This window comes from Curtobacterium sp. VKM Ac-1395 (assembly GCF_015350975.1).
Taxonomy (GTDB): domain Bacteria; phylum Actinomycetota; class Actinomycetes; order Actinomycetales; family Microbacteriaceae; genus Curtobacterium.
On the sequence record NZ_JADKRX010000006.1, the window covers coordinates 57,672 to 112,354 of the forward strand.

Annotated in this window: 54 protein-coding genes, 1 pseudogene and 1 riboswitch (2 of these 56 cut by a window edge); of the genes and pseudogenes, 29 read left to right on the plus strand and 26 right to left on the minus strand. The window is 73.0% G+C overall.

The window, feature by feature from the left end; genetic code table 11:
- The 3 genes from ITJ68_RS15730 to ITJ68_RS15740 form a co-directional block, all read right to left on the minus strand.
- Nucleotides 1–188, minus strand: partial view of an FHA domain-containing protein gene (locus tag ITJ68_RS15730; RefSeq protein ID WP_071276147.1) — the 5' portion only. It extends 292 nt beyond the left edge of the window; the window shows 188 of its 480 coding nt (coding positions 1–188); the start codon lies at nucleotides 186–188; its stop codon lies beyond the left edge, outside the window.
- A gap of 112 nt (nucleotides 189–300) precedes the next feature.
- On the minus strand, nucleotides 301–1,314 hold the full coding sequence (locus tag ITJ68_RS15735; protein WP_323743346.1) for a FecCD family ABC transporter permease: 1,014 nt from the start codon (nucleotides 1,312–1,314) through the stop codon (nucleotides 301–303).
- Nucleotides 1,311–2,345, minus strand: coding sequence for a FecCD family ABC transporter permease (locus tag ITJ68_RS15740; protein ID WP_194662578.1), 1,035 nt, complete (start codon nucleotides 2,343–2,345; stop codon nucleotides 1,311–1,313). Before ITJ68_RS15740 ends, ITJ68_RS15735 begins: the two co-directional genes overlap by 4 nt.
- Before the next feature lie 158 nt (nucleotides 2,346–2,503).
- Between ITJ68_RS15740 and ITJ68_RS15745 the strand changes: the two genes are divergently transcribed.
- On the plus strand, nucleotides 2,504–4,048 hold the full coding sequence (locus ITJ68_RS15745; protein ID WP_194662579.1) for a S1C family serine protease: 1,545 nt from the start codon (nucleotides 2,504–2,506) through the stop codon (nucleotides 4,046–4,048).
- Here the strand turns inward: ITJ68_RS15745 and ITJ68_RS15750 are convergent.
- Complete coding sequence (locus tag ITJ68_RS15750; protein WP_194662580.1) at nucleotides 4,045–5,241, minus strand: hypothetical protein; 1,197 nt, start codon at nucleotides 5,239–5,241, stop codon at nucleotides 4,045–4,047. The two genes, ITJ68_RS15745 and ITJ68_RS15750, sit on opposite strands and share 4 nt — an antisense overlap.
- A 56-nt stretch (nucleotides 5,242–5,297) precedes the next feature.
- Nucleotides 5,298–5,555, minus strand: a complete 258-nt coding sequence (locus ITJ68_RS15755) for a hypothetical protein (protein WP_268096981.1) — start codon at nucleotides 5,553–5,555, stop codon at nucleotides 5,298–5,300.
- A gap of 78 nt (nucleotides 5,556–5,633) precedes the next feature.
- On the opposite strand from ITJ68_RS15755, the gene ITJ68_RS15760 reads away from it, so the two are divergent.
- The gene (locus ITJ68_RS15760; protein ID WP_194662581.1) at nucleotides 5,634–5,996 is read left to right on the plus strand and encodes an RNA-binding S4 domain-containing protein; all 363 of its coding nucleotides are present in this window, start codon (nucleotides 5,634–5,636) and stop codon (nucleotides 5,994–5,996) included.
- Nucleotides 5,997–6,062: 66 nt separating this feature from the next.
- Here the strand turns inward: ITJ68_RS15760 and ITJ68_RS15765 are convergent, their stop codons facing one another.
- The 3 genes from ITJ68_RS15765 to ITJ68_RS15775 form a co-directional block, all read right to left on the minus strand.
- Nucleotides 6,063–7,013, minus strand: coding sequence for a DnaJ domain-containing protein (locus ITJ68_RS15765; protein ID WP_194662583.1), 951 nt, complete (start codon nucleotides 7,011–7,013; stop codon nucleotides 6,063–6,065).
- 136 nt (nucleotides 7,014–7,149) lie between these two features.
- Entirely contained in the window at nucleotides 7,150–7,896 is a 747-nt protein-coding gene (locus ITJ68_RS15770; RefSeq protein ID WP_194662585.1) for an aminoglycoside phosphotransferase family protein, read from the minus strand.
- Nucleotides 7,897–8,136: 240 nt separating this feature from the next.
- The gene (locus ITJ68_RS15775; RefSeq protein ID WP_194662587.1) at nucleotides 8,137–9,060 is read right to left on the minus strand and encodes an NUDIX domain-containing protein; all 924 of its coding nucleotides are present in this window, start codon (nucleotides 9,058–9,060) and stop codon (nucleotides 8,137–8,139) included.
- Between the two features lie 46 nt (nucleotides 9,061–9,106).
- A riboswitch (TPP riboswitch) is annotated at nucleotides 9,107–9,202 on the plus strand.
- Here ITJ68_RS15775 and thiM point away from each other — a divergent pair.
- The 3 genes and pseudogenes from thiM to thiD form a co-directional block, all read left to right on the plus strand.
- Complete coding sequence (thiM, locus tag ITJ68_RS15780; RefSeq protein ID WP_194662590.1) at nucleotides 9,191–10,036, plus strand: hydroxyethylthiazole kinase; 846 nt, start codon at nucleotides 9,191–9,193, stop codon at nucleotides 10,034–10,036. (Overlaps the previous riboswitch by 12 nt.)
- Entirely contained in the window at nucleotides 10,033–10,752 is a 720-nt protein-coding gene (gene thiE, locus ITJ68_RS15785) for a thiamine phosphate synthase (RefSeq protein ID WP_323743347.1), read from the plus strand. The genes thiM and thiE overlap by 4 nt, the downstream gene beginning before the upstream one ends.
- Before the next feature lie 14 nt (nucleotides 10,753–10,766).
- Nucleotides 10,767–12,155, plus strand: a pseudogene (gene thiD / locus ITJ68_RS15790) (bifunctional hydroxymethylpyrimidine kinase/phosphomethylpyrimidine kinase); the annotation flags it as partial.
- A 104-nt stretch (nucleotides 12,156–12,259) separates the two neighbouring features.
- Here thiD and ITJ68_RS19170 read toward each other — a convergent pair.
- The 4 genes from ITJ68_RS19170 to ITJ68_RS15805 form a co-directional block, all read right to left on the minus strand.
- Entirely contained in the window at nucleotides 12,260–12,853 is a 594-nt protein-coding gene (locus ITJ68_RS19170; protein ID WP_323743348.1) for a metallophosphoesterase family protein, read from the minus strand.
- Entirely contained in the window at nucleotides 12,850–13,323 is a 474-nt protein-coding gene (locus tag ITJ68_RS15795; RefSeq protein WP_194662603.1) for a MarR family winged helix-turn-helix transcriptional regulator, read from the minus strand. Before ITJ68_RS15795 ends, ITJ68_RS19170 begins: the two co-directional genes overlap by 4 nt.
- Nucleotides 13,324–13,411: 88 nt before the next feature.
- On the minus strand, nucleotides 13,412–13,870 hold the full coding sequence (locus ITJ68_RS15800; protein ID WP_194662605.1) for a VOC family protein: 459 nt from the start codon (nucleotides 13,868–13,870) through the stop codon (nucleotides 13,412–13,414).
- Nucleotides 13,871–13,892: 22 nt separating this feature from the next.
- Nucleotides 13,893–14,189 carry a GNAT family N-acetyltransferase gene (locus tag ITJ68_RS15805; protein WP_194662606.1) on the minus strand — a complete coding sequence of 99 codons (297 nt, stop codon included), beginning with the start codon at nucleotides 14,187–14,189 and terminating at the stop codon, nucleotides 13,893–13,895.
- Between the two features lie 51 nt (nucleotides 14,190–14,240).
- Between ITJ68_RS15805 and ITJ68_RS15810 the strand changes: the two genes are divergently transcribed.
- The gene (locus tag ITJ68_RS15810) at nucleotides 14,241–14,888 is read left to right on the plus strand and encodes an NADPH-dependent F420 reductase (protein ID WP_194662607.1); all 648 of its coding nucleotides are present in this window, start codon (nucleotides 14,241–14,243) and stop codon (nucleotides 14,886–14,888) included.
- 85 nt (nucleotides 14,889–14,973) lie between these two features.
- Here the strand turns inward: ITJ68_RS15810 and ITJ68_RS15815 are convergent, their stop codons facing one another.
- Nucleotides 14,974–15,942, minus strand: coding sequence for an aldo/keto reductase (locus ITJ68_RS15815; RefSeq protein ID WP_194662617.1), 969 nt, complete (start codon nucleotides 15,940–15,942; stop codon nucleotides 14,974–14,976).
- A 117-nt stretch (nucleotides 15,943–16,059) separates the two neighbouring features.
- On the opposite strand from ITJ68_RS15815, the gene ITJ68_RS15820 reads away from it, so the two are divergent.
- Complete coding sequence (locus ITJ68_RS15820; RefSeq protein ID WP_194662619.1) at nucleotides 16,060–17,148, plus strand: hypothetical protein; 1,089 nt, start codon at nucleotides 16,060–16,062, stop codon at nucleotides 17,146–17,148.
- 13 nt (nucleotides 17,149–17,161) lie between these two features.
- Here the strand turns inward: ITJ68_RS15820 and ITJ68_RS15825 are convergent, their stop codons facing one another.
- Nucleotides 17,162–18,019 (minus strand): LysR substrate-binding domain-containing protein, encoded by an 858-nt coding sequence (locus ITJ68_RS15825; protein WP_071276179.1) that lies wholly within the window; start codon nucleotides 18,017–18,019, stop codon nucleotides 17,162–17,164.
- 132 nt (nucleotides 18,020–18,151) lie between these two features.
- Here ITJ68_RS15825 and ITJ68_RS15830 point away from each other — a divergent pair, with 132 nt between their 5' ends.
- Nucleotides 18,152–19,477 carry an MFS transporter gene (locus ITJ68_RS15830; RefSeq protein ID WP_194662621.1) on the plus strand — a complete coding sequence of 442 codons (1,326 nt, stop codon included), beginning with the start codon at nucleotides 18,152–18,154 and terminating at the stop codon, nucleotides 19,475–19,477.
- Between the two features lie 190 nt (nucleotides 19,478–19,667).
- Here ITJ68_RS15830 and ITJ68_RS15835 read toward each other — a convergent pair whose 3' ends face one another.
- Nucleotides 19,668–20,315, minus strand: a complete 648-nt coding sequence (locus tag ITJ68_RS15835; protein ID WP_194662623.1) for an NAD(P)-dependent oxidoreductase — start codon at nucleotides 20,313–20,315, stop codon at nucleotides 19,668–19,670.
- Between the two features lie 101 nt (nucleotides 20,316–20,416).
- On the opposite strand from ITJ68_RS15835, the gene ITJ68_RS15840 reads away from it, so the two are divergent.
- Both ITJ68_RS15840 and ITJ68_RS15845 read left to right on the plus strand, forming a co-directional pair.
- Nucleotides 20,417–20,782, plus strand: a complete 366-nt coding sequence (locus tag ITJ68_RS15840) for a winged helix-turn-helix transcriptional regulator (protein ID WP_194662627.1) — start codon at nucleotides 20,417–20,419, stop codon at nucleotides 20,780–20,782.
- A 103-nt stretch (nucleotides 20,783–20,885) separates the two neighbouring features.
- A complete protein-coding gene (locus ITJ68_RS15845; RefSeq protein WP_194662633.1) occupies nucleotides 20,886–21,914 on the plus strand; it encodes an NADPH:quinone reductase in 1,029 nt (342 codons plus the stop codon).
- 239 nt (nucleotides 21,915–22,153) lie between these two features.
- On the opposite strand, the gene ITJ68_RS15850 is transcribed toward ITJ68_RS15845, so the two are convergent.
- Nucleotides 22,154–22,330, minus strand: a complete 177-nt coding sequence (locus tag ITJ68_RS15850; RefSeq protein ID WP_175481344.1) for a hypothetical protein — start codon at nucleotides 22,328–22,330, stop codon at nucleotides 22,154–22,156.
- 76 nt (nucleotides 22,331–22,406) lie between these two features.
- On the minus strand, nucleotides 22,407–23,210 hold the full coding sequence (locus ITJ68_RS15855) for a GAF domain-containing protein (protein WP_194662634.1): 804 nt from the start codon (nucleotides 23,208–23,210) through the stop codon (nucleotides 22,407–22,409).
- 107 nt (nucleotides 23,211–23,317) lie between these two features.
- On the opposite strand from ITJ68_RS15855, the gene ITJ68_RS15860 reads away from it, so the two are divergent.
- The gene (locus tag ITJ68_RS15860; protein ID WP_194662635.1) at nucleotides 23,318–24,190 is read left to right on the plus strand and encodes a patatin-like phospholipase family protein; all 873 of its coding nucleotides are present in this window, start codon (nucleotides 23,318–23,320) and stop codon (nucleotides 24,188–24,190) included.
- An 81-nt stretch (nucleotides 24,191–24,271) separates the two neighbouring features.
- Nucleotides 24,272–26,380, plus strand: coding sequence for a S9 family peptidase (locus tag ITJ68_RS15865; protein ID WP_194662636.1), 2,109 nt, complete (start codon nucleotides 24,272–24,274; stop codon nucleotides 26,378–26,380).
- A 101-nt stretch (nucleotides 26,381–26,481) separates the two neighbouring features.
- On the opposite strand, the gene ITJ68_RS15870 is transcribed toward ITJ68_RS15865, so the two are convergent.
- The gene (locus ITJ68_RS15870; RefSeq protein ID WP_228505836.1) at nucleotides 26,482–27,675 is read right to left on the minus strand and encodes an acyl-CoA dehydrogenase family protein; all 1,194 of its coding nucleotides are present in this window, start codon (nucleotides 27,673–27,675) and stop codon (nucleotides 26,482–26,484) included.
- A gap of 45 nt (nucleotides 27,676–27,720) precedes the next feature.
- Between ITJ68_RS15870 and ITJ68_RS15875 the strand changes: the two genes are divergently transcribed.
- Nucleotides 27,721–28,302: a QsdR family transcriptional regulator gene (locus ITJ68_RS15875; RefSeq protein ID WP_194662637.1), complete on the plus strand. Its 582-nt coding sequence runs from the start codon at nucleotides 27,721–27,723 to the stop codon at nucleotides 28,300–28,302.
- Nucleotides 28,299–28,766 carry an acyl-CoA thioesterase gene (locus ITJ68_RS15880; RefSeq protein ID WP_194662638.1) on the plus strand — a complete coding sequence of 156 codons (468 nt, stop codon included), beginning with the start codon at nucleotides 28,299–28,301 and terminating at the stop codon, nucleotides 28,764–28,766. Before ITJ68_RS15875 ends, ITJ68_RS15880 begins: the two co-directional genes overlap by 4 nt.
- A gap of 128 nt (nucleotides 28,767–28,894) precedes the next feature.
- Here the strand turns inward: ITJ68_RS15880 and ITJ68_RS15885 are convergent, their stop codons facing one another.
- Both ITJ68_RS15885 and ITJ68_RS15890 read right to left on the minus strand, forming a co-directional pair.
- Complete coding sequence (locus ITJ68_RS15885) at nucleotides 28,895–29,335, minus strand: VOC family protein (protein ID WP_194662639.1); 441 nt, start codon at nucleotides 29,333–29,335, stop codon at nucleotides 28,895–28,897.
- A 257-nt stretch (nucleotides 29,336–29,592) separates the two neighbouring features.
- Nucleotides 29,593–33,069 carry a proline dehydrogenase family protein gene (locus ITJ68_RS15890; RefSeq protein ID WP_194662641.1) on the minus strand — a complete coding sequence of 1,159 codons (3,477 nt, stop codon included), beginning with the start codon at nucleotides 33,067–33,069 and terminating at the stop codon, nucleotides 29,593–29,595.
- Nucleotides 33,070–33,151: 82 nt separating this feature from the next.
- On the opposite strand from ITJ68_RS15890, the gene ITJ68_RS15895 reads away from it, so the two are divergent.
- The 4 genes from ITJ68_RS15895 (at nucleotide 33,152) to ITJ68_RS15910 (ending at nucleotide 38,295) form a co-directional block, all read left to right on the plus strand.
- The gene (locus ITJ68_RS15895; RefSeq protein ID WP_194662643.1) at nucleotides 33,152–34,054 is read left to right on the plus strand and encodes a LysR substrate-binding domain-containing protein; all 903 of its coding nucleotides are present in this window, start codon (nucleotides 33,152–33,154) and stop codon (nucleotides 34,052–34,054) included.
- Between the two features lie 150 nt (nucleotides 34,055–34,204).
- Complete coding sequence (locus tag ITJ68_RS15900; RefSeq protein WP_194662645.1) at nucleotides 34,205–35,755, plus strand: putative Ig domain-containing protein; 1,551 nt, start codon at nucleotides 34,205–34,207, stop codon at nucleotides 35,753–35,755.
- A 132-nt stretch (nucleotides 35,756–35,887) separates the two neighbouring features.
- Entirely contained in the window at nucleotides 35,888–37,510 is a 1,623-nt protein-coding gene (locus ITJ68_RS15905) for an LPXTG cell wall anchor domain-containing protein (RefSeq protein WP_194662647.1), read from the plus strand.
- Nucleotides 37,511–37,650: 140 nt separating this feature from the next.
- A complete protein-coding gene (locus ITJ68_RS15910; RefSeq protein ID WP_194662649.1) occupies nucleotides 37,651–38,295 on the plus strand; it encodes an FMN-dependent NADH-azoreductase in 645 nt (214 codons plus the stop codon).
- Here ITJ68_RS15910 and ITJ68_RS15915 read toward each other — a convergent pair whose 3' ends face one another.
- The gene (locus ITJ68_RS15915; protein ID WP_194662651.1) at nucleotides 38,296–39,345 is read right to left on the minus strand and encodes an MBL fold metallo-hydrolase; all 1,050 of its coding nucleotides are present in this window, start codon (nucleotides 39,343–39,345) and stop codon (nucleotides 38,296–38,298) included.
- Between the two features lie 326 nt (nucleotides 39,346–39,671).
- Here ITJ68_RS15915 and ITJ68_RS15920 point away from each other — a divergent pair, with 326 nt between their 5' ends.
- From ITJ68_RS15920 to ITJ68_RS15930, 3 genes are all read left to right on the plus strand, one after another.
- On the plus strand, nucleotides 39,672–40,715 hold the full coding sequence (locus ITJ68_RS15920; RefSeq protein WP_194662653.1) for an ATP-dependent DNA ligase: 1,044 nt from the start codon (nucleotides 39,672–39,674) through the stop codon (nucleotides 40,713–40,715).
- A gap of 127 nt (nucleotides 40,716–40,842) precedes the next feature.
- Entirely contained in the window at nucleotides 40,843–41,004 is a 162-nt protein-coding gene (locus ITJ68_RS15925; protein ID WP_194662655.1) for a hypothetical protein, read from the plus strand.
- The gene (locus ITJ68_RS15930) at nucleotides 41,001–41,141 is read left to right on the plus strand and encodes a hypothetical protein (protein ID WP_194626094.1); all 141 of its coding nucleotides are present in this window, start codon (nucleotides 41,001–41,003) and stop codon (nucleotides 41,139–41,141) included. The genes ITJ68_RS15925 and ITJ68_RS15930 overlap by 4 nt, the downstream gene beginning before the upstream one ends.
- Nucleotides 41,142–41,198: 57 nt before the next feature.
- Here the strand turns inward: ITJ68_RS15930 and ligD are convergent, their stop codons facing one another.
- Nucleotides 41,199–42,218, minus strand: coding sequence for a non-homologous end-joining DNA ligase (gene ligD, locus ITJ68_RS15935; RefSeq protein ID WP_194662657.1), 1,020 nt, complete (start codon nucleotides 42,216–42,218; stop codon nucleotides 41,199–41,201).
- A 64-nt stretch (nucleotides 42,219–42,282) separates the two neighbouring features.
- Here ligD and ITJ68_RS15940 point away from each other — a divergent pair, with 64 nt between their 5' ends.
- From ITJ68_RS15940 to ITJ68_RS15950, 3 genes are read left to right on the plus strand one after another with little or no spacing between them, the layout of a single operon-like run.
- Nucleotides 42,283–43,119: a DUF429 domain-containing protein gene (locus ITJ68_RS15940; RefSeq protein WP_194662659.1), complete on the plus strand. Its 837-nt coding sequence runs from the start codon at nucleotides 42,283–42,285 to the stop codon at nucleotides 43,117–43,119.
- A gap of 9 nt (nucleotides 43,120–43,128) precedes the next feature.
- Complete coding sequence (locus tag ITJ68_RS15945) at nucleotides 43,129–44,334, plus strand: glycosyltransferase (RefSeq protein ID WP_194662660.1); 1,206 nt, start codon at nucleotides 43,129–43,131, stop codon at nucleotides 44,332–44,334.
- Nucleotides 44,331–44,924, plus strand: a complete 594-nt coding sequence (locus tag ITJ68_RS15950; protein ID WP_194662661.1) for a uracil-DNA glycosylase — start codon at nucleotides 44,331–44,333, stop codon at nucleotides 44,922–44,924. Before ITJ68_RS15945 ends, ITJ68_RS15950 begins: the two co-directional genes overlap by 4 nt.
- A 62-nt stretch (nucleotides 44,925–44,986) precedes the next feature.
- On the opposite strand, the gene ITJ68_RS15955 is transcribed toward ITJ68_RS15950, so the two are convergent.
- Nucleotides 44,987–45,415, minus strand: coding sequence for a DUF6892 domain-containing protein (locus ITJ68_RS15955; protein WP_194662662.1), 429 nt, complete (start codon nucleotides 45,413–45,415; stop codon nucleotides 44,987–44,989).
- Between the two features lie 124 nt (nucleotides 45,416–45,539).
- Between ITJ68_RS15955 and ITJ68_RS15960 the strand changes: the two genes are divergently transcribed.
- Nucleotides 45,540–46,988 carry an APC family permease gene (locus ITJ68_RS15960; RefSeq protein ID WP_194662663.1) on the plus strand — a complete coding sequence of 483 codons (1,449 nt, stop codon included), beginning with the start codon at nucleotides 45,540–45,542 and terminating at the stop codon, nucleotides 46,986–46,988.
- A gap of 110 nt (nucleotides 46,989–47,098) precedes the next feature.
- Nucleotides 47,099–47,719: a hypothetical protein gene (locus ITJ68_RS15965; protein WP_194662664.1), complete on the plus strand. Its 621-nt coding sequence runs from the start codon at nucleotides 47,099–47,101 to the stop codon at nucleotides 47,717–47,719.
- A 21-nt stretch (nucleotides 47,720–47,740) separates the two neighbouring features.
- Here ITJ68_RS15965 and ITJ68_RS15970 read toward each other — a convergent pair whose 3' ends face one another.
- Both ITJ68_RS15970 and ITJ68_RS15975 read right to left on the minus strand, forming a co-directional pair.
- Entirely contained in the window at nucleotides 47,741–48,178 is a 438-nt protein-coding gene (locus ITJ68_RS15970; RefSeq protein ID WP_194662665.1) for a hypothetical protein, read from the minus strand.
- 114 nt (nucleotides 48,179–48,292) lie between these two features.
- On the minus strand, nucleotides 48,293–48,706 hold the full coding sequence (locus ITJ68_RS15975; RefSeq protein ID WP_194662666.1) for a hypothetical protein: 414 nt from the start codon (nucleotides 48,704–48,706) through the stop codon (nucleotides 48,293–48,295).
- A gap of 183 nt (nucleotides 48,707–48,889) precedes the next feature.
- Between ITJ68_RS15975 and ITJ68_RS15980 the strand changes: the two genes are divergently transcribed.
- Together ITJ68_RS15980 and ITJ68_RS15985 are read left to right on the plus strand one after the other, a co-directional pair.
- On the plus strand, nucleotides 48,890–49,222 hold the full coding sequence (locus ITJ68_RS15980) for a hypothetical protein (RefSeq protein WP_194662668.1): 333 nt from the start codon (nucleotides 48,890–48,892) through the stop codon (nucleotides 49,220–49,222).
- An 86-nt stretch (nucleotides 49,223–49,308) separates the two neighbouring features.
- Nucleotides 49,309–50,718, plus strand: coding sequence for an amino acid permease (locus ITJ68_RS15985; protein WP_194662669.1), 1,410 nt, complete (start codon nucleotides 49,309–49,311; stop codon nucleotides 50,716–50,718).
- Between the two features lie 13 nt (nucleotides 50,719–50,731).
- Here ITJ68_RS15985 and ITJ68_RS15990 read toward each other — a convergent pair whose 3' ends face one another.
- Nucleotides 50,732–51,172 (minus strand): BLUF domain-containing protein, encoded by a 441-nt coding sequence (locus ITJ68_RS15990; protein WP_228505843.1) that lies wholly within the window; start codon nucleotides 51,170–51,172, stop codon nucleotides 50,732–50,734.
- 90 nt (nucleotides 51,173–51,262) lie between these two features.
- Between ITJ68_RS15990 and ITJ68_RS15995 the strand changes: the two genes are divergently transcribed.
- Nucleotides 51,263–54,683, plus strand: the 5' portion of a protein-coding gene (locus ITJ68_RS15995; protein ID WP_194662671.1) for an SNF2-related protein. Its footprint extends 8 nt past the window's final position; the window shows 3,421 of its 3,429 coding nt (coding positions 1–3,421); it begins with the start codon at nucleotides 51,263–51,265; its stop codon lies beyond the right edge, outside the window.

A 54,683-nucleotide genomic window follows, 5' to 3' on the forward strand; every position in this document is an offset into this window, starting at 1 on the left:
CCGCGACGGACGACGAGCAACGCCGAACCGGACGGCAACGCGGTGATCGCGTCACGTTCTTCGGGTGAGACACCGGACTCGGGCGTCAGGGACGCGCCGAACTCCATGCTGAAGGTCAGCGTCGTGTCGACCAGCCGCTGCTCCGGGGCTCGCTGTCCCTCTGGCTGCGGGACCACTGGATCTGGCATCGGTGGACCTCCTCCTCTTGGCGTTCAAGCGTATCGGAAACGAGCGGCCAGTCGAGAGCCCCGTGGACGAGTGACACGACCTGTCCGCGGCCAGCGGACACCGCCGGGCGGATCAGCGGGACCGGGCGAGCAGCCAGAGCAGGTACGGCGCACCGACGACACCCGTCACGACACCGACCGGCAGCGTGGTGCCGGGCAGGGCGAACTGCGCGACGAGGTCGCTCGCCAGGACGATCACCGCGCCGACCGCCGCGGCCGGTCCGAGCGCCACCCGACCACCGCCGACGAGCCGTCGGGCGATCGGTGCCGCCATCAGCGCCACGAACGAGACGGGCCCCGCGGTGGCCACGGCGGCGGCGGTCAGGCAGACGGCCGTCAGGAGCAGGAGCACCTTCGCGCGGTTCGGTCGCAGGCCGAGCGAGGACGCGACCTCGTCCCCGAGCGTCAGGACGGTCAGCCGCGGCGACTGCACGAGCGCGGCGACCACGAGCACCACGAACGCCACCGCCAGCACGCCGACGATGCCCGGGTCGACGGCGTTCAGGCTCCCGGAGAGCCAGAGCAACGCGGTGCCCGCCTGCTGCACGGTGCCGCTCGTGAGCATCCACCCGGAGACGCTGACCGACATCGCCGCGACGCCGATCCCGACGAGCACCACCCGGTTGCCGGTGATGCCCCGACGCCAGGCCAGCCCGGCGATGAGCACCGACACGACGAGCGCCCCGACGAGCACGGTCCAGAAGAGCCCGACACCGGAGACGCCGAACAGCACGATGGCGGTCAGGCCGGAGGCACTCGCGCCCGAGGTGATGCCGATGACGTCGGGACTGGCGATGGGGTTCCGGACGACGCTCTGGACGATGCCGCCCGCGACGCCGAGGCTGGCCCCCACGAGGAGCGCTGCCGACACCCGGGGGCCACGCAGCTGCCCGATGACGAAGTCGGACACGGTGTCGCCGTGCCCGACGAGCGCCGCCACGACCTGGCCGGGCGCGAGCGGGATGTCGCCGACACCGAGCCCCACGAGCACCAGCCCCACGAGCACGACGACGACGGCCCCGAGCACGAGCAGCTCACGTCGTGCCCCGGTCACCCGGCGCCGCGCGGCGCGCTCCGTGGTCGTCACAGTCCCCGCACCGCCTTCGAGCGGACGAGCGCGATGAAGACGGGCGCGCCGATGAGCGCGGTCACGATGCCGACCTGCAGCTCCCCCGGGTACGCGACGACCCGGCCGATGACGTCGGCGACCAGCAACAGGGCCGGTGCGACGATGGCGGACAGGAGGATCGTCCAGCGGTGGTCGGGTCCGCTCAGTCGGCGGACGGCGTGGGGCACGGCGAGCCCGATGAACGCGACCGGTCCGGCCGCGGCGACCGCGGACCCGGCGAGCAGCACGGTGACGAGTCCACCGACCGCGCGGACGAGCACGACGCGCTGCCCGAGCGAGGCGGCGAGTTCGTCGCCGAGCGCGAGGGTGTTGAGGGAGCGCCCGAGCGCGAACGCGATGCCGAGCCCGACGAGCACCGGGATGGTGATGACGCCGGCCGCCCCGAGGTCCTTGCCCGCGAGCGCGCCGACCTGCCAGAACCGGAGCTGGTCGAGGAGGCTCTGGCTCGTCACGAGCACCGCCGTGGTGACCGAGGCGAGGGCCGCCGCGACGACCGCACCGGAGAGCGCGAGGCCGACCGGGGTGAGGCCGCGCCGCGCGACCGAGGCGATGCCGTAGACGAGCAGCGCCGCCAGCCCCGCCCCGGCGAACGCGAAGGGCAGGTAGGCCGCGGTGCCGCTGATGCCGAAGAGCGCGATCCCGGCGACGACGGCCAACGCGGCTCCGGAGTTGATGCCGAGCACGCTCGGGTCGGCGAGCGGGTTGCGCGTGACGCCCTGCATCACGGCACCGGCGACGCCGAGGGCCGCCCCCGCGAGCAGGCCGACGACCGTGCGCGGGACGCGGTTGCCGAGGACGATCAACCCGATCTCGTCGTCGCGACCCGGGTGGGTGACGGCGTCGAACACCGCCGCGAGCGGGATCGGCCGTGACCCGAAGGCGATGCTCAGGGCGACCGCCACGACGAGCACGACGACGGCCAGCACGGTCGCGCCGACGAGTCGTGGCACGGAACTGGGCGCGGGCGGGGTGGAGGACGGAGAGCGCATGGGAGCTCCGGCAACCCTAACCCGGTGTGCCCGCTCGGTGATCGCCGAGCGAGTCGTGAGCGCACGCAGTGCCCGTTCATAGGTTCTCCATGGGAAGCGGGCCTGTACTCGATCCATCGACACCCGACCGGGGAGTCGAGAGCGACCGGAGAGCACCGATGAACGAGAACCAGAACCCCGACGCCGAACCGGGCACCACGCCGATCGACGCACAGGCCAGCGCACCCCGCGCCTCGTGGGACGCACCGCACGCCGACCGGTCGACGCTCCGACCCGCCTACGCCTTCGACGGCTCGGGCCCGTACCTCTACGCCCCGGACGGCTCCGGCCCGTACGCCTACACGCACGACGGCCACGGCCCGTACCTCATCGGCAGCCCCGCCCTCGCCGGCACGGCCTCGTGGTCGCACGCCGCGCAGCACGGCACGCCCTACGGCGCCGCACACCCCGCCGACGCGACCGGCTGGAGCGGTGCGTTCGGGCCCCGTCCCGGTACGTCGAAGCGTCGCCGCCTCGGGCTGGTGATCGGCTCCGGTGTCGCAGCGCTCGCCATCGTCGGCGCGGCCGGGGGCACCGCGCTCGGGCTCTCCTCGCACGGCACGCAGACCACGTCGAGCCAGTCGCAGGGCTCCACGACCCTGCCCCGCGGCGGGTCCGGCACCGGCACGGGTGGCAGCGGCACGAACGGCTTCACCGTCCCCGGTGACGGCACGGGCAGCGGCACGGAGGGCGGTACCGGAGGCACCGACGGCAGCGGCACCGGGTCGAGCACCGGCACGCAGTCCCCTGCCACGGCCGCCACCGCCGCCCAGAAGAAGGGCGTCGTCACCATCGACACGATCCTGAACTACGACGCGGCGTCGCAGGCCGCCGGCACCGGCATGGTGCTGACGTCCGACGGCACGATCCTGACGAACAACCACGTCATCCAGGGCGCGACGAGCATCAGCGTGACGGACGAGACCACCGGCAAGGAGTACGACGCCCAGGTCGTCGGCGCCGACGCCACGAACGACGTCGCGGTCCTCAAGCTCAAGGACGCCTCCGGGCTGTCGACGGTGTCGCTCGACGACGACGGAGGCGCGAAGACGGGCGACGCCGTGACGGACGTCGGCAACGCGGAGGGCACCGGCAACCTGGTCGCCGCCGCGGGCACCGTCACCGCGACGGACCAGGACATCCAGGTGCAGAGCGAGTCCGGCACCGGGACCGAGTCCCTCACCGGGCTCATCCAGGTCGCGGCCGACATCGTCTCCGGCGACTCGGGTGGTCCGGTCCTCGACAGCGAGGGCGAGGTCGTCGGCATGGCGACCGCGGCCTCCTCCGGCAGCTCGGACGTCACCGGGTTCGCGATCCCGATCGCCACCGCCAAGTCGATCGCGCAGAAGATCCTGTCGGGCGACGCGTCCGGCACGATCACGATCGGGCTGCCCGCGTTCCTCGGGGTGCAGGTGAGCGGGACGGCCACCACCGGCGGCGTCGCGGTCGCGGGCACCGTCGACGGTTCCGGTGCCGCCGCGGCCGGGCTCGCCGCCGGGGACACGATCACCTCGGTCGACGGCACCGCGGTCACGAGCGCCGACCAGCTGACGAAGGTCATCCAGTCGAAGTCGGTGGGCGACCGGGTGTCGGTGGCCTACACGGACACCACCGGCGCGGCGAGCACCGTCACCGTGACCCTGACCGCTGGTCCCGCCGCCTAGGACTCGATGGGAACGGGCGGCAGGAACGCCCGTACGACCGATCGGTACACGTTGGCCGGTGACTCCGCAGAGAACGCGGAGGCGCCGGCCTCCGTGCGTCCGACGCGCGCGAAGCCGATGCCCTCCGCGTGCACGAGGGTGACCGGGGTGGGCTTCCCCGGCCGGCGGACGTACGAGACCGTCCAGGGCGCAGCCCAGAACCGTGCCAGCCGCGGGTCCGCCTCGGCGACGGCAGCCGGCAGCTCGGGAGCGTCGTCCCCGCCGGCGAGCCGTCGGTCGAGCAGGTCCGCCCGGAGCGACCCCGTGCGGAACGGGAAGGTCCACGTCGGACGCACGCCGAGCCTCCCGGCCGCCAGCGCCACCACGCGCTGCGGAGCGAGCCGCGTGAGGACCGCACCCGTGTCGTCCGGTGCGTCGACGACGGTGCGGGACCAAGCCTGGAGGCGCGCCACCCGCCCGTCGGGTCGGTGCTGTTCCAACACGGTCGGCTGGGTCTCCGCTGTCCACGGCTCCAGGAGCGCCTGGGTGCCCGCGGGGAGCGTGCCGAAGCGTCCGACCAAGCCGGCGTCGACGAGTTCGCGGCCGCCGGGTGTGCGGAGGAGCGTCGGGTTCCACCGTTTCCCGGCGATGCCCTGCAGGGTGGCGAGGGCCTCGGGGGTGAGTCGGGGGCCATCGACCGTGGTCGGGGCGAGCGGCGCCGGCAGGGTCTCGAGGTCGCGGGTGGTGCCGGTGGTGACGGGGCCGACGGCGCGGACGGAGTCGAGGACGGCGAAGACGAGGTCGTCGGTGTCGGCGAGGCGGGCGAGGGGCCGTTCGATCGTCACGTCGACGCGGTGCCGGCCGGTGACGAAGAGCAGGTGGGCGCCGATGATGTCGCCGGGGCCGTCGTCCTCCTCCGCGCTGGCGTCCGGGCGGACGTACTCGACCAGCCGGGCGGGGGCGCCGACCGTGGTCCAGACGTCGCAGCCGACCAGGAGCAGGCCGTCGACGGAGCCGGGCAGGCGGTCGAGCAGGGAGGCGTTCTCGTCGCCGATGGAGCGGTCGCTCGGGCGGGAACGCACGGTGAGAACGACGTCGTCGCCCACCACGCGGAGGTCTGCCTGCGCCGTGTCCGCACGCTGCCAGGAGTCGGGGCGACGGAGGACGACGCGTGCGGTGCGGTCCTCGGTGCCGAGCGGGACGGGGACTGCCATGGGCGCAAGGCTACGACGGGGCGGGGGCGCTTCCACGGGCGGCTCGCCGTGCGGGTTCAGCGCAGGCGCGGGCGGCGCGGTGGTGGCGGGGGAACGCGCTTGGCGGCGACGACGTCCTGGAGGGCGACCTCGACGAGGCCCCGGCGGGTGTCCACCGTGACGGAGTCCGCCGTCCGTGCGACCAGGTCCCCGAGCGCGTCGCGTGCTCCCCCGGCGTCGTGTGCCCGGACGACGACCCGCTCCCCGAGCTCGGCGTCCCGCAGCAGCCCGAGTGCCAGTGCCCGCGCGATGCCCGCCTGCTCGTCCGTGCCCACCCGGGAAGCGTACGGGCTGCCCCACGCCCACCGGTCGGCATCGAGGGAGCTCGTGGCGGGCGCGCCTAGGCTGGGGGCATGGACAAGGCCCGGGTGGACAGCTGGATCTGGGCGGTCCGGATCACCAAGACCCGGTCCGCCGCGACGACCGCGTGCAAGGCCGGCCACGTGAAGGTGAACGGTGAGCGGGCGAAGCCCTCGCAGCCGGTGGGCCCGGGTGACGAGGTCCGCGTGCGACAGGCCGGCTTCGACCGGATCGTCGTCGTGAAGAGCCTGATCCTCAAGCGCGTCGGCGCGACCGAGGCGGCGAAGCACCTCGACGACCTGACCCCGGCCCGTCTGCCGAAGGAGGAAGCGGGCTTCGTCCCGATGCGCGACCGCGGTGCCGGACGCCCGAGCAAGCGGGAGCGCCGCGACCTCGAGAAGCTCCGCGGCCACTGAGCCGGCACGGGCCGACCAGCCTGGCGGCCCGACCGGCCCGACCGGCCCGATCAGCCCGACCGGACGTCAGACGAACCGGACGGTCTGCTGCAGTCGGTCGCGGACGTCGAACACGTCCACGGTGCCCTCGGGCGACCAGATGCCGTTGAGCACCTGTCCGAGCGCACTGCGACGCACGACGAACGCCGTGGGCTTCCGCTGCGGGCCGACGAGCTGCACGTCGGTGTCGACCGCGGAGTCCGGCACGACGAGGATCCGCCCGGTGAACCGCACCCGCGTCTGCTTCTGCACGGCACGCGCGGCGCGGACGAGCTCCTTGACCGGACGCTCCCCCGGTTCGAGCGTCTCGCCGACGATGTCCCCGTGCTCGACGCGGACGGGGCCGCCCCAGTCGATGGACTCGAGCGCCCAGAGCCCGCTCGGCATGAGCACGACGTGGTCGAGCTTGCCCTCGGCCCCGGCGTCGAGGTCGTGCCAGACGGTCACGCCGATGCCCATGTCGGCGACGATGGCGGCGGTCGACTCCTCGGCGAGGGCCTCCCCGAGCAGTCGACGGATGTACCGGGGAGCGCTGCGGATGAGGGACGGGTCGTACGGGTCCTCGATGGGGTCGCCGAGGCCGACCCACTCGCGCTCGGCGGCGAGGAAGACCTCACGCGACCGACCACCGGGGTGTCCGTGGGACCGGGCCCGGGGGCGGGAGTCGCGCCGCGCTGCGGGCGGTGCGTAGGCGTCGCGACCCGATCCGGGCCTCCCGGCGGACGCTGACCACGCGGACGAGCCGGACGGCGCGGACGAGGGCCGGGACCCACCGGCGTCGTAGGCGCGACGCGCTGCGGGTGTGCCGATGCGCTCCCACGCGACCTGGACCTGTCGGAACCGCACGGCGTCGCCGCCGAGGTCGGGGTGGGTCTCGCGGGCGGCGCGCCGGTAGGCACGGCGCAGGGCCTCGTCGTCGGCGGTCGCGGCGACGCCGAGGACTTCGTAGGGGGTGGCGTCGGCCGGGCTGTCCGTCATGGCCTGCGGTACGTTACCGGAGCGAGCGCGAGCACCAGCCGTGTGCGCGCTGAACGGCGGCCGGGAGGCTCGTGGGGCGTCGTCCCCGCCGGCCGCGGCCCGTCAGGCGGCGGAGTTCACGCCACGGCCGCGGAGATCACGCCACCGCGGCGGCGATCTCGTCGAGGTGGTCCTCGAGGTAGGCGACGTCGGCGCGGTACAGGTCGGCGTGGCCGTGCTGCAGGTCGCTGATGAACTTCGGGTTGCCGGCGGCCGCCTCGGTCTCCATGAGGGTCACCATGGCGACGAGCGAGGACACCATCGTCTCGGCGACCCGGCTCCTGGAGACGTCGTCGAGCCCGTACGCCCGGCAGAACTCGGCGGCGCGGGCCAGGCGGGCCTCGAGCGTCGGTGCCGCGCGGCCCTCGACCACGCCGGTGGTGAACGGGGCGAAGCGGTACACCGCGCTCGCGACGTCCCAGACGCGGGGGCCGGGGTGGGCGGTGTCGAAGTCGATCAGGCCGACCGCCGCGATGCCGTCGTACACGCAGTTGTACGGGGCGAAGTCGCCGTGCACGACGGTCTCGACGGGTGCCCGGTGTGCCTGGGACCACACGTCGACGGTGTCGTCGAGCGGGAAGGTCGCGGCGGCGTCGTGGTAGTGCCGGAGCATGCGGGCGCTCGTGACGAGGGCCGCTTCGCTCGCGACGTCCTCGGTCCACGGGTACTCGCCGGCGACCCCGGGCACGAACGACACGGTCTCGAGGGCGTCCCCGAGGGCGATGGGCTCCGGCGCTGCCACGAACCCCTGTTCGTGCAGGTGGGCGAGGAGCCGGTGGACGGTAGGCGTCCAGGGGCCTGCCGGCCGGTGGACCCGGTCGTCGGCCTTCGTGATGCGCTCCATGGGAGTCTCCTGTCGCGGTCGTCTCCGTTGACGTGCCTTCGTCGTCGCGGTCGTCTGGCTGACCGCACCGGCGTGCAGGTCAGCGTAGCGGTCACCGGCGGAGTTGGCGCGATCCAACTGCAGACGTGCGCTTGTCGGCCCGGCCGCGCAGAGAGCGCGGTCGTGGGACTGCGGCGGCGTCGCCGCGTGACCCGGCTGTGGGACCGCGGCGGCGTCGCGGGGTGGTCCGGTCGAGCGTGACTAGAGCCGTTCGCGGAGCCAGGACGGCCCCTGCACGCTGGCCCCGAGTGCGACCACGCGGTCCCGGAGCCCGCGGTCCGCCGTCACCACGACGACGGGTCCGTCACCGGCCGCCACGGCGTCGGCCGCCGCGGCCACGATGGCGTCGTCACCGGAGCCGGGCGCCCGCACGACGGCCACACCGGGCGTACCGCCGACACCGTCGCCGCCCCCGGGACCCGTGGCCACGTCGGCACCGCGTGCGTCGCCCTCGAGCACCACGGTCCACCGCGGCCACCACGTGGCGGAGTCGAGCCCGAGGGCCTCGGCGGGCAGCCCCACCGCGGCGAGCGCCGTGATCCCGTCGACGAGCCGGGTGGCGGCGCCGGAGCGGTCCTTCCACCAGCCGTCGGGCACGCTGCCGACGACGTTCGCGGCGTCGACGACGACGTGCGGGCTGGTGTCGAGCGTGGCGCGGAGTGCGGGCCAGGAGCGGCCGAAGCCCGGGTGCAGGGGCAGGTCGTCGACGGCCTCGACGGGGACCCAGTCGAGCGCCAGGCTCTCGCGGTCGGCGATGACGGGTTCGAACGGCCGTGCGGCGCGGCCGACAACGGTCGTGTAGGTCCAGAAGCCGAGGTCGAGCACGGCGGTGTGCCGGAGGTCGATGCCGTCGAGGGGCACGCCGGCTTCCTCGGCGGACTCGCGGAGTGCACCGGTGACGGCGTCCTCGTGCTGGTGCCGGGCGCCGCCGGGGATGCCCCAGGTGCCGCCGTGGTGGCTCCACTCGACGCGGTGCTGCAGGAGGACGCGGCCGTGGCCGTCGTCGACGAGGAGTCCGGAGGCACCGAAGAGCCCCCACGCCTTGGTGCCGTCGGGTCCGTACGCCCAGGCGTCGCCGGGGTCGCGGGGGCCGGGCGGCGGACCGGGGGGCAGGACGTCTGGCACCTGTCCACCCTGGCACACGCGCCTGACATGCGTCGTGTACCGTGCTGCTCGAGACACGGGGTGCCGCGACCAGCGGCTGAGATCACACCCGTCGAACCTGCTCGAGCTCGTACTCGCGAAGGGATCGTCCATGGAGAACGCTGCGCCCGTGTGGCCAGAACGCACCGCCGAACTGCTCGAGGCCGTCCGTGCCAGGAGTCCCCTGGTGCAGTGCATCACGAACACCGTGGTGCAGAACGTGACGGCGAACGTCCTGCTCGCGCTCGGCGCCTCGGCCGCGATGGTCGACGTGCCGACGGAGGCCGGTCCGTTCGCCCGGGTCGCCGACGCCCTGCTGGTGAACACCGGCACCCCGCACGCGGAGCCCCGGGTGGCGTCGGTCGAGGCGGCGACCGCTGCCGTCGAGCACGGCACACCGTGGGTGCTCGACCCGGTCGCCGTGGGGTCGCTCCCGGTCCGGACGGCCCTGGCGCGGGACCTGCTCGCGATCGGCCCGACGGTGCTGCGCGGCAACGCCTCCGAGGTGCTCGCGCTGCTCGGCGCCTCCGCCGGTGGACGCGGGGTCGACAGCACGGCCGGCACCGACGACGCGCGTGCGGCTTCGGTCGACGCGGCCGGGAGGCTCGTGGGCGCGGTCGCCGTGTCCGGTCCCGTCGACCTGGTGGCCGGGTCCGGCGCCCCGGACTGGTCGGGCACGGTCGTGCGGGTGGCGAACGGGTCGGAGCTGCTCACGCGGATCACGGGTGGCGGGTGCGCGCTCGGTGCCGTGATCGCGGCGTTCACGGCGGTGTCGCCGGAGGACCCGGGTGCTGCTGCCGTGGCCGGGACGCTCGTGCACACGGTCGCGGCGGAGCTCGCGGCGGCCGACGCCGGTGGCCCCGGCACGTTCCAGCCGCTGTTCCTCGACCGGTTGGCGTCGCTGACCCCCGAGGACGTGCTCCGCGTGGCCCGGGTCACCGAGGAGCGTGCCGCGTGAACGACGTCGGCGTGTACCTGGTGACCGACGGGATGCTGTGCGACCGGCACGGGATCGGGGTGCTCGGCGTCGTCCGGGCGGCCGTGCACGCGGGGGTCCGGATCGTGCAGGTGCGGGACAAGGACGCGAGCGCCAGGGACCTCCTCGCGCTGACGGTGGCCGTCGCCGACGCGGTGGGCGACCGGGCCGCGGTGGTCGTCGACGACCGGCTCGACGTCGCCCTGGCTGCCCGGCTCGCCGGACACCGGGTGGCGGGCGTGCACCTGGGGCAGTCCGACGTGCCGGTGTCCGCGGCGCGGGCGCTGCTCGGACCGGACGCGCACGTCGGACTGACTGCGAACACCCCGGCGCACCTCGACGCCCTGGTGCGGCTCCCCCGCGGGACCGTCGACCTGCTCGGGGTGGGGGTCGTGCACCCCACGACGACGAAGCCGGACCACCCGCCGGCGCTCGGGCACGACGGCTTCGCCAGGATCGCCGCGGCCACCGACCTGCCCTGCGTGGCGATCGGCGGGGTCGACCTCGACGACGTGGCGCCGCTGGCCGCTGCCGGGGCGGCGGGGGTCGCCGTCGTCTCGGGGATCTGCGCCGCGCCGGACCCCGGTGCGGCGGCCGCTGCGTACGTGGCGGCGTGGAGCGGTGGTGCCGGTCGCCCGCTCGGCGGACAGCCGAGTGGCGGACGGGTGTCGAGCCTCCCCGCCGGCGGTGTGCGGTGAGCGGGCCGGTGCGCGTGCTCAGCATCGCCGGGACCGACCCGACCGGTGGGGCCGGGCTGCAGGCGGACCTCAAGGCGATCGCGGCGCACGACGGCTACGGCATGGCCGTGGTGACCGCGGTGGTGGCGCAGAACACGCACGGGGTGCGGTCGGTGCACATGCCGGACGTGACGGTGCTGCGGGACCAACTCGACGCGGTGTCGGACGACGTGGTCGTGGACGCGGTCAAGATCGGGATGCTCGGCACGACGGCGGTCGTCCGCGAGGTCACCGACTGGCTGCAGGCGCACCGGCCGCCCGTCGTGGTCGTCGACCCGGTGATGGTGGCCACGAGCGGCGACCGGCTGCTCGACGCGGACGCCGAGGTCGCGATGACGGAGCTGTTCGCCCTCGCGGACCTGGTCACGCCGAACCGGAGCGAGCTGGCGGTGCTGGCTGGGCTCGCCGGAGTCGCCGGAGTCGCCGGTTCCGAGACCGTCGACGCGGACGCCGTCGTCGCGGCGCTGGCCGTCGCCCGACGGTGGGACGTGCTCGTGCTGGCGAAGGGCGGGCACGCGGGCGGCAGCACCTCGGACGACGTGCTCGTCGCGTCCGACGGCGCCGTCCGGGTCTTCCGGGGTCCCCGGGTGCCCACGAGGAACACGCACGGCACGGGGTGTTCGCTGTCGAGTGCGATCGCGACCCTCGCGGCACGGCACGGTGACTGGGAGCTCGCGGTCCGCGGGGCGAAGGACTGGCTGACGGCGGCGCTCGAGGGTGCCGACGCGCTCGAGGTCGGGAGCGGCAACGGGCCGGTGGACCACGGGGCGCTGGTGCGACGGGCGCTCCCCCCGGTCCGGTCGACCGACCTGTGGTGGACCGACGCCGAGGAGCTGCTCGCGGCGACGATCGACACCCCGTTCCTGCGCGGGATGGCGGACGGCACGCTCGACCCCGACGTCTTCGCCGGGTACCTGGCGCAGGACGTGCACTACCTGCGGGCGTACGAGCGGCACCTCGGGGCGGTCGGGGAGCGTTCAGCGGGACCGGCGGCGGCGTTCTGGGCGGCTGCGGCTGCCGGGTGCGCCGAGGAGGCCGCCTCGTTGCACCACCGACGGCTCGCCGGCACCCGCGCCGACGACGCGGTCGACCCGACGTGCGCCGGCTACCTGGCGCACCTGGCGGCCTGTGCGGAGGCGGACGACGTCGCCGTGCTCGCCGCCGCGGTGCTGCCGTGCTTCCGGGTCTACGCCTGGGTCGGAGCGCAGTTCGGCGCGGCCGCGGTCCTGCCGGGCGCAGGCGAGCTGCATCCGTACGCCGACTGGGTCACGGCGTACGGGGACCCCGGGTTCGCGGCGTCGAGCGCGGCGGCGACGGAGCACGTCGAGGACCTGGCGCGGGGAGCCTCCCCCGCCGTGCGCGGAGCGATGGCCCGGGCGTTCCGGGCGTCGGTCGCGTGGGAGCTGGCGTTCTTCCGGATGCCGACGGGCGACGCGGTGGGTGCGCCGGGCTCCCCGGACGGGCGGGGCTACCGCGCTGCGGGCACCACGACGTCGGCGGTGGGCGTGCTCGGGCTGACCGACGGCTCGGTCGCCCCCGGGGCGAGCCGCACCAGCTCCACGGCGAGCGCCGACCCGTCGACCGAGCAGCGCATCCAGGTGAAGTCGGGTTGACGCCGGCGGTCGGTGGGCGACCCGGGGTTGAGCAGGCGGAGGGCCCCGGTCGTCCCGCCGACCCCGGGGCCGGTGACGCGGGTGTCCCACGGGATGTGGGAGTGACCGAAGACGAGCACGTCCGTCCCCGGGTACGTCGCTGCCGCACGGCGTTCCCGGCCGGTGGCGGCGCCGGTCTCGTGCACGAGGGCGATGCGGAGCTCCTCGACGTCGACGTGTTCGACCAGCGACAGGCGCTCCTCGAAGCCCGGCGCGTCGTCGTTGTTGCCGCGCACCCCGACGAACGACCGGCTGCGGGCCTGGAGCGTCTGGACCGTCGCCAGGTCGACCCAGTCCCCGGCGTGCACGACGAGGTCGGCGGCGTCGACGTCGGCCCAGAGCGCCGCTGGCAGGTCCTTGGCGCGCTTCGGCAGGTGGGTGTCGGAGAGCAGCAGGAGCGAGGTGCTCACGCGTCGGGCACCCGGTTGGGCACGGGGAGCCCGGCCTCGTCCGCGGCGCCGAGGCGTTCGAGCAGTCCGGCGAGCAGGGCGATGTCGTCGTCCGACCAGCTGGCGATCCGCTCGTCGAGGGCGTCGCGGTGCAGCTGCACGGACCGTTCCAGCGCGGCGCACCCCGCCGGTGTCGCCTCGAGGGGCTTCGCGTTGCCCGTGCCGCCGTCCGTCGTGCGGATCAGGCCCGCGGCGAGGAGGCCGGCCAGCTGCCGGGAGATCGTCGACCGGTTCAGGCGCAGGTACCGGGCGATGTCGATGGCCATGCAGCCGGGGTGTTGCACGACGAAGTCGACGAGCGACTGGTCGACGACACTCAGCACGGCGTCGTTGCCGCGGGCGCGGATGCTCGCGCGGCGTGTGATGCGCGAGAGCTCCGTGTAGGCGCGTCCGATGTCAGCGTTGCGGACGTCGGACCTCGGGTGGTCCATCGTGCCTCCAGCTTGTTGCACGCCGGTGGGCCGGCGCTCTTCCCCTGCCGGTCACAGTACCGGCAGCCGTGGTGCCCCCTGGGGAGCGTCAGCCGCGGATCGCCGCCTGGAGCTCGTCGATGTCGAGCTTCACCATCTGCCGCATCGCCTCGAAGGCGCGGGCGGCCCCGGCCGGGTCACCGCCGGCGCTCATCAGCTCGCCCCAGTTCGCCGGGGTCACCTGCCATGCGACCCCCCAGGCGTCGGTGAGCCAGCCGCACATCGACGGGGTGGCGCCGGCGTCGAGGAACGCGTCCCAGATCCGGTCGAGCTCCGCCTGGTCGTCGACGTCGATCTGGAACGAGATCGCATCGGAGTGCGGGTGCCCGGGGCCGGCGTTCATCGCGCGGAAGGGCTGTCCGTGCAGGCGGAACGCCACGACCATGGTGGAGCCGTCGGGGAGGCGTTCCACGTGGTCGACCGAGGAGTCCGGGACCACCGACGCGTAGAAGGTGGCGGCCTCCTCGGCCTGGCCGTCGAACCAGAGGAAGGGGACGATCTGCTGCACGGGATGGTCCTGTCGAACGGGCTCAGTCCGCGACGTTGCGGCTGAGGAGCGGGGTCTTCTCGGGGTGTTCGTCGAACCACGTGCCGACGAACCAGCACATCGGCACGATGCGCTTGTCGTTCCTGGCCTCGACGTCGTCCACCGCGTACGCGACGAGCTCGCCGGCGTACCCGTGTCCACGGTGCGCAGGGACCGTGTACGTGTGCGGGAACGTGACGGCGTCGTCGTTCTCGCGGTAGTCCAGGACGCTCACGAGTTCCCCGTCGACGTACATGGCGTACCGACGCTGGTCGGCTTCGTCGCGGAACTCGTGTGCCATGTCGCCATCATGCCTCGGAATGCGTCAGCAGGCACGGCGTTGACTCCTGGCATGACCACCATCGGCATCATCGGAGCAGGCAACATCGGATCAGCGCTGGCACGGCTGGCGGTGCAGAACGGGTACGACGTCGCGATCGCGAACTCGCGCGGACCGGAGACGCTCACGGACCTCGTGTCCGAACTGGGCGACCGGGCGCGTGCGGTCACGCGTGACGAGGCGGCAGCAGCCGGCGACCTCGTCGTGGTGACGGTGCCGCTCGCCGCGATCGAGAGCATCCCGGTCGAGCCGCTCGTCGGCAAGGTCGTGATCGACACGAACAACTACTACCCGGAGCGCGACGGCCACATCCAGGCGCTCGACGACGAGACCACCACGACGGCGGAGCTCCTGCAGGACCACCTGCCCGGCGCCCGCGTCGTGAAGGCCTTCAACCACATCTACGCCCCCGACCTGCCCGCGCAGGGCTCGCCCCGTGGGACGCAGCACCGTCGTGCACTGATCGTCGCCGGGGACGACGCCGGGGCGAAGCAGACCGTGGCGGACCTCATCGACGAGTTCGGCTTCGAGCCGGTCGACATCGGCGCGCTGTCCGAGGGATGGCGCATCCAGCGCGACACCCCCGGCTACACGCAGCAGTTCGACGCGCTCCAGCTCGAGCAGGCCGTCGCGGACGCGAAGCGCTACCGCGACATGTGACCCACCCGCACCACGACGAGGGGCCGGACACGCAGCACGCGTGCCCGGCCCCTCGTCGTCCACGGTCCGGCGACCGGGGACCGGGTCAGGCCGCGTCGAACACGACCGTCATCTCGGCGAGGTCGTCCTCGCTCGGCACCCAGGCGGTCCCCGCGTCGACGTTCTGCGTGATCTGCTCCGGCCGCGTGGCACCGGCGATGACGCTGGTGAGCCCGGGCTGTGCGAGGAGCCAGGCGAAGGTGGCCTGCAGCATCGTGACGCCCCGCTCGTCGCAGAAGCGCTGGTACTCCTCGAGCACGTCCCACGGGGCGGAGTCGAGCAGCTCGGGCTTCAGCCGGGTCAGGCGGCCGTCCTGGGGGCGGTCGCCGCGGGTGTACTTGCCGCTGAGCAGCCCGTTGTACAGCGGGAAGAACGGCAGGAACCCGAGCGCGTACGCCCGGACCGCCGGCAGCACCTCGGCCTCGACGTCGCGGGACAGCGGGCTGTACTCGTTCTGCGCGGAGACGAACGCGGTGGTGCCGGCGATGGACGCGGTCAGCTCGGCCTCGGCGATCTGCCACCCGGCGAAGTTCGAGTGCCCGACGTAGCGGATCTTGCCCTCGCGCACCAGGTCGTCGAGGACCGACAGGGTCTCCTCGATCGGCGTGACCGAGTCCGGTCGGTGCATCTGGTACAGGTCGATCCAGTCCGTGCCGAGGCGCCGCAGGGACGACTCCACCGCGAGCCGCACGTAGCGCCGGGACCCGCGCACGCCCCAGTCGGGACCGTTCGCCCCGCCCATGTCCATGCCGAACTTCGTCGCGAGCACGACCTCGTCCCGGCGTCCCGCGATCGCCGCACCGAGCATCGTCTCCGACTGCCCCGGCGTCCCGCCGTAGATGTCCGCCGTGTCCAGCAGGGTGACGCCGGCGTCGAGCGCCGCGTGCACGACGGCGTCGGTGCCCTCCTGCGTCTCGGTCACCGTCCCCGGCCTGCCGAAGTTGTTGCAGCCGAGTCCGACGGTGGAGACGACGAGCCCCGAGGGGCCGAGAGGACGGTGTTCGATGCCGGTCATGCTCCGACCGTACCGGCGCGACCCCGGAACTGGGGCTGCGCCAGGACCACGTCTTCCGGCTAGAACTGACGGTGGATCCGCCGACGGTAGGGAGCAGCACACGTGGCGTCACACCGCATGCCCGATTCCGATCGGCCCCGCCGGCCCGTCCCGGCCTGGGTGACGGCACCCTACGTCGAGGGCGCCCAGGGCAGCACCGTCCTGGAGGCTCCCCCCGCCTCCGCCACGAGCGCTCCGGCGGCACACACGGCCGGGTCCACCCCGTCGCACGTCACCCCCGGCTCGGTGCCGGCCCCGCTGAGCGCGCCCGGTGCCGAGCACCCCGAGGTCGTCGTCCCGGACTTCATGCCGTCCGAGGAGCACCTGCCGCCGGCGCCCACCTCGCCGACGGTCCACACCCGTCCGTTCGACCGCGCCACCGAGCTCCCCGCGCCCGTCTCCCCCGTCGACGCCGTCGACGCCGACGCCGTGACGAGGGCCGGGGCACGACCTGCGGCGCTGGTCGGCGCCGGCATGAACGCGCCGGCACCGACGGGCGTGCACGCCGGACCGGTCGCACCGCGCACCGGGCAGCCGCGGTTCTCCGTCCCCGGTCTGGAACACGTCGTCGTCGAGGGCACCGACACCGAGCCCTCCGGCCCCGTCGGCTACCGCACGCCCCGCCGCTTCGCCCACCAGCAGGGCGTCGGCGCACCCGTCGCGGCCCCGGCCCCGACCACCCCCTTCGACACGGTGCTCGCCGCGCCCACCGTCACCGCCCCGGCCACGTCCTCCGCGACGGCACCGTTCGCGACCGGCACCGCGACGGCGGTGACCGGGTCCGAGGAAGCCGAGTCGAGCCTCCCGTCCGGCGCGCAGGCCGAGCAGACGAGGCGACGCACGACGATCGGGGCGACCCCGGGTGCCGTGGTCGGTGCGCTCGCGGCGCTGGCGACGACCGGTCTGGCGGCCTGGTGGTTCACGGCTCCCGCGACGGTGCACGCCGCCGGGCTGCTGCTCGGGCTCGTCGCGCTCGTCTGCTCGGTCGCGACCCTGCGGCACCCGGCCGTCACGTGGCAACGGCCGGTCGCGCTGCTCGGGGCGGTGCTCGGCGGTGTCGGGACCCTCGTGCTGCTGTGGGCGGTCGCGAACGCGGTGCTGCCGATGGCCGGCGTGACGCTGCCCGACATCACGGGCACGGGCGTCGTCCCCATGCTCGCCCCCTGACGCGTCCCACGCGTCAGACCGCGCGGACGACCCCGCGTGACAGGATCGCGTTCGTCAGGGCGTCGATCGGCTCGCGCTGCACCGTCGGGTTGGCGATGAGGACGTAGTCGACGGCCGGCAGGTCGGGCAGCCCGAGTCGCTGCGACACCTTCACCAGGTCGGCGGGGATGAGCGAGTGCGGGAACACCGCCACGCCGATGCCCGCACGGACGGCTGCCAGGACGCCGTTCACGTCGCGGGTGTTGCAGGTGATGCGCCAGGTTCGGCCGGCAGCCTCGAGCGCGTCGATCGCCATCTGCCGGCTGATGCTCGGCGCCTGGTAGACGATGAGCGGCACGGGCTCGTCACGCTCCACGGCGATGCCGTCCTGCGCCATCCACACCATCTGGTCCGTGGCGACGCGGGTGCCCTCGGCCGACTCCCCCGCCGTCTGCTTGATGAACACCAGGTCGAGCTGGCCCGCGTGCACCCGGCGGAGCAGCGGTGACGACTGGTTGACCGTCAGCTCGAGGTTCACCTGCGGGTGCAGGCGTCGGAAGTCCCGCAGGATGCGCGGGAGCTGCGTGATCGCGAGGTCGTCCGCCGCGCCGAACCGGAGCCGTCCGCGCGTCGCCGAGCCCGAGAAGTACGCGTCCGCGGTGGCGTGTGCCGCCAGGATCGTCCGCGCGAACCCGGCCATCGCGTCGCCGTTGTCGGTCAGGGTCACGCCCCGGGTGTCCCGCGCCACGAGGGTCCTCGACACCGCGGTCTCGAGCCGTCGGACGTGCTGCGACACCGTCGGCTGGCTGATGCCGAGGCGCGCCCCGGCCTGCGTGAAGCTGCGGGTCTCGGCGACCGCGAGGAAGGTCTGCAGGAGCACGGGATCGATCACGGTGGGCCCTCCGGTCGCGCGGCCATTCGAGAACGCAATGGACTGATAGCCACCATACGGGTGTCGAATGGGGTCGCAGCAACTAGTTTTGTACGGGTACCTTCCCGCCCTCGACCGCCGGAGAGCCCCACTGTGAGCGCGTCATCGACGACCCTCCACCCGCCCACCGAACCGCTCCCGATCCAGGCCACGCGTCCGCCCTGGCGGCACACACTGATCGCCCTGTCCGTCCCGAACTTCCGCCTGTTCACCGCGACGAACCTGGTCGCGATGACCGCCGGGTGGATGCAGCGCATCGCGCAGGACTGGCTCGTCCTCCAGCTCACCGGCTCCGTGGCGCAGGTCGGCATCACCGTCGCGTGCCAGTTCGCTCCGATGCTGCTGTTCGGGCTCTTCGGCGGCGTGCTCGTCGACCGGTTCTCCAAGCGGGCGCTGATGATGATCACGCAGGGCGCCTTCGCCCTGCTCTCCGCGCTGCTCGCCGCCCTGACCCTGGCCGGGGTGGTGCAGGCGTGGCACATCTGGGTGATCGCCTTCGTGGTCGGCATGGTCACCGTGATCGACAACCCCGCGCGCCAGGTGTTCGTCACCGAGATCGTCGGGCACAAGCACCTGCGGAACGCCATCAGCGTGAACTCGTCGGTGTTCCAGCTCGGCGGCATGATCGGCCCTGCACTGTCCGGCGCACTGCTCGTGGCCGTCGGGGCGGGGTGGTCGTTCGGCGTCAACGCCGTCGCCTGCGTGGCCGTGGTCGTGACGCTCGGGTTCCTCCGCGTGTCCGAGCTGCACCGCACCCCGGCGGCGCCCCGCGGCAAGGGGCAGCTCCGCGAGGGCCTCCGCTACGCCGTCAGCAAGCCCACGATCATCGTGCCGGTGATCCTGGTGGCGTTCTTCTCGGTCTTCGCGCTGACGATGCCCGTGCTGCTGTCGGCCTTCGCGTCACAGGTCTACGACGTCGGCGCGGGCGGCTACGGCCTGTTCAACTCCGCCGTCGCGGTCGGCGCCCTGGTCGGGGCGCTGCTGTCGACCCGGCGCGCGGTGGTCCGGCTGCGCACGATCGTCGGCGGGGTGTTCTGGACCGGGATCCTGCTCGTGGTCTCCGGCTCGATCCCGGTGATCGCCCCGTTCACCGTGATGCTCGTCGCCGTCGGGATGTCGCAGCTGCTGTTCCAGACCGCGTCCAACTCCATGGTGCAGCTGTCCTCGAACACGGCGATCCGCGGGCGCGTGATGTCGCTCTACATCCTCGTGCTGCTCGGTGGCCAGGCCATCGGCGGACCGCTCATGGGCCAGGTCGTCGACCACTTCGGCGCACACGTCGGGATGATGGTCGCCGGCGGCGTGCCCGCCGCGGCGGCCGCCGTGATCGGCGTCGTGCTCGCCCGGCGCGGGGGCTTCCACCTGGCGGTCCGGATGCGGCACCACATGCCGCTGCCGGCGATCGTCGGACACCGCTGACGCAGCGGACGGGAGGCTCGTGGCGGACCCGCCCCGAGCCTCCCGTCCGGTCTGTGGTGGTGGTGGTCGTGCTTGGCGTGGCTGCAGAACACCGGTGTCCAGGCTGCGCGCCGCGGAAAGCCGCGGCGTGACTGCTGGACACCGGTGTCGTGCGACGGGTCAGGCGGGCGACGGGTCAGGAGGCGACGGGTCAGTAGGCGACGGCGAAGCGCGCCTGGTGGTGTGCCGGCGTCTCGATCTCGTCGACGAACGCGATGGCGAAGTCGGCGCCGGAGACCTCGGAGTTGCCCTCGGCGTCCGTGAGCAGCAGGTCGTCGCTCGTACGGTAGGTGCCGAGGCGCTCGCCCGGGTTGAAGCTGCCGAAGGCGGCGGCGGGGCTGACGTAGAACCAGTCGACGTCGGTGTCCGAGGCGCGGAGCGCGTCGAGGACCTGGCCGTGGCTCTTCGCCTCGCCCTTGAAGGCGTCCGGGAACTCGGGGGTGTCGTACAGGGCCGGTCCGCCGTCGGCGACGAGCAGCGAGCCCGCTCCGCCGACGATGCCGAGGCGTGCGCCGGCAGCCGAGGCGGCGTCGACGAAGTGCTGGAAGCGGTCCTTGAGCTCGCTGCCGTCCGACTGGACCGCGTGGAGTGCCACGACGACGACGTCGGCGCCCGTCGTGACCTCGGCCACGAAGTCGGCGTCGAACGCGTCGCCCTGCGCGAGGGTGAGGCCGTCGGCGGGGTCGAGCTTGGAGGTGTCGCGCGCGACGGCGACGACCTGGTGGCCGCGGGAGAGGGCCTCGTGGGTGATGGCGGAGCCGGCGTAGCCGGTGCCTCCGAAGACGACGATGGTGGACATGCGTGCTCCTGGTTCGGTTGGTGCGGACGTGCTCGGCCCACTGTAGGCGCGATACTCTCTCCGAGTAAGTAGGCACCTCGTGGTGCGTGACGGAGGTCGACGTGCGTGTTCTGGAGTACAGCCCCTACGCTGCGGACTGCCCTTCGCGGCAGCTGCTCGACCGCATCGGCGACCGGTGGAGCGTGCTGGTGATCGGCACGCTGGCCGACGGTCCCGTGCGGTACTCGGCGATCGCCGCGAAGGTGCAGGGCGTGTCGCAGAAGATGCTCACGCAGACACTCCGGGCGCTCGAACGCGACGGCCTGGTGACTCGGACCGTCTTCCCCGAGGTCCCGCCGCGCGTGGAGTACCAGCTCACCGACGCCGGACGGTCGCTCCGCGCGGTGCTGCAGCCGCTCGAGGACTGGGCGACGTCGCGCATGGCGGCGGTCGGCGTGGCTCGCGAGGAGTACGACGCGGCGCGGTGAGCGAGGTGCGGTGCGGCCGTGTCGCGCGGGGGCGGTGCCGATCCCAGGGCGGGCGGCGGGTGTTCCCGGTGTCCTCCACGGCCGGACGTGGTTGCGTGGAGCCATGCGATCGATCGTCTACTCCCAGCCCGGTGACTCGTCCGTCCTCTCCCTCGTCGACCGGGACGTGCAGGAGCCCAGCTCCGGCGAGGTCCGCGTCCGCGTCGTCGTCTCCGGGGTGAACCCGACGGACTGGAAGGCCCGCGCGGGCGGCACCTACGGCGACGGCCTGCCGTTCCCGGAGATCACGCCGAACCAGGACGGTGCCGGTGTCGTCGACGCGGTCGGGCCCGGGGTCGACGACCTCGGCGTCGGCGACCGCGTGTGGCTGTACATGGCGGCGGCGTCCCGGCCGACGGGCACCGCGCAGGAGTCCACCGTCGTGCCGGCGTCCCGCGCCGTCCGCCTGCCCGACGGGGTCTCGTTCGACGTCGGCGCCTCGCTCGGCGTCCCAGCGATGACCGCCCACCGCGCGCTGACCACGCACGAGCAGGGCCCTGCGCGCCTGACCCCTGGCGCGCTCGCGGGGAAGACCGTCCTCGTCGCCGGTGGCGCCGGAGCCGTCGGCCACGCCGCGATCCAGCTCGCACGGTGGGCCGGTGCGACCGTCATCTCCACGATCAGCTCCGACGAGAAGGCCGCGCTCGCCTCCGCCGCCGGCGCGCACCACACCGTCAACTACCGCTCGGACGACGCCGCCGAGCAGATCCGCGCGATCGCGTCCGACGGCGTCGACATCGTCGTCGAGGTCTCCATCCCGCAGAACGCCGCCCTCGTCGCCGACGTCCTGGCGAACCACGGCGTCGTGTCGATCTACGCGAACAACGGTGGGGACGAGGCGCCGCTGCCGATCCGGCCGAACATGAGCATCAACGCGCGGTACCAGTTCCTGCTGCTCTACACGATCGGCGACGAGGCACTCTCCGCGGCTGCCGAGGACATCACCGAGGCACTGCGCGACGGGGTCCTCCCCGTGGGTGACGACGCCGGGCTGCCGCTGACGCGGTTCGCGCTCGAGGACACCGCGGCAGCGCACGACGCCGTCGAGCAGGACACGGTCGGCAAGGTGCTCATCGACGTGCAGGGCGAGTAGGGCGCGGCGCGGCTCGGGCTCGGGTTCGGCGCTGGCGCTGGCGCGGCTCGGCGCTGGCGCGCATCGGCGGCGCACAACCGAAGTGGGCTCGAACCGGCGAATCCCGCGGTTCGGTTCGACTTCGGTGGTGCGACGCCGCCAGACGCCGCCCGTCGCCCACCGACGCTGCCCGCCGCCGCCGTCCGACGCCAGGGACGGCAAGCCGCTGAGTCCGCGTCAGCCGTGCGTGCGGAGGAACGTCACCGGCGGCGGGTGCGCCCGGTCAGCCGGGCGCGGGCCGCACGGAGCGCCCGCTCGAGGTTCGCCGCGACCACCCGCGGGTCGTCGTAGTCGGCGTCGGTGGCGTCGACGCGCCGGTCCGTCGCACGGACCGGGGCACGGCCGAACGACAGCGGGGTCGGGTGCACGCTCGTCATGCCGACAGGGTACGACTGCCGACCGACAGTCGTCACGGCAACCAGCGTCGACGCGCCGGACGTGCCCGGGGCCTCCTCAGCGGTGCTGGTGCCGCACGGGGAACGCCAGCGTGCAGGCGACCCCGACGTACTGCGCCACGACGCCGACGTTCCGCACGTCGAGGTCGGCGAAGGCGTCCGGCGTCGGGCAGTCCACCGTCAGCATGCCGAACGAGTAGCCCTCGCCCCGGATGACGACGGCCACGTACGAGCGGTACCGGGGGTCGAAGTCCGGCTCGTCGTCCACCGCGTCGACGTCGGACTCGCGGTCGCCCACCACCCGCGGCGGACCGCCCTGCAGCACCCAGTCGAGGTTGCGGTCCCCGTACGGCGTCCCCGCGCGGAACACCCCGGCGGTGTCCCCGGCACCTCCGTGCCCGATGGGTTCGAGGGCGTCGAGCGACGGGGCCAGCAGGTACACGTTCGCGCGGACGTCCGGCACGTGCGGGAGCAGGTAGAACGCCAGGGCCGCGGCCGCCCGGTCGGCGAACGCCCCGAGCTCGGACCGTCGCGTGGCGTGGTCGTGGGCGGCGAAGCGGGTGAGCCGCGTGGCGATCTGACCGAAGCCGTACTGCACGGCGACCTCGTACGCGGCGAGCGCCGTGGCGCCGGCGTCCTCCGCACGACGGCGGGCAGCGGCGGTCCGACGGGCCCGGAGGGCCTGCCACACGACGACCCCGACGAACACGGCGAGCGCGACGATGACGAGCACGGCCTTGCTCACCGGGGCTCCGACGAGGTTCGGGACCTGGAACACCGCGGTGGGCAGGGCGGCGGCGACGACGGGCAGCACGACGTCCCCGTACCGACGGCTGCTCGTTCGTTCGTTCCCCTGACCCACGCCACGACGGTACGGCCGACCACCGACCCCGCACCCCGTGGGCACCGCTGTCCGTCCGCGCCGCTGTCCGCGCACCGCGCAGGCCGTGGAGTTGGTAAGCATGGTGCATGAGCCAACTCGCACCGCCCACCGCTGGATCCCGAGCGATCGTCCTCGGCGGTGGTGGGGTCGCCGGCATCGCGTGGGAGCTCGGTGTCCTCGCGACGCTCGAGGACGCGGGCGTCGACCTCGGTGCCGCGGACCTGGTGGTGGGTACGAGCGCCGGCAGCGTCGTCGGCACCTTCGTCCGGCACGGAGGCGTGCAGGCCGCGTTCGCGCAGCAGATCTCACCGCTCCCCACCACCTACGAGGAGCCGGGCGTGATCGACGTCGAGGCGATGCAGCGTGCGTTCGAGCAGGCCCTCGCCGGGATGACCTCCGAGCAGGACGGCCGTGCGCGGCTCGGACAGGCGGCGCTCCGCGTCACGACCGGGCAGACCGACGACCAGCGGGTCGCGACCTTCGGCGAGACCCTGCCGTCCTCCGAGTGGCCCGAGCGCCCCCTGGCGGTCACGACCGTCGACGCCACCGACGGCACCTTCCGCGTGCTCACGGCCGCGGACGGCATCCCGCTCCCCCGCGCGGTCGCGTCGAGCTGCTCCGTCCCCCTGGTCTGGTCGCCGGTGATGATCGACGGCCGCCCCTACGTCGACGGTGGCGTCCGGTCGGGCACGAACGCCGACGTCGCCGCTGGGCACGAGCGCGTGCTCGTGATCGCCTGCGGACCCGAGGCACCGTCCCCGCTCGGTCCGTGGCTCGACGAGGCCGTCGAGACCCTGCGTGCCGCCGGGTCGAGCGTGGAGGTCGTCATCGCCGACAGCGCGTCGCAGCAGGCGTTCGGGACGAACTCGCTGTCCCTGTCGACGCAGCGGCCTGCTGCCGAGGCCGGTCGGACCCAGGCATCGGCCATCGCCGAGCGCATCGCGGAGTTCTGGGCCTGACCGAGCGGCCGTCTGACGGAGTTGTCCACAGTCTCGTCGCCAGCCGGACGGAGCGTCGGGGCGCGCGGCTAGCGTGGTGGCATGACGACGGCGTTCTCTGACCTCGACCAGTACCTCGCACTCCCACGGGTGGACGGCATCGCCCTCAGCCCGGACGGCACCCGTGTCGCGCTCACGGTGAGCACGCTCGACCCGGACGGCACCGGGTACCGCCGCGCGGTCTGGTCGGTGCCGGCGTCCGGCGACGGCGCGCCCGTCCGACTCACCCGGAGCGCGAAGGGCGAGTCCGGTACCGCCTTCACCCGGAACGGTGACCTGCTGTTCGTCTCGGGCCGCCCGGACGCCGACGGCGGCGCCGACGACACCGCGCAGCTCTGGCTGTTGCCGGCTGCGGGGGGCGAAGCACGCCCGGTGACGCGTCTTCCAGGAGGCACGGGTGGCGTCCTCGCGACGGCCAGCGCCTCGGACATGGTCGCCGTCACCGCCGACCTCCTGCCGACGGCCGCCGCCGGGGAGCGCGTCGGGGTCGTCACGCGGGACGCAGCGCTGCGGAAGCGCCGCGACGACAAGAAGGTCCGCGCGATCCTGCACGAGTCGTACCCCGTGCGGTACTGGGACCACGACCTCGGCCCGGACCAGACCCACGTGCTCGGCATCGACCTCGCCGACCTGTCCGAACCGACCGCGGTCGAACCGGCCACGGGTGTGTCGACCGCGGCGAGCGAGTCGGCCGCCTCCGACGACCACGCCCCCGCGCCCTACCCCGCGCACCTGCCCTCCCCAGTGGACCTCACGCCGCAGCCCGGTCGCGCCCTCGACCACGTGTCAGGGGCCCTCACCCCGGACGGCAGCACGCTCGTCGCCGCGGTCGGTGCACCCGAGGCCCGTGGCAGCCGCTCCGTGCTGGTCGCCATCGACGTCGACACCGCCGAGCGCACCGTGCTCTTCGACGACCCCGACGTCGACCACGAACTCCCGACGCTCTCGCACGACGGCTCGATGATCGCCTGGGTCCGGACGGTCCGGTCGACGCCGGCCGGTGCGAACCCGCAAGAAGTCTGGGTGGCGGCCGTCGACGGCTCGGGCGCGCGCCGCATCGCGACCGAGTGGGACCGGTGGCCGAGCGAGCTCGTCTTCGAGCACGGCGACGGCGCGCTCCTCGCGACCGCCGACCAGGACGGCCGCGCCCCGGTGTTCCGGCTCCCCCTCGACGGCGCACCCGTCGAGCAGCTGACCCACGACGACTGGGCGTACTCGGGTCTCCGGGTGGCGGAGGCGACCGGTGTGGTCGTCGCGCTCCGAGCCTCCTGGGCGGCGCCGCTGCACCCCGTCCGGATCGACGCGGACGGCACGGTGACCCCGCTCGCGACACCCGCCGCGCTGCCGGCCGTCCCCGGTCGGCTGGAAGAGGTCGAGACGACCGCCGCCGACGGTGCCCGCGTGCGCGGGTGGCTGGTCCTGCCGGAGGGCGACGGGCCACACCCGCTGCTGCTCTGGATCCACGGCGGTCCGCTGAACTCCTGGAACCAGTGGTCGTGGCGGTGGAACCCGATGCTCGCCGCGGCGCGCGGGTACGCGGTGCTGTTGCCCGACCCGGCACTGTCGACCGGGTACGGCCTCGACTTCGTCAACCGGGGCTGGAACGCCTGGGGACAGGCGCCCTACACCGACCTGATGGCGATCACGGACACCGTCGTCGCCCGGTCGGACATCGACGAGACCCGCACGGCCGCGCTGGGTGGGTCCTTCGGCGGCTACATGGCGAACTGGGTCGCTGGGCACACGGATCGCTTCCGGGCGATCGTCACGCATGCCAGCCTCTGGGCACTCGACCAGTTCACCGGCACGACCGACGCCTCCGACTACTGGCAGTCGATCTTCGACGCGGACGGCATCCACCAGAACGACCCGCACCGCTTCGTCGAGGACATCGTCACGCCGATGCTCGTCATCCACGGAGACCAGGACTACCGGGTGCCGATCGGCGAGGGGCTCCGGCTGTGGTCAGAGCTCGCGGAACACCATGCGGGACCGGACGGCACCATGGCGCACCGGTTCCTGTACTTCCCGGACGAGAACCACTGGATCCTCAAGCCCCAGCACGCATCGATCTGGTACCAGACGGTCTTCGCGTTCCTGGCGCAGCACGTGCTCGACGAGCCGTGGGAGCGGCCCGAACTGCTCGGGTGACCGAGCTGCGGTGAACCCGACCGGTCGGGCTGCGCGCCCCGACCGATCGGGCTGCGGGCCCCAGCCGGTCGGGCTGCCAGCCCCAGCCGGTCGGGCTGTACTCAGACGAACGCAGCCTGCCCGGTGATGGCGCGACCGACGATCAGGGTGTTGACCTCGCGGGTCCCCTCGTACGAGTAGATGGCCTCGGCGTCGGCGAAGAACCGGGCGACGCCCTTGTCGAGCACGATGCCGTTGCCGCCCTGCACCTCGCGGCACCAGGCGACGGTCTCGCGCATCTTCGACGTGGCGAACGCCTTCGCCATCGCCGAGTGCTCGTCCGCGCCGACGCCGGCGTCCTGCATGGCCGAGGCCTGCGTGCACAGGGCGATCGACGCCGTGATGTTCGCCAGGGACTTCACGAGCAGGTCCTGCACGAGCTGGTGCGCCGCGATCGGCTTGCCGAACTGGATGCGCTCGCGGGCGTAGGCCAGTGCGGCGTCGTAGGCACCGACCGCGATGCCGATGGCCTGCCAGGCGACCTCGGTCCGGGTCAGGCGGAGCACCTCGGCCGTCGTGCGGAACGACGTGGCCCGCTGCAGGCGGCGGGACTCGGGCACGCGCACGTCGGTCATCACGATGTCGGCGTTCTGCACGCCGCGAAGCGCGATCTTGTCCTCGATCTTCGTCGCGGTGAAGCCGGGGGTGTCCGTGGTCACGAGGAAGCCCTTGACCTGGTCGTCGGCGACGTCCTTGGCCCAGATGACGACGACGTCGGCGAAGGTCGCGTTGCCGATCCACCGCTTCTCCCCGTCGAGGACCCAGCCGTCACCGTCACGCCGGGCGGTCGTGCGGAGCCCGCGGGCGGAGTCGCTGCCGGAGTAGGGCTCGGTCAGGCCGAACGCGCCGATGAGCTCACCGGTCGCCATGCGGGGCAGCCACTCGCGCTGCTGCTCGTCGCTGCCGGCGACCGCGATCGAGTTCATCGCCAGACCGGACTGCACGCCGATGAACGTCGCGACGCTGGCGTCGATGCGTCCGAGCTCGAGCGCCGCCCACCCGCGGTACACGGCGGAGTTCTCGAACTCGCGCACCAGCGGGATCCCGGGGCCGTACATGCCGAGCTCGGCCAGCGGCTTGATCACCTGCATCGGGAACTCGGCGCGGGCCCAGTACGCGTCGGCGATCGGGGCGACCTCGCGCTCCAGGTACTCCCGCAGGCGTCCGAGCGACTCGCGCTCACGCTCCGTCAACTGCAGCGCGAACCCGTAGAAGTCCGACTCGAGCAGGCTGGGCAGGGACACCGACGTTGACATGGGACCAACGATGCATCATTCTCGGAAACGTTGCAAGGGAGATTCGTGTACACGTCGGAACCCGCGCTGCGCGCCTTCCGGGAGGCTCGCCACACCTTCATCGCCGGGTCCCGGATCGACATGGGCGCGCTGGCCACCACGCTCGGCGTGGACCGGACGTCACTGTTCCGGTGGGTGGGCAACCGGGACCGGTTGCTGTCCGAGGTGCTGTGGTCCCTGGCGGTCCCCACCCTCGACGCCGCCCGCCGTGATGCCGCACCGTCGGGAGCGGCCCGGATCGTCGACGTCCTCGACCGGTTCACCGCCGACCTCATCCAGGCGCCCTACTTCCGGCGCTTCCTGACCCGCGAGCCGGCCCGGGCCCTCCGGCTCCTCACCACGACCGAGAGCGACGTGCAGAGCCGCTTCGTCCAGGCCGTCACCGAGCTCGTCACGGTCGAGGAACGCTCAGGCGCGTTCGACCCCGTACCGTTGTCGGCCGAGGAACTCGCGCGCCTGCTCGTCCGGATCTCGGAGTCGTTCACGTACGCCGACCTGATCTCCGGCGAGACGCCCGACCCCCTGCGGGCCCGGACGACGTTCGAGTACGTCCTCCGCCCCAGCAGCCCCTCGAAGGGAGACCGATGACCATCGACGAGTACCCGTTCCGCCGCACCTACCCCACGCGCTGGAACGACAACGACATGTTCGGGCACGTCAACAACACGATCTACTACAGCGCGATGGACAACGCGTCCACGTACTGGTTCCGCGAGCAGGCCGGCCTCGACCCCTTCTCGTCCACGTGGATCGCCGTGCTGGTGACGTCGAGCTGCCGGTTCGTCGAGTCCGCCGTGTGGCCGGACGTCATCGAGGTCGGGATGCGCTCGAAGCACCTCGGCACCACGAGCCTGTCGTGGGAGTTCGGCCTGTTCCGGCAGGCGGACGGGGCGCTGCTCGCGACGGGCGAGTTCGTGCACGTCATCATCGACCGCGAGGGTGCCCGGCGCCCCGTCCCCCTGCCGGCGGAGCTCCGCGACCTCGTCACGTCGACGATGGTCACCCGTGCTGACGTCGAGCCGCCCGCATCCGCTCTCGCCGGTTCGGACTGACTCAGCACAACCGACGACGGCTCGCACCGCGGACATCAGCGGCGCGAGCCGTCGTCGGTTGTGCGGTGCCACGATGCGCCGCGGCAGAGCGCGCCGTGCCGCGGCACTGGCCCTGCCGGGTGACCGCGTCAGCTGCTGAGGGCGGCCAGCTCGAGGTTGATGTCGTCGGGGTCCTGCACGGACAGGATCGTCATGCCGGCCTCGCCGAGCTCGGTGACCTCGCCGTGCTCGACGCCCGCCGCGTCGAGCCGGGTCGCCGCCTGGTGCAGCTCGTCGACGCTCCCGACGACGAAGCTCACGTGGTCGAGCCCGACGGTGTCGGCGTCGAAGCGCTGACCGGCGGGGGCGACGGGTCGCAGGCCGAACACCTGGTCGCCGAGCTGGAACACGCAGCCGCCGTAGAAGCGCTGGCGGTCCTCGCGGACGCCCGGCTCGTCGACCTCGTCGCTGAAGTCGATGACCGGGTCCGAGCCGAGCAGCTGCTGGTAGAACGCCTTGCTGCGGGCGATGTCGGTCACGGTCACGCGGACGTGGGCCAGGGCGGTGGGACGGGCGATCGGTTCGCTCATGGTGGTGCTCCTCGCGGGGTCGGTCGGCGCCGCTCTCGACGCCGACCACGACGCAACGCCCCACGCCTGGGGAGTCGCAGGGCACGGCGCGGAGACCGGACACCGCCCCCCCTGACCGCGGCCCTGACCGCGACCGGCGGCGCAGATCGGCGCCGCACAACCGCCGTCGGCTCGAACCGGCAACGTCCGCGGTTCGAGCCGACTTCGGTGGTGTGAGTCCGATCGGCACCAGGCGGTGATCAGCGACCGACGGGCGGCTAGATCAGTTCGTCGGTGAGGTGGTTCGGCGTGCCGAAGCGGTGCGCCGTGATCGACACCGCCTGCTCGCGGAGGAACGGCAGCATCTCGATCCGCCCGGCCTCGGTCACCGGCTCCGCGTAGACCGCGACGTCGGGGCGACCGTCGACCGCCTCGTACAGGGCCGACGCCGATCCGCCGATGAGCCGCACGCGGGTCGCCGGGCCTCGGGCGACGCGGGCGCCGAACGCCGAGTCGGACTCCGACGCCGTGACCGAGCGGACGACGGGCAGCGCCGCGATCACCTCGGGGACGGTGCCGGCAGACGAGACGTCGATCGTCGTGCCGGCACGGAGTGCGGCGGCGACGACCCGGACCAGGGACTCGACGTCCTCCGCGGCGTCCGAGGCCAGCCGCACGTGGACACCGGGGAACGGCAGGTACCGCGCGATGTTCCGCTCGGCCGACAGCGCGGACACGTCCTGCGCGGTGCCGAACAGCGACGTCCAGGCCAGCTCGTCCGACGCGACCGCGCGGGAGAGCGACGGCGACGAGACACCGACAGCGCGCAGGAACGCCGCGACCGGGGCCGAGACGGGGGCGCCGGCGGTGGCGTCGGCAGGTGCCCACGACCCGAGCCCGACGAGGTAGTTCACGCCACCGGCCTTGGTGCCGGCACCGACGGCGGACTTCTTCCACCCGCCGAACGGCTGCCGACGCACGACCGCCCCGGTGATGCCGCGGTTCACGTACAGGTTGCCGGCGTCGATGCGGGACAGCCACGTGCCGATCTCGGACGGGTCGAGCGAGTGCAGGCCCGAGGTCAGGCCGTAGTCGACCTCGTTGACGATGTCGATCGCCTCGTCCAGGGTGGCGGCGCGCATCACACCGAGCACCGGGCCGAAGTACTCCGTCCGGTGGAAGGCGGACCCACGGGCGACACCGCCGCGGACGCCGGGGCTCCAGAGCTTGCCCGTGTCGTCGAGCTTCCGCGGGCGGACGGCCCAGGACTCCCCCGCGCCGAGCTTCGTCAGCCCGTCGAGCAGCTTGCCCGCGGCCGGTTCCACGATCGGCCCCATCTGCGACGTCGGGTCGGTGGGGTAGCCGACGGTCATCGAGGACACCGCGTCGACGAGCTGCGAGTGGAAGCGGCGCGAGCGCGCGACGGACCCGACGAGCACGACGAGCGACGCAGCCGAGCACTTCTGCCCGGCGTGCCCGAAGGCCGACGCAACGACGTCCTTGACGGCCAGGTCGAGATCGGCCGACGGCGTGACGATGATCGCGTTCTTGCCCGACGTCTCGGCGAGGAGCGGCAGGTCCGTGCGGAACGAGCGGAACAGCGACGCGGTCTCGTAGGCGCCGGTGAGGATCACCCGGTCGACGAGCGGCGACGCGACCAGCGTCGACCCGAGGTCGGTCTCGGAGACGTCGACGAACGCGAGCACGTCGGCGGGAGCCCCCATCGCGTCGAGCGCGGTGTCGATGACCGACGCCAGGACGGCACCGCTCCGGGCGGCCGGCGGCGCGGGCTTCAACACGACGGCGGACCCGGCGGCCAGGGCGGCGAGCGTCGACCCGGCGGGGATCGCGACGGGGAAGTTCCACGGCGGCGCGACCAGGGTCAACGCAGCCGGCGAGAACGTGGCACCGTCGACCTCGTCGAGCGCCGCGGCCATGTCGCCGTAGAAGTGGGCGAAGTCGATCGCCTCGGAGACCTCGGGGTCGGCCTGGTCGATGGTCTTGCCGGTCTCGGACGCCATCACCTCGATGAGGGCAGCGCGGTTCGCCTCGAGCGCGTCGCCGACGGCGTGGAGCACCGCACCACGCGCCGCACCGGACCAGGTCCCCCAGACCGCACCCGCGCTGCGGACGCGCTGCAGGACCGACGTGAGCTGCGTGTCGGACGTCAGCCGGGCCTCCTGGACGCCCCGGACCCCGAGCGTGGACGACGCGATCCGCTCGGTGATGGCCGCGCCCCAGGCGCGGGTGGCGGCGACCGACGGGTCGCTGTCCGGCGTGTTCTCGAAGTGGCCGGGAGTCGGGCGACCGACGGCTGCGTAGCGGTCGGCGACGCGGTGCGACTCCGGGACGGCGAGCCCGTCCGGGCGCGACAGCGGCTCCAGGGACGCGCGGAACCGCGACTCCTCGCGCGCGAACAGCGACGGCGACGAGTGCAGCGAGAACACCGCGGACATGAAGTTGTCCTGCGAGGCGCCCTCCTCCAGTCGGCGGATGAGGTAGGCGATCGCGACGTCGAACTCCCCCGGGTGGACGACGGGCGTGTAGAGCAGCAGCGACCCGACCGTCTTGCGGACCGCGGCCGCCTGACCCTGCGCCATGCCGAGCAGCATCTCGAACTCGATGCCCTCGCGGACCCCGCGTTCGCCGGCCAGCAGCCAGGCGTGCGCGACGTCGAACAGGTTGTGCCCAGCGACGCCGACGCGGACGTTCGCCACGCGGTCGGGCGTCAGGGCCCAGTCGAGCACCCGCTTGTAGTTCGTGTCCGAGTCCTGCTTGGTGTGCCAGGTCGCGAGCGGCCAGCCGTGCACCGAGGCCTCGACCTGCTCCATCGGCAGGTTCGCCCCCTTGACCAGGCGGACCTTGATGCCGGCGCCACCGCGGGCGCGACGGGCAGCGGACCACTCCTGCAGGTGCTGCATCGCGGCGAGCGCGTCCGGCAGGTAGGCCTGCAGCACGATCCCGGCTTCGAGCCCGAGGAACGCCGGCTCGTCGAGGAGCTTCGTGAAGACCGCGATGGTCAGGTCGAGGTCCTTGAACTCCTCCATGTCGAGGTTGATGAACTTCGCCGGATCGGAGGATGCGGCGCGGGCGAACAGTGGGCGCAGCTTCTCGACGATGTCGTCGACGGCGTGGTCGAAGGCCCACGGCGAGTGCGGGTGCACGGTCGAGGAGACCTTGATCGACACGTAGTCCACGTCGGGGCGCGCGAGCAGCTTGTGCGTGCCCTCGAGCCGTCGGGCCGCCTCGCCTTCGCCGAGGACCGCCTCGCCGAGGAGGTTCACGTTGAGCCGGACGCCGTCCTGCTTGATCTTCGCGATCGCGGGACCGAGCTTCGCATCGGTCGCGTCGACGATCAGGTGGCCGACCATGTTCCGCAGCACGCGTCGGGCGACGGGGACGACGACACCCGGGAGGCCCGGTGCCAGTCCGCCACCGAGGCGCACCAGAGAACGGAGCGCGCTGGGCAGGAAGCCGGGTGCGTCCGGCGCGATGGCGCGCAGCTTCCGCGCGGCGACGCCGAGGTCCTCCGGTCGGACGACCCCGTCGACGAACCCGACGGCGAACGCGAGGCCCTTCGGGTCGGCGAGCACGCCGGCGAGCTGCTTGGCCGACCCGTCGACCGGGTACGTCTCCGCCTCGGCGAGCCACTGCCTGACCAGCGCGACGGACTCGTCGGCGAGTCCGGCGTGGTCGGTGGCGGAGGCGCGGTCGGTCGTGGTCGCTGCGTCGTTGCGCGGCTGGACGTCGGTCATGGGATCAGTGTGTCGCTCGCGCTTCCGGTAGCGGAAGCAACTCTTCCTGATGTGTTCCGTTCAGGTGAACTACTCTTTCGTCATGCTCGACGTCCGTCGCCTGGTGCTGCTCCGCGAGTTGTCAATCCGCGGAACGGTCGCCGCTGTCGCCGATGCGATGAACTTCACCCCGTCGGCGGTCTCACAGCAGCTCGCGGTGCTCGAGCGCGAGGCCGGCGTGCAGCTCCTCCGCAAGGCCGGACGGCGGCTGCAGCTCACCCCGCAGGCCGAGGTGCTCGTGGCTGCGGCGGGCGACGTGCTCGACACACTGGAGCGGGCGCAGTCGACGGTCGAGGCCACGATGACGAGCGTGCAGGGGCGCGTGCGGGTGGCGGTGTTCCAGTCGGCGGCGCTCGCCCTGATGCCGAACGCCCTGCGCATCATGGTGACCGAGCACCCGGACGTCCGCGTCGAGATGGTGCAGCGCGAACCGGAGACCGCGCTCAACGAGACCTGGGCGCGGGACTTCGACATGGTGATCGCCGAGCAGTACCCGGCACACGCGGCACCGCGGTTCCCGGGCCTCGACCGTCGCGACCTGACGACCGACGCCGTCCGGCTGGCGCTGCCGCCCGTGGACACGTCCCTGTGGCCCGTCGACTCCCTGACCGGCGCGGCCGACCTGCCGTGGGTGATGGAGCCACGCGGGACGGCGTCGCGGCACTTCGCGGAGCAGCTCTGCCGACGTTCGGGGTTCGAACCAGACGTGCGCTACGAGACGGCGGACCTGCAGGCGCAGATCCGGTTGATCGAGTCGGGCAACGCCGTGGCGCTGATGCCCGACCTGGTCTGGGCCGGCCGCTCGACCACCTGCCGGCTGCTCGACCTGCCCGGGGACGCCGAGCGGACGATCTTCACGGCGCAACGGACGGCGTCGTCGCTCTCCCCCGCGGTGGCAGCGCTCCGGGACGCCCTCGAACGGGCAGCGGCGACCTCGCGCACCTGACGGAGTGCGCTGTACCCCCAACGCGAGTGACATTGCGCGTTTCCGTCTGGCTGCTCGCGCGCGGATACCAATACGCTCCGAGCACGTCGGGGATTCTCGGCGAATTCTTATGTTCCGGCACCCGACCGGACTGCATCCCTGGGGGAACCCGTGCACCGAAGCACCTCCGGAGCTCGACGCGCCTGCGCTGTCGGCACCACCATCGCACTCATCGGTCTCACGACCGGTCTCGGCCTCGTGACCGCGACCGCGGCCTCCGCAGACGAGATCAGCGACCCGACCACCAGCGTCTCCGCGCCCGCGGACCCGACTGCCCCGACGGACCCGACGGCCCCGGCCGACGGCACGCCCGCACCGGACGACGCCCAGCCGACCGCTCCCGCGTCCACGGAGCCGGCAGCGCCCGCATCGACCGAGCCCGCTGCCGCGGCTCCGACCGCGCCGGCGACACCTCGGCCCACGAAGCCCACCGCCCCGTCGAGCTCCGCACCGACCGCTGACGCCTCCGCACCCGCTGCCGCACGCATCGCCGCCGAGATCGTCGGCGACGCGAAGGTCGGCTCGGTCCTGCGCGTCGACACCGCCGACATCACCGGTCCGTACGCGTACGCCTGGTCCGTCGGGGACGGTCCGACCGTCTCGACCACGCCGTCCTTCCCGGTCACGAACGCCGAGATCGGTTCGACCATCACCGTGGTCGTGACGGGCGCCGATGACGTCACCGCCGAGGCCACGACCGCCGCGGTCACCGAGGACGTCACCTTCGGCGGGGACACCACGTCCTCCGACGAGCCCCTGGTCATCGACACGACGGCCGGCACGACGTTCGCGCAGTCGTTCGCCGTCACCGCGGGCAGCGGCGACGTGACCTACTCGGTCGGGTACTCCGACCCGGAGTGGTCCGACCCGACCGACCCCGACGACCAGCCGGAGTCGTACCTGCCGGACGGCGTGGAGCTCGACCCCGCGACCGGCCTGCTCAGCGGCATGTCGACCAGCGCGAGCTACTACGACTTCACCGTCGTCGCGAGCAACGGCACCTCGACCGCGACGCAGTACGTCGAGGTCGTCGTCAGCCCCGACGCCGCGATCGGCGTGCTCGCATCGGCCCTCGACACGTCACCGCAGGACCTCTTCCAGGACGGCAGGCCCGCCACCGCCTGGATCATCCTGCCGGACGGGTCCATCAGCACGGTCCACTTCCCCGGGGACGACGCCGTCGAGCCCACCTTCGAGGACGGCGGCCAGCCGACGGTGCCCCAGGGCCAGTCGCTCTGGATCTCGGGCAGCGCGATCGACCGGTTCGGCAACCTGACCGAGGAGTGGGAGGACGGCGAGACCTTCCCGTCCCCGACCATCACGAGCGACCACGCCACGGACGTCATCGCCCTCGACGAGGACACCTTCTCGACGAAGGTGACCTTCCCGCACGCGTCCGAGCACCGCCTCACGGTCGCGCAGGACGACGTCTCGGTGTCGTTCCCCGTCACCGTGGTCCCGACCCCCGCGGTCGTCCCGGCGGCCACGGCTCCGGTCTTCCCGGTGGCAGCCGCCCCGATCGCCTCCGCGCCGACCGCCGGTCGTCAGCTCGCCTACACCGGCTCCGACACCACGGACGCCCTGCCCTGGGCACTCGCGATGCTCCTCGCCGGGGCCGGCCTGGTCGGCGTCCGCGTGATGCGCCGCCGCACCCAGCGCTGACCCGCACGACACACCGAACACCACGAGGGCGTCTCCACCGGGGGCGCCCTCGTCCTCTCCCGTTCCTGCCCACCCGGCCAGCGAACGTTCACGATCCGGCACCCGACCGGACCTCATCCCCTGGGGGAACCCGTGCACCGCAGCACCTCCGGAGCCCGACGCGCCTGCGCCGTCGGCACCACCATCGCACTCATCGGCCTGACCACCGGCCTCGGCCTCGTCACCGCGACCGCGGCCTCCGCCGACGAACTCGCGGACCCGACCACCGGCCAGACCGCGCCGGCCGCACCCGCCGACCCGACCGCCGACCCGACGCCGGGCGCGACCCCGACCGACCCGGCCAGCCCGACGACGCCGGCGACCGACCCGTCCGTTGCGCCGACCCCGGGACCCGACCAGGGCCTCCCGACCGACACGCCGACAGCCGCAGCGCCCACCGGAGCCGGCCACGGCACGCCGACCACAGCCCCGATCACGGGCGCCGAGCCGAGCACCCTGCCGCCGTCGCTCACCGCACCGCGCGACGTGCCCCCGTCCCCCGCAGCGACGACGCCGACCGTGACGATCACCGGGACGCCACGTCCGGGCGAGGACCTGGTCGCGAAGACGTCAGGCTTCACCGCCCCCGCGTCGTACTCCTACGTCTGGACCGTCGGTGACGTCGTCGCTGCCGAGACCGGCGCGAGCTACACCGTGCAGACCGCCGACATCAGCAAGGTCGTCCACGTCACCGTCACGAGCGGCACCGAGACCGCGGAGGCCGACACCGCCACGACCGTTGCGCAGCAGCCGGCCTTCGGCACCGGGACGGTCCGGGAGGACCCGCTCGTCCTCACGACCGTCGCGGGCGAACCGTTCTCGTACACCGTCACCGCGACGGGCGACCCGACGCCGACGTACACGCTCGACTGGTCCGACCCGTCCGACGTGAGCGACGTCGACGAGGGCTACACGCCGGACCTCCAGCTCCCCGACGCGACCACGTTCGAGGACGGCGTCCTGACCGGCACCCCCACGGCCGCGTCGTCGTACACGTTCAGCGTCGACGCCACGAACGCCGGCGGCACCGCGAAGCAGTACGTCGAGCTCGACGTCCTGCCCGCGGCTTCCGCCGGCTTCGAGGTGTCCACGGGCGACCGCGCCGAGCTCACCACGAACGGCGAGGTCGAGCAGTGGATCATCGCGCCGGACGGCTCGGTGTCGACCCTGCACCTGTCGCAGCACGTCGACGAGGACGGCACCGGGTGGAGCATCGGGTTCTCCGAACCGGGCGGCCGACCGACCATCGAGCAGGGCGGCACGCTCTTCATCACCGGCAGCACGGTCGACGCGTACGGGAACCCCACCGACAGCACCGCGGGCGACACGTCCTCCCCGACACCGACCGTCACCTCGGACGTGGCCAGCGACGTCGTCAGGTCCGACCCGGAGAACGGCGACTACGGCATGGTCGACGTCACCGTGCACGAGGCCTCGACGCACCACCTGACCATCGCCGACACCGCTGCCGGGTTCGCAACGGCGTTCGACGTCGAGGTGACGCCCACGGCAGCGGTCGCCCCGGTGCCCCCGGTCGCGTTCGTCCAGCCCGCCGCACCGGCAGCCGCCCCGGTCGCCCCTGCGCGGACAGTCGGCCGCCAGCTGGCCTCCACCGGCTCGGACGCCACGAACGCCCTCCCCTGGGCGCTCGCGATGCTCCTCGCCGGTGCCGGTCTGGTCGGCTTCCGCACCTTCCGCCGCCGCGCCCAGCGCTGACGGCCCCTCCTGGTCGCGTCGGGTGCACCCCTGACACGACCGGGAGGCTCCTCCCGCGGCCCCGTCCGACCGGTCAACGGTCAACGGGGCCGTCCTGCGCGTCCCCGGCCGTCGCGGCGCCCGGTCGGTACCGTTGGCCCATGCCCACACTGCTGCACATCGACTCCTCGGCCGACCTCGCCCACTCCCGCTCGCGCGCCCTGACCGCCGCGTTCGCCGACGCCTGGCGTGCACGGGGTCCGGAGTACACGGTGGTCCGCCGCGACCTGCACACGGACCCGCTCCCGCACCTGGAGACCTCGGCGCTGCACTGGGCCGCAGCGGACCGCACCGACGAGGAGTCCGTCGACCCGCAGGCCGAGGCACTGCGCCAGGCGGTGATCGACGAGCTCCTCGGTGCGGACGTCGTCGTGATCGGTGCGCCGCTGTACAACTACACGGTGCCGTCGACCCTCAAGGCCTGGATCGACCGCGTGCACATCCCGGGCGTCCTCGCCCCCGCGGCCGAGGGTGACGCCCAGCCCCTCGCCGGCCGGCCCGTCGTGACCGTCGTCAGCCGTGGCGGCACCTACGACGCCGGCACCCCGACCGAGCACTGGGACCACGGCTCGCCCGTGCTCGAGATCGTCCTCGGGAGCGCGCTCGGCATGCGGCAGTACCCGATCACCGTGAGCGCCACGCTCTCCGACCGGCTGCCCGCGCTGGCGCCGATGGCCGACCACGCCGCAGCCGAGTTCCACGACGCGCGGACGACGCTCGAGCGCCTGGCGACGACGCTCGGCTGATCAGGCGGGACGGACCTCGGCGCGCCGGCCGAGCAGGTCCGCGTGGAAGGCCGTCTGCGTCAGTGCGCTCGCCAGCAGGAAGCCCCGCATCGACGCGATGCCGCCGCTGAAGGGCACGCGGGACGCGACCTCGAACAGCGTCGGCGCGTCCAGCGTGTCGAGGGCGGCGGCGACGTGGGCGCTCCGCTCCTCCCGATGCCGTGCGAGCGTCCGGGCCCGGGACACCACGTCGCGGAACCGGTACTCGTGCCCCGGGCAGACCTCGAGGTCCGCGTACCCGTCGAGCCGCCCCAGGGACGCCAGGTAGTCGCCCAGCGGGTTCGTCGCCGTCCGGCCGCCGAGCCCGAGCCCGGAGTTGATCCGCGGCAGCACGTGGTCGCCGGTGAACAGCAGCCCGTCGGCCTCGTCGACGAAGCACAGGTGCCCGCTGGTGTGCCCGGGCGTCCACAGCGCCCGGATCGTCCTGCCCGGGACCGGCAGCACGTCGCCGTCCTCGAGCAGCAGGTCGGCCCACGGGGGTTCGGCGGCGCCGAGACCGATGCGCCGACCGGTCCCCCACGCGGCGCTCAGGCCGGCGCGGAACTCCGGCGGCACGCCCCAGGTGGCGATGTCGGCCTCGTGCCGTGCGGCGTCCTCGCGTTCGTGCTCCAGCGCGTGCACCTCGAGCGCGTGCATCGCCACGCGGGCACCCGAGGCCCGGCGGAGGGCAGCGGCCGCGCCGAGGTGGTCCGCGTGCAGGTGCGTGACGACCACGAGCCCCACGTCGGCGAGCGCACGGCCGATGCTGCCCAGTCCCGCGGTCAGGACGTCGAGCGCACCGTCCTCGCTCCACCCCGGGTCGATGACCGCGAGCGAACCGTCCGACCCCTCGACGACGTACACCAGCGTCGCGTCGGGGACGCCCCCGCGGAACGGGACGGCGAGCGTCCAGATGCCCGGCCGGACCTCCTCGACGGGCGGCAGCTCCCCCGCGGCGAGCGCCGTGGCCTGCACGGCGCTGATCGGGACGGGGGCCGGGGCAGCCGGCGGCGGGGACGGACGGGTCGACACCCGGCCACCATAACGACCGGACGGACGCGCGACGAGCCGACCCGGGCCTCCCGGACAGCGGTCCCGAGCCGAGCCGGACGGACGTGGACCGCTGCCCTCCTCGCCCGCAGCGTCCTTCCCGGCGGTACCCGCTCCCCGACCGTTTCGCCCTGCGGTCGTGACGGATCTGGTCGGCGAGCCTCGGGGATCGCGAGCCGGATCCGTCATGGCGGAATCCGATCTCCAGCCGGGAGCCGGGATGCGGCCGGTCCTGTCAGTCACTGCGGGATGGGGACGGTCGAGCCGACCCGGACCTCCCGGACGGCACCTGCGGGTAGACAGGACGCATGGAGATCGCACCGATGCTCGCCAAGGCCGTGCCCGACGTCCCGGACCCCGACAGCGTCAAGGGCGGCCTGCGGTACGAGCCGAAGTGGGACGGCTTCCGCGGGATCGTGACCATCGACGGCGACGACGTGGAGATCGGCAGCCGTGGCGCGAAGCCGCTCACCCGGTACTTCCCCGAGCTCGTCGAGGCCTTCCGCGCGCAGTTCGGCGGACACGGCCACCCGGTCGTGCTGGACGGCGAGGTGATCCTGCGGGCCGGGGCACCGGGGCACGAGAAGCTCGACTGGGAGGCGCTGTCGCAGCGCATCCACCCGGCGGCATCGCGGATCGCGAAGCTCAGCGTGGAGACGCCGGCGCAGTTCGTCGCGTTCGACCTGCTCGCGGCCGACGGCGAGGAGCTCGTCGACCTGCCGTTCGACGACCGACGCGCGCGGCTCGAAGCCCTGTCCGACGGCGTCACCGACCCCCTGTTCGTGACGCGGACCACGCTCGACGTGGACGTCGCCCGTGGATGGCTGACGACGTTCGAGGGGGCGGGGCTCGACGGCGTCGTCGCGAAGCCGCGCACCCGGCCCTACGAGCCGGGCAAGCGCTCGATGCTCAAGGTGAAGCACCACCGCACGGCCGACGTCGTGGCGATCGGGTACCGCGTCCACAAGAGCGGCAGCGGGGTCGGTTCGCTGCTCGTCGGGCTGTACGGCGACGACGGCGAGGTCCGGCAGGTCGGCGGTGTGTCCGCCTTCTCCGACAAGCGCCGACTCGCGCTGGTCGACGAGCTCGACCCGGTGGTCGTCAAGGACGCCGACGGGAGGCCCGTCACCGGTGCCGGGGAGACGTCGCGGTTCTCGTCGGGTCGCGACACGTCCTTCGTCCGACTGGCGCCGGAGCTGGTGCTGGAGGTCCGGTACGACCAGATGGAGGGCGACCGGTTCCGGCACACGGTGCAGTTCGAGCGGTGGCGGCCGGACCGCGAGGCCTCCTCGTGCGGGTTCGACCAGCTCGAGGTGCCGGCGGCGTACGACCTGCGCGACGTCCTGTCGTGAGCGCGGTTGTCCGTTCTGCGGGCGGCCGTGTCCGATAGTCGAAAGTAGTTAGGCGAACTAGTGACTGCGTGGAATGATCGTCTCAGCGGCACTCGCAGGGAGTGCCAGCAGATCGGAGCGGATCGACATGAGCAGTGCAACACTCGTCCGTCACTCGCAGCGCCACCCGTTCAGCGAGCTGCGTGAGGCTCGCCACCAGCGTGCCCTGCGGATCAGCGCCGTGATCAGCGGCATCGCCGGGGTCACCGCCACCGCGCTCGCCCTCGTCACGATCGGCCTCGGCGCATGATCGTCGACGGCATCACCGACGCCCACCGCGGCACCTGGTCCAAGCTCACCCGCCTGCACACCGCCACCGTCGTGCTGCCGATGCACACGACGCTGATCGACTCCGCCGACGCGCGGCCCGAGGTCCCCGGGGTCTGACCGCTCGTCCCGCCCGGGCCTCCTCAACCCAGGCACTGCGGGGCCAGGCCTCCCGAGTCAGGCCTTCTTGGCGCGGGACGGCTGCACGCGCGGCGGCTCCCCAGGCATCTTCGGGAAGTCCGGCGGGAACGGCAGTTCGCCGAGGCCGTTCTCCACGTCACGCTCCCACCAGGCCAGGAGCGGCGCGATCGACGCGGACTCCTCGCCCATCGCCTCCCACGGGTCCCCCACGGTCGCCAGGCGCTCCGGCATCGTCAGGATCGTGAACGTCGTCGGGTCGGCGTCACGCAGCTCCTCCCAGCGCAGCGGCGCGGACACCGAGGCGTGCGGGAGGGCACGCGGGCTGTAGGCACCAGCCATCGTCCGGTCGCGGTTCGCCTGGTTGAAGTCGACGAAGACGCGCTCCCCGCGCTCCTCCTTCCACCACGCGGTCGTCACCTGGTCGGGCATGCGGCGCTCGAGCTCCCGCGCCGCGGCGATCACCGCGTGCCGGACGTCGAGGAACTCGTGCTCGGGCTCGATCGGGGCGAACACGTGCAGCCCGCGGTTGCCGCTCGTCTTGATCCACGCGGTCAGGCCGACCTCGGCGAGGACCTTGCGGAGCTCCTCGGCTGCCGGCACCGCGTCGTGGAAGTCGGTGCCCGGCTGCGGGTCGAGGTCGATGCGGAGCTGGTCCGGGTGGTCGCTGTCCGATGCCTTCGAGGCCCACGGGTGGAACACGACGGTGTTCATCTGCGCTGCCCACACCGCCACCGCGGGCTCGTCGAGCACCAGCTGAGGGTGCTTCCGGGCGCTCGGGTACGTGACCGTCACGGAGCGGACGTAGTCGGGCGCGCCCTTCGGCGGGTTCTTCGAGAAGAACTGCTCGCCGTCGACACCGCCCGGGAACCGCTGCAGCGACAGCGGCCGGTCGCCGTTCGCCCGGACGAAGGCGTCGCCGACCGTCACGAGGTACTGCGCCAGGTCGAGCTTGGTGATGCCGGCGTCCGGCCAGAGCACGCGGGAGGGACTGCTGATCCGGACCTCCCGGTCGCCGTCGGGGCCGGGTACGGTCAGCGTCGTCGCTTCGCTCGCCATGCTGGGGAACCTACTCGCGGCTCCGTGTGCGTTCGCGTCCGGGAGCGCACGGCAGGATGGACTGGTGAGCGCGTACATCGGGGTCGACCTGGCCTGGGGACTCGGGACGGCGACGCGTCGCCCGAACGAGACCGGACTGGCCGCGCTCGACGACGCCGGCCGGGTCCTCGACGCCGGGTGGGCCCGCGGCGTGGACGACGTGACCGCCTGGGTCGCGTCGCGCCTCGGTCCCCGCACGCTGATCGCCGTCGACGCGTCGCTCGTCGTGACCAACCCCACGGGGATCCGCGAGGCCGAACGGCAGGTCGGGCAGCGCTACGGCCGGTGGAAGGTCGCGGCGAACCCGACGAACACCGCCTCGGCCGCGAGTGCCGGTGCGCAGCTGCTCGACCGGCTGACCGCGCTCGGGGTGCGCTACGTCTCGGACACGACCGGCATGCGGGAGCGCACGGAGCCGGGGATGTTCGAGTGCTACCCGTACACGACCCTGGTCGGCGTCGAGGAGCTCGGGTACGACGACGAACGCCCGCGCTACAAGCGCCTCGACACCGCGCTGCCGGCGCCCGCCGCCAGGGCTCGCCGCGCCGTCGCGTTCGACGAGCTCGTGCGACGTCTCCGCGAGACACCGCTCGACCCGCCCCTGCACCTGGACACGCACCCCCTGACCGCCGGGCTCGCCGAGGCCTCCGGGATCCACGGTCCGACGCACAAGCACCGGGAGGACCTGCTCGACGGCGTCCTGTGCGCCTGGACCGCCGCGTTCTGGGAGCGGCACGGCGACGAACGGGTGCAGGTGCTGGGAGGTGACCCGAGCCTCCCGTCCGACCCGGTGGACCAGGCGGGCCGGATGCCGACCATCGTGACGCCGGCGCGCGCGTCGCAGCGGCGGCCCCGCGGCTAGTCTTGACCGGTGAGCGCCACCACCGAACCCCTGCGCATCGGGCTGGTCTCGCTGCACACCTCCCCCGGCGACGAGCCGGGCTCCGGCGAGGTCGGCGGGATGAACGTCGTGGTCCGCCACCAGGCCGAGGCCCTCGCGGACCGCGGGCACCACGTGGAGATCATCACGCGACGCTCGTCCCCGACGCAGCCGGACTCCGTGTCGCTCGTGCCGGGCGTGTGCCTGCGTTTCCTGTCCGCCGGGCCGGCGGCGCCCGTGCCGAAGGGCGAACACGACGCCTTCATCGAGCCGTTCCGCCACGAGCTCGCCGCGCTCGGGCCGTTCGACGTGCTGCACTCGCACCACTGGTTCTCCGGCGTCGCCGCCCTGCCCGTCGCACGCGAGCGGCACATCCCGCACGTGCAGTCGTTCCACTCCATCGCCGCCGACTCCACCACCCCGCTGTCCGAGGGCGAACGCGCCGAGTCCGCCGGTCGGATGACCGGGGAGGCGATGCTCGCGCGGGACTCCGACGCCGTCGTCGTGGTCAGCGAGGCCGAGGCGCACACCGTCCGCTCGCGGCTCGGCGGCGAAGCCTCCCGCGTGTGGATCGTGCCGCCGGGGGTCGACGGGAGCGTCTTCCGCCCCGCCGCCGTCGGAGCGCGCCGCCCCGCGGCCCCCTACGTCGTCGCCGCTGCCCGCGTTCAGCCACTCAAGGGGCTCGACCTGGCGATCGAGGCGATCGCGGGCATCTCCGAGGAGGCCCGGCCCACGCTGGTCATCGCCGGTGACTCCTCGAGCGAGGCCGGCGACCACATGGCCGAGCTGCAGGAGCTCGCCGCCGCGCACGGCATCGCCGACCGGGTCACGTTCATCGGGCCACAGTCGCGGGCCGACCTCGCCCTGGTGTTCCGCGGGGCATCGGCCGTGCTGGTGCCGTCGCACTCGGAGACGTACGGGCTCGTCGCGCTCGAGGGCTCCGCGTCCGGGGTGCCTGTCGTCGCGGCCGCTGCCGGTGGGCTCCGCGAGGCCGTCCTCGACGGGGAGACCGGCGTCGTGCTGGAATCCCGTGACCCGAGCGTCTGGGCCGCCGAGATCGAGCGCATCCTGACCGAGCCGGAGTACGCCCGCGCGCTGTCGGCAGCGGGGCGCGAGCACGCCGAACGACTCAGCTGGGAGCGGTCCGCCGCCGGGCTCGAGCAGGTGTACCGGCGGGTGCTCGGGCGTCCGGAGTGAACGGGCTCGGCGGGTTCTGGGACGCGCTCGACGCGGTACCGGTCGCGTCCGACGCAGAGGCCCTGTACGACGTCGGCACCGCGGACGGGCGACTCCGTCGGGAGAACCTGTCGCGCTACCTCGACACCGTCGGGCCCGGTGCCGACACGCTGCTCGTCGCGGAGGCGCCCGGGTGGCGTGGCATGACGAACACCGGCGTGCCCTTCACGAGCATGCGGGAGCTCGGGCCGCAGTACCGCGTACCACCGGCGCCGACCGCCCCGTGGGAGGCGTCGTCCCGGGTCGTCCACGCGGCACTCGCCGAGTGGCAGGGGCCGCTCCCCGTGGCGTGGGCGATCTTCCCGCACCACCCGTTCGTCCCCGGGGACCGGCTGACGAACCGCACGCCGCGTCCCGCCGAGGTCCGCGCCGGAGCACCCGTCGCGCTCGCGCTCATCGCTGCGCTCGGTGTCCGGCGCGTGGTGGCCGTGGGGCGGAAGGCGCAGGGGGCGCTCGCGTCCGCGGGCATCGACGCCGTGGCCGTCCGGCATCCCGCGCAGGGTGGGGCACGGCAGTTCACCGAGCAGGTCCTCGCGCTGTCGCGGACGTAGGCGCTGTCGCGGGTGTCGGCGCGGCCGCGGTCGTGTCGCGGGCTGACGGGGCGGGCGCCGCGTCAGGCGGAACGGACCTCGATGTCCTTCGCGGCGAGGGCGTCCGCCACGTGCGCCGGCAGCCGGGTGGCGGCGTACACGGTGCGGAGCGCGGGGAGGTCGATCAGGTCGTCCCAGTTCTGCGGGTCGAAGCGGTCGTCGGTGCCCTCCCACCCGGGGTGCACGTCCTGCAGGACCTCGAGCGCGGAGTCGACGGTCAGCTCCGTCACCAGGGACAGGTGCGACGGCAGCAGGTCGAGGTCGTCGTAGTACTCGCGGGCACGGTCGTCCTGGCCCTCGACGTCGACGTCCTCGTCGGTCTCGTCGGCGGTGTCGGCGTCGTAGGGCTCCAGCACGCCGAGGTCGTAGCAGAGCACGTCGAGCACGAGCAGCTTGGCGTTGAAGTCCGCGAACTCGACGGGTTCCTCGGTGGTGTTCGACTCGTCGTCCATGCAGCGGATCGTAGCGGGCTGTCGGCACGTCGTCCGGTTTCGGGCAGGACACGGCCGTGTTGCGATCGAGGGCCAGAACTCTGTGAGACTCGACAGGGAAGCGATCGTCGGGAACAGTGTGTGCATGGCCACCACGAACACCGAACGCCCGTCCACGGAGCAGCCAGCGCTCCGACGGGTCATCGGCCCCAAGCTCCTGCTGCTGTTCATCATCGGGGACATCCTCGGCACGGGCGTCTACGCCCTCACCGGTCAGGTCGCCGCGGAGGTGGGCGGAGCAGCGTGGCTCCCCTTCCTCATCGCGTTCTCCGTCGCCCTGCTCACGGCGTTCTCGTACCTGGAGCTCGTGACGAAGTACCCGCAGACCGCCGGTGCTGCGCTCTACGTGCACAAGGCGTTCGGCGTGCACTTCGTCACGTTCATCGTCACCTTCATCGTGATGTGCTCGGGGATCACCTCGGCGTCGACGGCGTCCCGCGCGTTCGCCGCGAACCTCGGCGTGGGCTTCGGCCTCGAGCTGCCGAACACGGTCGTGATGCTCATCGCGATGGGCTTCATGCTCGCGGTGATGCTCGTGAACTTCCGCGGGGTGAGCGAGAGCGTCAAGACGAACGTGGTGCTGACCCTCGTCGAGCTGAGCGGGCTCGTGATGGTCATCCTCATCGGGTTCTGGGCGATCGCGGGCGGCAACGCGGACTTCTCCCGCGTGGTGATGTTCGAGACGCCCGAGGACAAGAACCTGCTGCTGTCGATCTCCACCGCGACGTCGCTGGCGTTCTTCGCGATGGTCGGCTTCGAGGACTCGGTGAACATGGCCGAGGAGACCAAGGACCCCTCGCGCATCTTCCCGAAGGTGATGCTGACCGGCCTCGGGATCACCGCCGTGATCTACGTGCTCGTGTCCATCTGCGCCGTCGCCGTCGTGCCCATCGGTGAGCTCGCCGGCAACGAGACGCCGCTGGTCACGGTCGTGCAGACCGCCGCGCCGGACTTCCCGATCGGCAACCTGCTGCCGTTCATCTCGATGTTCGCCGTCGCCAACACCGCCCTGATCAACATGATGATGGCGTCACGACTGCTGTACGGGATGAGCAAGCAGGGCGTCCTGCCCGGGTTCCTCGCGAAGGTGTCCCCGACCCGCCGCACGCCGTCCACCGCGATCGTCTTCACCACGCTGATCTCCCTCGCACTGATCGGGTGGGTGTCCCTCAGCCCGGACTCCCCCATCGTCGTCGTGCTCGGCGGCACCACGTCGCTGCTGCTGCTGTCGGTGTTCGCCGTCGTCAACCTGTCGGTCCTGGTGCTGCGCCGGGACAAGGTCGACCACCGGCACTTCAAGGCCGGCGTCGTCATCCCCGTGATCGGCATCGTGACCTGCCTGTGGCTCGTGCTGCCGTTCTCCTCCGGCCGTGACATCGAGCAGTACCAGATCGCCGGCGGGCTGCTCGGGCTCGGCATCCTGCTGTGGGTCGTGACGTGGTTCACCCACGGCCGCAAGCAGGCCGGCAAGCCGCCGACGGGCGTGGTCACGGAGCCGACGAAGGTGGTCCACCGGGACGGGCACCACGACTGAGGTCGACGCCCGAGCGCACGGGTGACCCCCGGACCGGGGCATGTCGAGGGCGGCCGTTCCCAGGCCGCCCTCGTACCCTCGTCCTGGCACCCGGACGGAAGGACCCGAGCATGCGCCGTGTCGGCATCACCCTGGCATCGGTGTTCGGCGCGGGGATCGTCGCCGTCGGCATCGGTGTCGTCGTGCTCGTCGTGATCGCGGTCAACTCGCTCTCCGGCATCGGCAGCTCGGCGTCCACACCACGGGCCGTGACGTGCCCCGCCGTCGCGTCGAAGACCGTCGGCGGGATCGTCGTCCCCGCAGGCCCGGTGGCCGGGTACTGCCAGGACCGTCTGGTCAACGCCGCGTCGGTGATCCAGGCGGCACGGGCGCTCGGCATCGGACCGCACACCCAGGCCGTCGGGGTGATGACGGCGCTCGGTGAGTCCGGGCTGCGGAACCTCGACCACGGGGACACCGTCGGGCCGGACAGCCGCGGCCTGTTCCAGCAGCGGGACAACGGCGCCTGGGGCACGTACGCGGACCGGATGGACCCGTACACGGCCGCGTCGATGTTCTACGCGAAGCTCGTCAAGGTCCCCGGGTGGAAGACGATGACGCCGACCCAGATGGCGCACGCCGTGCAGGTGAACGCCGACCCCGACCACTACGCGAAGTCGTGGCCGGCGGCGAAGGCGATCGTCGAGGGCCTGACCGGCGAGACCGTGCCGGACACCGCCCCGCTGGGCTGACGCGGGCGGACCGGGTCGGCCTCACGCCGCGGCATCGCTCACCTCGTCGTCGTCGAGCTCGACCATCGACGCACCCCCGTCGTGCACCACGACCTGCCCGCGCAGCGGCACGCGGTGCTCGGCGAAGACGCACACCATGGCGTCGACCCACTCCCAGTCGACCGGGGAGAGCTCCGTCGTGGTCGGGCGCTCCCACGCGAGCACCACTTCCTTCGCATCGACCTGTTCGACGAGGTCGGCCACCAGGGCGCCGAAGTCCTCGACGTGCTCGTCGGGTTGCCAGGGCAGGTCGGCGATCGGGATCACGAGGCGGATCGGCACGGCGTCGGCGCCGAGGAACAGCACCCAGCACTGTCGGCGGACGGGTCGTTCGAGGAGTGCGACGACGAGGTCCACCACGTCGTCGTCGGTACGGACTGCGGTTCGCTCGAGTCGGTCGAGCACGTCGGTGTCTGGCATGCCTCCACGCTCGCGGACGGCAGCACCGGCGAGCACGCCCACCACGAGATCTGTGGACGACTGACCGCACGACCGCGCCTGTGGAGGAATCGCCGAACCGCCAGCTGCCGCGCCCTAGATCCCGAGCGTCACCGCACTGTCGACGAGCAGCAGCGCCGCGAAGAACACCGCCACGACGGCCACGAGACCGGTGACCGCGACGGGCCACGCCACGCGGCGCCGGACGAGCCGTACGACGCTCACCACGACGGACAGCGCCACGACGAGCGCGACGACCACCGGACCGGCGTACACGACGACCCCGCCGAGGGTCTCGTCACACCGGTTCCCCGGCGCCGAGCACGAGTGGAAGCCGAGCGAGAGGAACACGATCCCCCACGCGACCCCCAACCCAGCCGCCGTCGCGATCGTGAGCACGGCGATCGTGGCGACCATGTCGGCGACGCGACGCCCGCCGACCAGGGGCTGGCGGGCCTCCCGTCCGGTGGTCGACGCAGCCGCGTCCGGAGCGGACAGCCGCGTCGGCATCAGCAGACCCCGCCGGACGGCCGCTGCAGGCCGGAACGGCGCTGGTGCCGCACCTCGCGGAGCGGCAGGGCACGGACGGACGAACGCATGGCTCCAGCATGCCCGCCGGGGGCGCCGCCGGTCAGCCGGTGCCCCCTGGACCGGCGTCTCCCGGACAGCTGGGTGCATCGGTATGGTCGGGGCATGGCCGCTCGGACCCGAGACCACGAACCCCCCGCAGCCCCGGCGTTCGCCGCCGTCGTCCTCGCGGTGATCGCGCTCGTGCTCGGGTGCCTGGTGCCCGCCGAGTCGATCGTCCGGCACTGCGTCCTCGGTGCCGTGTTCGGCCTCACCGCCCTGGCCAGCGCGTGGCGGGCTATCAGCATCTCCGCGCGTCGGCGAGCGCCGCGGGCCTGGTCGTGGGTCGCCGTCGTCATCGCCGGCGTGGGGCTCGCGATGCTGCTCTACCAGGTGCTCGAGATGGTCTCCGGCGGTGCGCTGCCGCGGCCGTTCTGGTCCCCGTACGCGACGCACTGAGGCAGCAGGACGGCGCGCAGGAGCGCGGACACACCGAAGACGAGCACGACCGGGCACGGACCCCGTCGAAGGTGCATCCTGGCCGGGTGACAACGACGCCGCGCCCCACCCTGTTCCGTCGCAAGCCGATCGAGGAGATCGACGACGACACCGGGGGCGAGGGCGGCCTGCAGCGGCACCTGGGGCTGTGGCAGCTCACCGCGATCGGCATCGGCGGGATCATCGGCGCCGGGATCTTCACCCTCGCCGGCACGGTCGCCCACGGGGTCGCGGGCCCGGCCGTGCTCATCTCGTTCCTCGTCGCCGGGGTGGCCAGTGCCGCCGCCGCGCTGTCGTACGCGGAGTTCGCCGGGATGATCCCGAAGGCCGGCAGTGCCTACACGTACGGGTACGCCGTGCTGGGCGAGATCGTCGGGTGGTTCATCGGCTGGGACCTGCTGCTCGAGTACACGGCGATCGTGGCCGTGGTGGCGATCGGCATCTCCGGCTACGTCGGGTTCCTGGTCGGCCAGTTCGGCGTCGACCTGCCCGCGTGGATGCTCGGCGCGCCCGGTACCGGCGACGGGCACGTGGTCGACGTCTTCGCGATCCTGCTCTGCCTGCTGACCGCGTTCGTGCTCACCCGGGGCATCCGCAGTGCCGCGCGGTTCGAGTTCGTCGCCGTCGGGATCAAGGTCGCCCTGGTCGTCCTCATCGTCGTGCTCGGGGTGTTCCACATCGACAGCGCGAACTACGACCCGTACTTCCCGTTCGGCTTCGGCGGCGTGATGACCGGTGCCGCGACGGTGTTCTTCGCGGTGTTCGGCTACGACGCCATGTCCACCGCGGCCGAGGAGTCCGTCGACGCCCGGAAGCACATGCCGAAGGCGATCCTGCTGTCCCTCGGCATCTCGATGGTGCTCTACGTGCTCGCCACGATCGTGCTGACCGGCATGCAGAAGTACACGGACATAGACCCGGCGTCGGGGTTCTCCTCGGCGTTCGCGTCGGTCGGGCTCGGCGGCGTGGCGAACGTCATCGCGATCGGCGCCATCGTCGGCATCGTCACCGTGCTCGTGACGTTCATGCTCGGCGCCTCGCGGGTGTGGTTCTCGATGAGCCGCGACGGCCTGATGCCGGCGTGGTTCGCCAAGACCGACCCGAAGCGGCACGTCCCGACCCGCGTCACGTGGATCCTCGGCATCGCGGCAGCGGTCCTGGCCGGCGTGCTGCCGATCGGGGTGGTCGCGGAGCTGACGAACATCGGCATCCTGCTGGCCTTCGTCGTCGTCTGCACGGCCGTCGTCGTGCTCCGCTACACCCAGCCGGACCTGCCCCGGCAGTTCAAGCTCCCGCTGATGCCGATCGTGCCGGTCATCGGCGTGATCGCGTCGCTGTGGCTCGTCACGTTCCTGCAGTGGGAGACGTGGGTGCGCTTCGCGGTGTGGTTCGCGATCGGGCTCGGCGTGTACTTCGGGTACTCGCGGAAGCACAGCAAGCTGGCCGAGAAGGCCTGACGCCCGGCGCCGGTCAGCGGCGGTGCTTGCCCTCGGCGGCGGTCGGGTCAGCGAGCGGGTGGTTGCGGAACCAGCGCAGCAGCTCGCGGGGACGGCTGTGGTCGGCGCTCTGGTCGCCCTGCGCCAGGAAGCCGCTGAAGCCGTCGGGGGTGCCGTTCTCCTCGGAGCGGTCGAAGGCCATCGACCACTCCGGGAAGCGCCGGGTGTGGATGGACTCCTCGACGAGCAGCGAGACGTCACCGTGGCGCTCGTCCGCGAGGATCCGGGAGTACGTCGCCATCACGGCGTCGTAGGGCCCCTCGAGCAGCTGCATGAAGCGGCCGGCGCGGTGCACGAGCATGCCGGACAGCCCGTCGGCGGTGTTCCGCTCGCGTGAGTACGCGAGCACCTCCTCGAGCTCGTCGTCGTCGAACTGCTCGACGGCCGAGCTCATGTAGACCAGTGACTGCAGCATGGTGCTCCTCCCTGACGGACCTCCTCTGAGCCTGCCTCGTCCGTCTCGGCCACGACAGCCCCTGTCCGGGGTGCGTGGCACGATGGGCGTGTGCCAGCTGCCCCGATGATCGACGCCGTCGACGTCATCCGCTTCGTCGGGCCCCAGACGTTCGGCCGTGCGCGGGACATCGTCCGCCGCGGGCTCGTCGAGGACGCCGCCTCACACGAGGACGGCTCCATCACCGCCACGGTCGCCGGGTCCGCCGACGAACCCTACGACGTCCACGTCGACACCACGATCGCGCGCGGCGAGTTCGTCCGCCCCGTCCGGTCCCGCTGCACGTGCCCGATCGGCGGCGAGTGCAAGCACGTCGCCGCCGCGCTCCTCACCATCAACGCACGAGCGGTCGCCGCCCACGCCGGCCCCCGGTCCGCAGCACCGGTCGCGTCCACCACGGACTGGAGGCACGAGGTCGCCCGCCTCGCCGGTGACGCCGACGAACCGCTCACCACCGGCACCACGACCCCGCTCGGCCTGCAGTTCGAGCTCCGCGACGCCGTCCCGGCACGGATGGCCGCGCGGGCGCGCGCCACCGGCCGGGCGCTCGCGGCGCCCTCGCGCTCCGTCCGGCTCGGCGTCCGGCCCGTCACGCGGAGCGGCGCGGGCAACTGGGTGCGCGGGCAGCTCACCTGGGGCACGCTCCCCTACTCGATGAACCGGCTCGGGCTCTCCCCCGAGCAGCACGGCTGGTTCCTGCAGTTCGCCGCGCTCCACCGTGCCGGCCAGCTCGCGGGACTGCCCGGGGAGAGCGACTGGATCCACCTGGACGACTTCCAGAGCCCGCTGCTCTGGCCGCTGCTGCGCCAGGCGCCCGGACTCGGGGTCGCGTTCATCACCGGGAAGCGCGAGGGCGGCGTGGCCCTCGGCGCCGACGCGCGGGTGCTCCTCGACGTCGCACGGTCGGACGCCGGGCTCGTCATCGGCACGAGCGCCGTGCTCGACGGCCGCCCCGCAGCCGACGGCGCCGCGCGGCTCATCGGGGACCACGGCGTGTACGTGTTCCGCGAGTCACCCGAGTTCCACGTCGACCTCGCACCGACGCCCGACCCCGTGCCCGACGACCAGCGCCGCATGCTCGTCGAGGGCTCCCGCATCACCGTCCCCACGGACGAGGTCGACGAGTTCCTGGCCGACTGGTCCCCCCGACTCCGCGGTGCGCTCGGGCTCGTGAGCTCCGACGGCTCGATCGAGCTGCCCGAGCGGACGCCGCCCGAGCTCGTCCTCACGGTGACGTTCGAGCCGGCCCGGGCGCCGCGCACCGACGACGTCGCGCACCTGCAGTGGCGCTGGCACGTCGACGGACGCAAGGACCCGGTGTCGCTGCACGGACCGCTGCCGGACCTGCGCACGGTGACCGCGGCGGACGACGTCGCGTCTGCTGATGACCCCGACGCCGATGCCGACGCCGACGCCGCCGCTCCGGGTGCCGACGTCGCCGAGCCGGCCACGGCGGCACTGGCGGCCGACGACGCTGCGCGGGCCGAGCCTCCCGTCGGTGTGGGAGCCGACCACGGCGCGACCGGACCCGGCGGCGGGCTCGACTGGTTCCAGGACGGCACCGTGGAGGGCGCCGACGTCGCGGTCCTCGCGACCGAGCTGGTGCCGGCCCTGGCCGACCACGGCGTCCGCGTCGTGGTGCAGGGCGAACGGCTCGACTACGAGCGCCTGACCGGGCGGCCGCACATCCGCGTCACGACGATGCCGTCCGACAAGCACGACTGGTTCGACCTCGGCATCTTCGTCAGCGTCAACGGCAAGCAGATCCCGTTCACGCCGCTGCTCCGGGCGCTCGCCAAGCGGGACCGGCGGATGAAGCTCATCGACAACTCCTACCTGTCGCTCGCCGACCCCGCCTTCGACCGGCTCAAGGAGCTCATCGAGGAAGCCCGCGAGCAGGACGAGTGGGAGCCGTCGCAGACGATGACGGTCACGCCGCTGCAGGCCGGGCTGTGGTCCGAGTTCGACCAGCTCGCCGACGAGACCGACCACGACGCCCGCTGGCAGGACATCGCCTCGCGGTTGCTCGACGCCGCTCCCGAGACCGACCTCGCGGTGCCGTCGACCGTGCACGCGGACCTGCGGCCGTACCAGCGGTCCGGGTACGCGTGGCTGTCGTTCCTGGTGGCGCACGGGGTCGGTGGGGTGCTCGCCGACGACATGGGGCTCGGCAAGACCCTGCAGGCGCTCGCGATGATCGCCGACCGACGCGCCTCGCACCCGGACGACCCGCCCTTCCTCGTCGTCGCACCGACCTCGGTCGTGGGCAACTGGGCGCTCGAGGCCGCCCGGTTCGTCCCGTCGCTCCGGGTCACCACGATCGAGACGACCTCGCTGAAGCACCCGTCGCTCGTCGCCCGGGCCGCCGCGGACGCCGACGTCGTCGTGACCTCGTACGCGCTGCTCCGGCTCGACGCTGCGGCCTACACGGAGCAGCGCTGGTCGGCACTGCTCCTCGACGAGGCCCACTTCGTGAAGAACCCGCAGTCGCAGACGCACCGGGTGGCCGCGGAGCTGCAGGCGCCCGTGAAGATCGCGATCACCGGGACCCCCCTCGAGAACGGTCTGACCGACCTCTGGGCGCTGTTCTCCATCGTCGCGCCCGGGTTGCTGTCGTCGTGGACGCGGTTCGGCGACGACTACGTCAAGCCCCTCGCGTCGCCGGACCTGCGCGGCGACGCCCGGTCGGAGCTCACCGCCCGGCTCCGTCGCCGCATCCGGCCGCTCATGCTGCGGCGGACGAAGGAGAGCGTGGCGTCGGACCTGCCGCCGAAGCAGGAGCAGGTCGTGCGGGTGACGCTCGACCCCGCGCACCGCGAGGTGTACGAGCGCACGCTCAACCGGGAGCGCCTCAAGGTGCTCGACCTCATCGACGACCTCGACCGCAACCGGATGATCGTGTTCCGCTCGCTGACGCTGCTGCGGATGCTCGCGCTCTCCCCCGCGCTCGTCGCGGACGGCGACACCTCGATCCCCTCGGCCAAGCTCGACCTGCTGCTCGACGAGCTCGAACAGCTCGCGGCCGAGGGGCGGCGAGCGCTCGTCTTCAGCCAGTTCACGTCGTTCCTGCGCCTCGTCGCGACGGCCCTCGATGCGCGCGGCATCGGGTACGACTACCTCGACGGGTCGACCAGGCAGCGCACGAAGGTCATCGACCGCTTCCGCACCGGCACCGCGCCGGCGTTCCTCATCTCGCTCAAGGCCGGCGGCTTCGGGCTCACCCTGACCGAGGCCGACACCGTGTTCGTGCTCGACCCGTGGTGGAACCCCGCGGCCGAGTCGCAGGCCGTCGACCGGACCCACCGCATCGGACAGACCCGGTCCGTCAACGTCAACCGCCTCATCGCGGAGGACACCATCGAGGAGAAGGTCCTGGCGCTGGCGGCCCGCAAGGCGAAGCTGTTCGCGACGATGATCGACGACGACGCCCTGTTCGCGGACGACCTGACCGCCGAGGACGTGCGTTCCCTGT

Excerpts from the sequence above, each read along its gene's own strand:
- ITJ68_RS15820 (WP_194662619.1), top strand. The coding sequence starts at position 16,060 with ATGCCCGATTCCGATCGGCCCCGCCGGCCCGTCCCGGCCTGGGTGACG.
- ITJ68_RS15980 (WP_194662668.1), top strand. The coding sequence starts at position 48,890 with ATGGCCGCTCGGACCCGAGACCACGAACCCCCCGCAGCCCCGGCGTTC.
- ITJ68_RS15850 (WP_175481344.1), bottom strand. The coding sequence starts at position 22,330 with ATGACGAGCGTGCACCCGACCCCGCTGTCGTTCGGCCGTGCCCCGGTC.
- ITJ68_RS15880 (WP_194662638.1), top strand. The coding sequence starts at position 28,299 with ATGACCATCGACGAGTACCCGTTCCGCCGCACCTACCCCACGCGCTGG.
- ITJ68_RS15885 (WP_194662639.1), bottom strand. The coding sequence starts at position 29,335 with ATGAGCGAACCGATCGCCCGTCCCACCGCCCTGGCCCACGTCCGCGTG.
- ITJ68_RS15890 (WP_194662641.1), bottom strand. The coding sequence starts at position 33,069 with ATGACCGACGTCCAGCCGCGCAACGACGCAGCGACCACGACCGACCGC.
- ITJ68_RS15835 (WP_194662623.1), bottom strand. The coding sequence starts at position 20,315 with ATGTCCACCATCGTCGTCTTCGGAGGCACCGGCTACGCCGGCTCCGCC.
- ITJ68_RS15745 (WP_194662579.1), top strand. The coding sequence starts at position 2,504 with ATGAACGAGAACCAGAACCCCGACGCCGAACCGGGCACCACGCCGATC.
- thiM (WP_194662590.1), top strand. The coding sequence starts at position 9,191 with ATGGAGAACGCTGCGCCCGTGTGGCCAGAACGCACCGCCGAACTGCTC.
- ITJ68_RS15920 (WP_194662653.1), top strand. The coding sequence starts at position 39,672 with ATGGAGATCGCACCGATGCTCGCCAAGGCCGTGCCCGACGTCCCGGAC.
- ITJ68_RS15805 (WP_194662606.1), bottom strand. The coding sequence starts at position 14,189 with ATGGCACACGAGTTCCGCGACGAAGCCGACCAGCGTCGGTACGCCATG.
- ITJ68_RS15975 (WP_194662666.1), bottom strand. The coding sequence starts at position 48,706 with ATGCCGACGCGGCTGTCCGCTCCGGACGCGGCTGCGTCGACCACCGGA.
- ITJ68_RS15770 (WP_194662585.1), bottom strand. The coding sequence starts at position 7,896 with ATGGAGCGCATCACGAAGGCCGACGACCGGGTCCACCGGCCGGCAGGC.
- ITJ68_RS15970 (WP_194662665.1), bottom strand. The coding sequence starts at position 48,178 with ATGCCAGACACCGACGTGCTCGACCGACTCGAGCGAACCGCAGTCCGT.
- ITJ68_RS15960 (WP_194662663.1), top strand. The coding sequence starts at position 45,540 with ATGGCCACCACGAACACCGAACGCCCGTCCACGGAGCAGCCAGCGCTC.
- ITJ68_RS15795 (WP_194662603.1), bottom strand. The coding sequence starts at position 13,323 with ATGGACCACCCGAGGTCCGACGTCCGCAACGCTGACATCGGACGCGCC.
- ITJ68_RS15965 (WP_194662664.1), top strand. The coding sequence starts at position 47,099 with ATGCGCCGTGTCGGCATCACCCTGGCATCGGTGTTCGGCGCGGGGATC.
- ITJ68_RS15865 (WP_194662636.1), top strand. The coding sequence starts at position 24,272 with ATGACGACGGCGTTCTCTGACCTCGACCAGTACCTCGCACTCCCACGG.
- ITJ68_RS15750 (WP_194662580.1), bottom strand. The coding sequence starts at position 5,241 with ATGGCAGTCCCCGTCCCGCTCGGCACCGAGGACCGCACCGCACGCGTC.
- ITJ68_RS15815 (WP_194662617.1), bottom strand. The coding sequence starts at position 15,942 with ATGACCGGCATCGAACACCGTCCTCTCGGCCCCTCGGGGCTCGTCGTC.
- ITJ68_RS15860 (WP_194662635.1), top strand. The coding sequence starts at position 23,318 with ATGAGCCAACTCGCACCGCCCACCGCTGGATCCCGAGCGATCGTCCTC.
- ITJ68_RS15760 (WP_194662581.1), top strand. The coding sequence starts at position 5,634 with ATGGACAAGGCCCGGGTGGACAGCTGGATCTGGGCGGTCCGGATCACC.
- ligD (WP_194662657.1), bottom strand. The coding sequence starts at position 42,218 with ATGGCGAGCGAAGCGACGACGCTGACCGTACCCGGCCCCGACGGCGAC.
- ITJ68_RS15870 (WP_228505836.1), bottom strand. The coding sequence starts at position 27,675 with ATGTCAACGTCGGTGTCCCTGCCCAGCCTGCTCGAGTCGGACTTCTAC.
- ITJ68_RS15895 (WP_194662643.1), top strand. The coding sequence starts at position 33,152 with ATGCTCGACGTCCGTCGCCTGGTGCTGCTCCGCGAGTTGTCAATCCGC.
- ITJ68_RS15955 (WP_194662662.1), bottom strand. The coding sequence starts at position 45,415 with ATGGACGACGAGTCGAACACCACCGAGGAACCCGTCGAGTTCGCGGAC.
- ITJ68_RS15990 (WP_228505843.1), bottom strand. The coding sequence starts at position 51,172 with ATGCTGCAGTCACTGGTCTACATGAGCTCGGCCGTCGAGCAGTTCGAC.
- ITJ68_RS15845 (WP_194662633.1), top strand. The coding sequence starts at position 20,886 with ATGCGATCGATCGTCTACTCCCAGCCCGGTGACTCGTCCGTCCTCTCC.
- ITJ68_RS15810 (WP_194662607.1), top strand. The coding sequence starts at position 14,241 with ATGACCACCATCGGCATCATCGGAGCAGGCAACATCGGATCAGCGCTG.
- ITJ68_RS15925 (WP_194662655.1), top strand. The coding sequence starts at position 40,843 with ATGAGCAGTGCAACACTCGTCCGTCACTCGCAGCGCCACCCGTTCAGC.
- ITJ68_RS15740 (WP_194662578.1), bottom strand. The coding sequence starts at position 2,345 with ATGCGCTCTCCGTCCTCCACCCCGCCCGCGCCCAGTTCCGTGCCACGA.
- ITJ68_RS15910 (WP_194662649.1), top strand. The coding sequence starts at position 37,651 with ATGCCCACACTGCTGCACATCGACTCCTCGGCCGACCTCGCCCACTCC.
- ITJ68_RS15930 (WP_194626094.1), top strand. The coding sequence starts at position 41,001 with ATGATCGTCGACGGCATCACCGACGCCCACCGCGGCACCTGGTCCAAG.
- ITJ68_RS15765 (WP_194662583.1), bottom strand. The coding sequence starts at position 7,013 with ATGACGGACAGCCCGGCCGACGCCACCCCCTACGAAGTCCTCGGCGTC.